Consider the following 57,671-nt stretch of genomic DNA (forward strand, 5'->3'; position numbering starts at 1 on the left):
CTCGACGCGGTTCGGCGACACCGTGCAGGGAACGGGGCGCGTCAGCACACGCCGCCGTCGTGCGGCGCGCCGCTGGTGGCGCCGCAACCGTCGCCGCCTGCGGCGACAGTGGCGCCGGGTCAGGGAAACCGTCACGCCGACGGGCTACTTCGTGCTCGGCGTCGCCGTGCTCTCGGTGGCGCTCGGAATCACGCTCGGCTGGGTCGAGGCGTGGTTCGTCGCGATCGGCTTCGGGGTGCTGCTGCTCGTGGGGCTCCCATTTCTCATCGGCTCGCGCGCCTACCTGATTCGCATCACGGTCGATCGGCTGCGAGTCGTCGCGGGGGGAGAAGTCGCACTCCAAGTCGAAGTCGAGAATTCGGGCGCGCGCCCGGCGCTTCCGGCTACTGCCGAACTGCCGGTCGGTGAGGCGCTGCGCGAGATCCCCATTCCGTTCATCGGGCCTCGGGGTACGGCGGCGGTTCCGGTGGGCATTCCCGCGGTGTCGCGCGGCGTCATCGAGGTCGGTCCGCTCACGCTCGCGCGCCGCGATCCGCTCGGTCTGGTGCGCCGCGAGATCACGTGGCGTGACCGGCACCTCGTGCACGTGCACCCGCGAACGGCGCGACTCCCGCAGGGATCGGCAGGGCTCGTGCGCGATCTCGAAGGCGCGGCGAGCCGGCGCCTCACCGATTCTGACCTCTCGTTCCACGCCGTGCGCGAGTACGTGCGCGGCGACGCCATGCGCCACGTGCACTGGAAGTCGACTGCGAAGACCGGAACACTCATGGTGCGCCAGTACGAGGAGTCGCAGACGGCTCGCGCCGCGATCCTCTTCGATGCCATTCGCACGGAGTACGCGAGCGACGATGAGTTCGAACTCGGCGTGAGCATCGCAGCATCTCTCGGCCTCCAGGCGGTGCGCGAGGGGCGCGAGCGCTTCGTCGCTTCGCAGTGGGCGCCGGGGCGCATACGCCCGAGCATCGACGGCCTCGAGGAGCTCCCATCTGGCACGCCCGCTCAGCTGCTGGACGCCTGGGCCGAGCTCGAGCCCGCAGAAGACGCGCTGCCGATTGAGCGACTCGCCCGCGGCCTGGCCGAGTCGCGGCGGCCGCTGTCGATCGTCGCGGTTGTCACGGGTTCGGTGCCGGATCCGGCACGGCTGCGCCGCGCCGCCGCAGCGTTCTCCGAAGACGTACGCGTACTCGTGGTTCGGGCAGAAGTGCTCGCTGATCCCTCAGCCCACCTCGTCGACAACTGCACCATGTTCACCGTCGGCGCGATCGGGGATCTCCCGCAGCTGATGGTGCGAGGAGGCCTGTCGTGAGCGGCATCGCCACACCACCCGGTCCGCGTCGAGCTTCGCGGGGTGCGGCAGCCGTGCGCGATCGCTCGTCGAAGCCGAAGCGTGCGGCAGCAGCGCGGCGCCCCGCACGGGCTCGCCGCACGAGCACCAGCCCGGCGCTCCTCGTCGGAGCCGCACTGCTCAGCGCCGTCGCAGTCGCCGCCGGCGCCCTGTCAGCTCTGCCGATCTACAGCACCCCGTGGGTCTGGGTCGTCGGCGGAGTGGCCTGGGCCTTGGCGTTCGGCATCATCTGGATGGGGCGGCGCATGCGCTGGGGCGTCGGCAGCGTCGCCCTGCTCATCGCGGCCTTTGTCGTCGTGGTCGTGCCGCTCTCGGTTCCGAGTGCGCTGGGCGCCGGGCCGGTCGAGCTCGTCAGCGGTCTCATCGACGGCCTGGCGACCGTGACCCTCGGGTGGAAGCAGCTGCTCACGCTCACGCTCCCCGTCGGCACCTATCAGGCGGTCATGGTGCCATGGCTGCTCGTGGCGATGGGGTCGACCGCGATGAGCACCGCCCTGGCACTGCGCGGCGGTCGCGTCGCGCCATTCGCAGCGATCCCCGCGCTCATCCCGGTCGGGTTCGGCGTCACCTTCGGGTCGTCTGGGGTCAGCACGCCCATCGACATCGGGCCGCTGACGATCACCGCACCGCGCGAGCTCGCCCTCTGGTCGGTGGTCTGCGTCGCCGGGGCGGCCTGGGTGGCGTGGTCGTCGGGTATCGGTCGCCGTCGGGCGCTGCGTCTCGGCCGCTCCACGCAGCCGGGAGAGGGTGCAGTCGGCGTTCGTCGCAATGCAGCGGTGCGCGCCGTCAGCGCCGTGCTGACCGCCCTCGTCGCGCTCGGCATCGGAGCTGCCGTTGCTCCGCTCGCGAACGCCGATCGTCAGGTACCCCGCGATCGCGTCGATCCTCAGCTCGTGGTGCGTGAGCAGACGAGCCCCCTCGCCGGGTACCGCGCTTCGAAACGCGATACCGCCTTCGCCGCCCCGATGTTCTCGGTGCGGAGCGACGGCGCGGCTCCCGAGCGTCTGCGCATGGCGGTACTCGACGGCTACGACGGCGTCGACTTCTTCGTGGAGGACGGCCCGGAGGGGCGTTTCACCCGGTTCCCGAGTGGCGAACCCGTGACCGATCCCGTCGACGTCTCCGTCGAGATCGCGGAGGGATACGACGGGATCTGGTTGCCGATCGCGCCACCGCTGGCGGCGCCGCCCACGTTCGAGGGAACGCGATCCGGCGCGCTCGGCGACGCCTTCTACCTGAATCGGTCGAGCTGGGCGGCCATCGCGGTGCCCGGGGGTCGAGGAGTGCGGCCGGGCGACGGGTACACGGCGAAGATGAGCGCAACGGCCGGCGCCGATCCCGCCGGGGATCCGGTGCAAGACGCGCCGCTGATCGACCTCGAACGCACCCCGCAGCTCGCGCAATGGCTGAACACGCAGCGGCTGCCGACGACGATGGATGGACTCCTCGAGGCGATCCAGCGACTGCGCGACCGTGGATACCTGAGCCATTCCCTCACCGACGGAGAGGGCGAACGCGACTGGCTCGAGTCCGCGTCGGAGGAGTACGGCACGAAGTTCATCGCGAGCGCCGGCGGGCACTCGATCGCCCGTCTCGAAGCACTCTTCGCGCAGCTGAACGAGCAGCAGCGCGCCGCCGGTGACGGTGCAGATGATCGTGCGCTCGTCGCGGGAATCGGCGACGATGAGCAATTCGCGGCGGCGGCGGCGCTCATCGCTCGTGCCATGGGCTTCGACTCGCGCGTGGTGCTGGGGGTGCGCTACGGAGGCGAGGACGCCGGGGTGCCGGGAGTTCCTGCCTGCACCGAGATGTGCACGGGCGAGCACCTCGCCGCGTGGATCGAGGTGCGCGGAGACGGGGGTGGGTGGGCTCCCGTCGATGCGAGCCCGCAGGTCGAGACACCGCCGAGCACGCTCGAACGCGGCGAGCAGTTGCCCGAGTTCCCGTCGGTTCCGGAGGAGCGCGACGCGAGCCAGGCCGACCCGCCCTCGAGCACCAGCGGAGACGCGAATGAGCCAGCCGAAACGCCGGATCGCGACGCCTTCGCCGCGCTCTGGCCGGTGCTGCGCGCCATCGGCTTGTCGCTGCTGGCGCTCGTGCTCCTCGCCTTGCCCGTGCTGTTCATCCCCGTGGCGAAACGGGTGCGACGGAAGCGGCGGCAATCCGCGACCTCTGCGGAGGAGCGCGCGCTCGGTGCCTGGGACGAGCTCATCGACGGCTTCGCCGATACGGGCGGCGTCGCTGCGGAGGCAGGCAGTCGCCGTGACGTCATGGAGCAGCTGAACGTGCCTTCGGGAACCTGGGTCGCGTGGACCGTCGACCGTGCGGTGTATTCTCGCGAGGGTATCGACGGGAATGACGCTGATCAGCTGTGGGCGCTGGTCGATGAAGAACTGGCGACGCGCCGGGCGAAACTCGGATTCTGGAAGCGCTTGCGCGCCCGGTATTCGTTGCGCTCGCTGCTGCCCCGGGTACGTACACGACGAGTCGGGCGCCCGAAGCGGCGCCTGATCGCAGGAGGACGATAATGCGAATCGGAAACGCGCTAGAGGTGAGCGCCGCCGTGCGCACGCATCCGGGTATGCAGCGATCGGTGAACGAGGACTCGGCGCTCGCCGAGTTTCCGAGCTACCTCGTCGCCGATGGTATGGGCGGGCACGAGGCGGGCGATGAGGCGAGTCGCGCTGCCGTGGAGGCATTCGCGTCAGTGATTCGACCCGGCGAGCTGTCGACCGTGCGCGATGTGGGCCTCGCGCTCGACGCCGCGCGTACAGCCGTCGGAGAGGTCGCCGCCGATCGCGAGCGAGGAGCGGGTTGCACGCTCACCGGCGCCGTGCTCGTGCGACACGAGGGGCGGGCATGCTGGCTAGTGCTGAACGTCGGCGACTCGCGGGTCTACCTGCACCGCGGCGCCGAACTGCACCAGGTCACCGTCGACCACTCGTTGCGCGACGAGATGATCGCTGGCGGTGCGAGGCTCGACGCGTTGCCCGGTCGCAACGTCATCACCCGCGCCCTGGGGTCGGCCGACACGACCGCCGACAGCTGGCTGCTGCCCGTCGAAGACGGCTCGCGTCTGCTCATCTGCTCGGACGGGCTCACAACCGAGGTCGATGATCATCAATTGCGGGCCGCACTCACGATGGGCGGGCAGCCGGAGGCCGTGGTCGAGGAGCTCGTGCATCGCGCGAACGAGGCCGGCGGGCGCGACAACATCACCGTGCTCGTGGTCGACGTGCTTGCGGGCGGCGCGGCGTGGCACGTGAGCGCCGACCCCGGTTCGAGTGTCGCAACCGAGAGCGAGAACGACCTCACGCTGACTGCCACCGTGCCGAGGCGTGGGCGATGAGTGATCAGCGGGATCCGCGAGACCTGCGGAATCAGCATGAGTCGCAGAGCCCGCAGGATCCGGACGAGGAAACCGTGGTGACACCGCGGCGGGCGATGGCCGACGCGAGCGACGAGACGGTGGTGACGCCGCGGCCGAATGCGCCGGCGCCGAGCGACGAGACGGTGGTTCCCGCAGTGGCGCCAGCTCCAGCTGCAGTGGCGAACAGCCTGTCGCGCAACCCGGCTCCTCCCATTGATGAGCCGGCACCGCTCGAACTCCCTCCCGAGCTCGCGGCGCGCATGTTCAAGTCGCCGCTCGATGCGCGGTATCGAGTGCCCGAGGCCCCGACCTCGGCACCCGACCACGCGCTCCCGCGACGGGGCGTCAGCCCAGCGCTGCCGGTGATCACGTCGACACGCGCAGGGCGCCGTGCGGCGGCAAGCGCAGAGATGGACTCCCGGTTCGGCCCGCCGCCCGAATCCCGGCCGGCACCGCCAGCAGCGGAACGCTCGGCGCTGCGATCGACTGCGCGCGCCAATCGTCGCTTCGGCATCGTCGCTGTCGCCGGTTTCGCAGGCAGCCTGGTCGTCGCGATCGGCGGGCTCTGGGCAGTCGCCGTGCTCGCGTTCACCTGACGCCCGCCCCGCCCACCAGCGCCGACCCCGATTCAGATTGGGCAGGCGGGGCGGGTGCGCGCCGCTACGACGAGTGGCGGCGGCGCAGGGTCGCGCCGAGTCCGAACAGCGACACGAGACCGGCGGCGACGACGGCGATCGCGGTGACGAACGCGGCGTTTCCGGGTTCGGTGGGCTCGGGGGTGAGGCGGGTGCTGCTCGTCGCGAATGCCGCGTCGCTGGTGTCGGCGAACGGACTCGTCGGGCCGCGAGTGGTCGAATCGGGGCGCAGGTCGAGCGCAGCGGCGGGCCGGATCACGCCCCATCCCACCTGGTCGTCGCGCGCATCGGGATCGGAGCGCGCTGCAGTCGCCTCCAGGCGGTACGCCCAGCCCTCCGGCCCCTCAGCAGGGAACTGCTCGGCGAGCAGCGCCGCCGCACCGGCGACGTAGGCCGTCGCGAAGCTCGACGACGGGGCGTCCGGCGCATACCGGCAGTCCCCGCCTCCGGTGGAGGTCGTGAGTACGTCCTGCCCCGGGGCCGCGACCTCGACGTGCGGCCCGTGTATCGAATCGGAGGTCGGCAGTCCGCTCGTATCGACCGCGGTCACCGCGAGCGCTCCGGGATAGGCAGCGGGAAACCGCGGGGAGTCCTCAGTGTTTTCTGTGGTGCTGCGGTTGCCCGCGCTGGCGACGACGAGCGAGCCCCGCGCGGCCGCCTCGGTCGTCGCGTCTCGGAGCGCGGCGGTGTCGACGTCGTCACTGAGCGCCACAACGATGATCTGCGCGCCGAGGTCGGCAGCGCTGCGAATCGCCTGCGCCAAGCGCTCCGCATCGGGCCCGAAGCCGGCCTGTTCGCTCTCCTCGTCGGTGCCGCGGAATATGCGGAGCGATACGATCTTCGCGTCGGGTGCGAGTCCGACGACCCCCGAAGTCTCGGTAGGGCGCGCGGCGATCACGCCGGCGAGCGCGGTGCCGTGGCCCTGAGGATCGCCGAGCCCGTCGGGGCGCTCTCCGTCTGCGATCAGCGATGTGCTTCCCGGCGCGAATGCGTCGGCGAGCTGCGGGCGCGATACGTCGACGCCCGAGTCGATGATGGCGACGGTGACGCCGGCGCCGGTGGGGGCGGTGGATCCGGTCTCCGCGGTGCCCTGGGGCGTCCACCCCATCGCGGTGAACGCGCTCGGCGGCCCCGGAAGGCGTGCCATGACGCCGACGCCGCACTCCTCGGCGGCGGAGGCGCGTACCGGGGCGATGACGTCGGGAGTTACCGCGAGCAGTCCGGCAGCAACCGCAGAGGCGACTGCGAGCGCACTGATGCGTCGAACCCGTCTGCGCCTGGTGACATCGGTGCGATCAGCATGCCGGTCGCAACTCGCGACGCCGGGCCGCATACTCCTCCAGCTCATGCTCACAGCGCCTCGGGGGTCGCCGCTGCGGCTTCAGGCGTGAGCGCGGGCCCCGCGGGCAGCAGCTGGATCCAGGGCGCGGGAACGGTGGTGATGTCGTTCGCCGTGTAGCCGAGTCGTGCGGCGCCCGTCGCCGCGTCTCCGGGAACCGCGTATGCGGTGCCGCCGCCGTCGATGAGTGCGAGCGTTCCCGCTGAGCCGCTGCGCACGAGCGCTCCGCCGTCTTCCGTGACGGTGACTCGCGTGTTGCCGGTGTCGGTGACGTCGGCCTCGGCTGCGCCGTCAGCGGCATCGATTGCCGAGCCGCCTGCCGCAAGCGTGGTGCGCTGCTCGTTCGCATCCCCGATCAACGTTGCGCACGGTGCCGCTGCCCCGGTGACAGGGGCGAGAATCTGCTGCGGCCAATCGGCGGCGCCCGCCGCATCGGCCGAGGGCAGAGCCCCGATCTCGGCGGGGCTGATCTCGACCTCGTCGCCGAGCGCGCCCGATCCGCCGCCGAGCAGGTACAGGCGATAGGCGAGATCGCTCATCCGGGCCAGTGATCCGTCTGCCGTGAGCAGGTAGCGCTCAGCATCGCCACCGCCGGTGGGCCGGATCACCGAACCGGCTGGCAGATCGACCCCGTCGATGGTGCCGCGCCCGTCGAACGCGAGCGGTTTCAGATCGGAGCCCCGCGCGAAGAGCGCGAGCCATTCGCCGCGTACTTCGACGGGCGCAGCCGCGTCGAGACCGATGGCTCGGAGCACGGCCGTGCGATCCTGCTCGCCAACCAGGTAGCTCGTGCCCCCCGAGACGACATACGTCTCATCATCGCGCTCCACCACGATGCCACTGCCATCGGCTGCCGGTTGCATGCGCTGGTCTCCGACGTGCACCGAGGTCGCGCCGCTGGTGGCGCACGCGGCCCATCCGGTGCCGTCGAGGCGGCTCGTCTCTGGCAGGGTGTCTGGCGCGCCGAGAATTCCGACGGTGCCGCCGATCGGAATGCCCTCGAGTGCGCCCTGCTTCACCGTCACAACGCTGAATTCGCCTTCGGGAATCGCCATGCGGGCGCTGACCGTGTTGATGACGGGGTGCAGTTCGCCACCAACGCTGATGTACCGCGCGCCGGTATCGCTGGCGACGATGAGCCGATTGTTCTCCCACCCGCTCGGCAGCTTCGGCTGCATGAGCCCGATGAACACGCCCGCCAGTATCACCATGGCGGTCAGCGCGATTCCGGCGAATACCGCGCGCAGCGGCTTTGCCGGCTCGAGCTCTTTGCCGCCCGGCGCGCCGCCGATGAACGCCGACAGCAGTCGGGCCTTGCTGAAATTCTGCGCCTCGAGCAGGTCTTTCTTGGTCGCCACGGCTTACGCGAGCCCCGCGGTGATGGCGCCGAGCGGCAGCAGCAGCGCCAGCAGAATGACTTCGATCGTGTCGCCCAGCGTGGTGATGCGCATGCGCGCCCGTGAACTCAGCAGCGTGAGCCCAGACACGAGCCCGGTCGCGATGAGCAATCCCGCGAGAAGCATGGGCGCCTGCTCCCGGTGAGAGAGAATCGCGGAGACGCCGGCGACGGCGAGGATCGCGGTGCCCCCGGCGAGGAGCACGATGACGGAGGCGCGTCGTGCCGACTGGCGCGATTGGAACATCAGCACGGCGCCGCAGATGAGGGTGAGCACGGTGCCGATCCAGCTGGCGCTCGCCACCACCGGAGTTGCGACGAGTACGGCGATCGCGAAGGCGATGCGCAGGGCGACGAGCAGACGGTGCCCCGCATCGATGCGGGCGGCCACGCGATCGGGATCGACGGGTGGCGGCGGATCGAACATCTCAGTCTCCGTCATCGGCGAGATGACGCGAATCCGCGTACTGCTGAGCGTGAGCCAGGGGAGTGCTCCGGCGAGCAGCCCGGCACATGCGACCATGACCGCGTATGGGCCGGACGGATCGACGCCCGTGATCCCGACGACACCCGCAGGAATGGCGACCGCGAGCCCGAGTGCGATGGGGAGCAGCAGCATCTCGGCCGGTTTCTTCGCGAGCAGCAGCGCCGCGCCCCCGCCCGCCATCATCCCGAGCCCGGCTGCGGCGAGCGCGAAACCCCACAGCGGCTGGTTCTGAGCGATGAGATACCCGGTCAGCCCGGCGAACGCGGCGGCGGCGAGACCGAACCCCAGGCCGGCCTCCTGCTGGCGGAGGCGGCACAGCGTGGCGGTGAGGGCGAGCAGCACGAGGGTGCCGACCCCGGCGATGATGGCCGGAAGGTACGTGGTCGCCGGTTGGAGGGCGAGCAGGATCGCGCTGAGTGCGACGAGCGTCAGGCTGACCGCGGTCGCCGTGCGAGCGGCGTCTTCGGGGCGCCACGCCGTGTGGTGCGCGCTGGTCGCATCGATGACGGCCTCAACCACGTCGTCGTAGCGTCGCGGTACCGCGACGAGCTGGCCTCGCGTCAGCGTGAGGATCTCTCCCTGGTCGACGCCCCTGCTCGGCAGCGTCGGCGCGATCATCATGGTCTCCGTGAGCAACGCCGGTCCGACCGGATGGATCACCGGAGGGATGTTCCTCATCTCCGCGCTCGGATTCGTCTTCGTGAACGGGTGGCGGCAGCGGGCGACGCGGCAGGCGTCGATTCTGAGCTCTCGTCGTGAGTACCTCGCGTACCTCACCGATCTGCGCGACACCGTGCGCACGGCTGCCAAGGCTCAGCGACGAGAACGCAATTGGCGGTATCCGGCCCCCGAGACACTGAGTTATCTGGTCGAAGACGGGACGCGGGTGTGGGAGCGCTCGGCAGCGGATGACGACTTCCTCACGGTGCGGGTGGGCGCCTGCGAGCAGCCACTCGCGCTGACGCTCGTGGCGCCCGAGCTGCCGCCGATCGCCGATCTCGATCCCGTTGCGACGACGGCCGCCCATCGATTTCTCGCGACCCATGAAATGCAGCCGGATCTTCCCACGTATGTGCGCATCTCGCACTACCGAAACGTGCAGCTCGTGGGCGATGACGTCGAGCGCATTCGCGGCCTCGCCCGGGGCATGATCTCCCACCTCGCAGCTCTGCACAGCCCTGATGACCTGCAGATCGTGATCGCCGCCGGGCCCGAGTCGCTCCCGCATTGGGAGTGGGCGAAGTGGCTGCCGCACGCGCAGTCGACCCGCCTGCGCGATTCGCTCGGCCCGGCCCGCATGATCGGTTCTGATCTCGACACGCTGCTGCGCATGTTGCCGGCAGACCTCCGTGAGCGTCCGCGCTTCTCGCCGGGAGGAGTGGCGCCCGACTCGGGCCCGCATCTGCTCGTCGTCGTGGACGGGGCGAGCGTGCCGCCGAGCGACTCGGTCTTCGCGGGCGGTCTGCAGGGAGTGACCGTGCTCGATCTTCCGAGCACTTGGGACGACAACGACGACTCGTCGACTGCTCGCGTGTACGTGGGCGCCGCAACTGCAGAGGTCGCCGAAGGGCGCACCCAGGCGCAGACCATCACTCCAGACGATATGAGCCTGGTCGAAGCTGAAGCCGTCGCGCGACGGCTCGCCCCGCTGCATCGAGAAGGCGGCGGGGCCGGATCGGTCTCCCGGGCGAGCAAACGGCAGCAGGAGCTGCTCGAGCTGCTGAGCCTGCCCGACGTGCGCGACCTCGACCTCGAGCAGCAGCGGCGCTATCTGCCGGAACGCGACCGTTTGCGCGTGCCGATCGGCCAGGACACGAACGGCGCCCCGCTGATCCTCGACCTCAAGGAGTCGGCATCGCAGGGCATGGGCCCGCACGGCCTCATCATCGGCGCGACCGGCTCGGGGAAGTCGGAGGTGCTGCGCACCCTCGTGCTCTCGCTCGCGCTCACCCACTCGCCTGAGCAGCTGAACTTCGTGCTGGTCGATTTCAAGGGCGGGGCGACGTTCGCGGGCATGGCAGACATGCCGCACGTTTCGGCGATCATCACGAACCTCGGCGAAGAGATCAGCCTCGTCGACCGCATGCAAGACGCCCTGCAGGGGGAGATGACCCGGCGCCAGGAGCTGCTGCGTTCGGCTGGCAACTTCGTGAACGTCGGCGAATATGAGAAAGCGCGCAAGAACGGGCGCAGTGATCTGCCGCCGCTGCCCGCGCTGCTCATCGTGGCCGACGAGTTCTCGGAGCTGCTGAGCGCGAAGCCCGAGTTCATCGAATCCTTCGTGGCGATCGGCCGCCTCGGCCGCTCGCTGCACGTGCACCTGCTGCTCGCCTCGCAGCGCCTCGAAGAATCGCGGCTGAAGGGGCTCGATACGCACCTCTCGTATCGCATCGGCCTGCGCACATTCTCCGCCGCCGAATCGCGCACCGTCATCGGCGTGCCCGACGCGTACCACCTGCCGCAAGAGCCGGGTGGTGGCCTCCTCAAGGTCGGCAGCGACGAAAATCTGACGCAGTTCCGCGCATCATACGTCTCCGGCCCGCCGCCCGCGCGCCGTGCGAATGCGTCGGGAGACGCTGCTTCTGTGGCACCGGGCGCGATCCGCATCACGCCGTTCACCGCGGCCGCGAAGCAGTTGACCGACCCGGTTGATGAAGCGGCGAGGGCCACCGCCGAGGCCGAGCGTCGCGCTGAGGAACTCGCGTCTGCAGAGCCAGAGGAGACCCGCAGCACCTTCGAACTCGCCGTCGCTCGCATGTCGGGCATCGGCCCAGCAGCGCATCCGGTGTGGCTGCCTCCGCTCGAGGAGCCGGCTACACTCGACCAGCTCCTCGGAAAACTCGCGGTCAGCTACGAACTCGGCCTGCACGCACCGCGGTGGCGAGAGCACCGGCGTCTGGTCGTGCCCGTCGGCATCGTCGACGTGCCGCTGTATCAGCGTCGCGATGTGCTCACACTCGATCTCTCCGGCGCAGCCGGCCACGTCGCCATCGTCGGCGCTCCGCTCTCCGGCAAGAGCACGGCCGCTCGCACGCTCGTATCGGCCCTCGCGCTCACGCACACGCCGCACGAGGTGCAGGTGTTCGTCATCGATTTCGGCGGCAGTTTCGCCGGTCTCCGCGATCTGCCCCACCTCTCCGGGCTCGCGACTCGAGGCGAGCCCGAAGTCATCCGCCGCACGGTCGCCGAGGTCACCTCACTGCTGAACGCGCGTGAGGCGTACTTCCGCGCCCAGGGCATCGATTCGATCGACACCTACCGCTCACGGCGCGAGCAGGGCATCGTCGACGACGGGTACGGCGATATCTTCCTCGTCATCGACGGGTGGGCGACGCTCCGCAGCGACTACGAGTCGCTCGAAGCGCCCGTGCAGCAGCTCGCCGCGCGCGGCCTGAGTTTCGGAGTGCACATCGTGCTGACGGCGAGCCGCTGGCTCGATATTCGTCCGAACGTCAAAGATCTCCTGGGCGGGCGCATCGAGCTGAGGCTCGGCGATGCCTCGGATTCGGAGGTCAATCGGCGGGCGGCGGCGAACGTTTCCGCGCTCCCAGGGCGCGGCCTTGATCCTGCCGGTCTGCAGATGCTTACCGCGCTGCCCCGCATCGACACGGATACCGCGGCGGATACTCTCGTCGATGGCGTCGACGACCTCGTCGCGAAGGTCAGCAGCGCGTGGCAGCGCGAACACGGTCCGAAGCTGCGCCTGCTGCCCGAGCGCTTGCCGCTCAGCGAATTGCGCGAGCACCCGGCGGCCAACCCCAAGCACCTGCTGCTCGGGCTCGACGAGGCAGAACTCGCCCCGGTCGGCATCGATCCCGAACGGGAGCAGCACCTCTTCTTGTACGGCGACTCCGGGTCGGGCAAGTCGGCGATGCTGCGCGGCATCGTGCACGAGATCACGCGACGGTATGAACCGGGGGAGGCGCGCATCTTCATGATCGACTACCGGCGCGCCCACCTCGGCGAGATACCCGAGGCCTACCTTGGCGCTTACCTGACCACCGCCGAGCAAGCAGCCGGTGCGGTGAACCAACTGGTCGAGTTCTTCCGCGCTCGTCTGCCCGGCCCCGATGTCACCGCCGATCAGTTGCGCTCCCGCAGCTGGTGGACGGGTGCCGAGGGATACATCCTCATCGATGATTACGATCTCGTGGCCACCCAGCAGGGCAACCCGGCGGCCCCGCTCGCGCAGTTGCTCGCCCAGGCCGGAGATCTCGGGCTGCACGTCATCGTCACCCGACGCTCGGGCGGTGCATCGCGCGCGGCGTACGATCCGATCCTGCAGGGAATGACCGACCTCGGCGTCACCGGCATCCTGCTGAGCGGAAATCCCGAAGAGGGGCAGCTGATCGGTAAGGTCAAAGCTATTCCGAGCGCTCCGGGGCGCGCCCAAGTCATGTCGCGAGCGCGCGGGTATCAGGTCGTGCAGCTCGCCTATGCGCCATCGACCCAAGACGCCGCAGCGGATCAGCCGTGATGCCCGGGATTCTCGATTACGCCTCAGAACGGTAGCCTGTCAGACGTATCGCTGCTGCGCATCGGTCGCCCGGCTGCACGTCGCCCAACGGAAAAGAGTGATTCATGGTCTACGAGAATTCGACGCAGCTCGGTGCTGGGTTCTTCCTCGTCTTCGGTGTCTGGTCGCTCGTCGGCCTCGCAGTCTATATCTGGTACCTCTGGTCGCTTTCGCGGCTCTTTCCCTACCTCGGCCTGCCCTCGGGGTGGGGGTGGATCCCTATCTGGAACCAGTGGCAGCTCATTCAGCGCGGCGGTTTGCCGGGCTGGCTGGCACTGTTCATGATCGTGCCCGGCCTGAGCATCGTCGCCCTCGTCGTCTCGATCATCGCAATCCACCGCATCAACACGGAGTTCGGCAAGGGGGCGGGGTTCACCGTGCTCGGCGCCTTCATCCCGCCGCTGTGGGCGACCCTCTTCGGCGGGCAACTGCGGGATCGTGAGTTCGACGCCCGCGGCTACGCGGACGGAGGGTTCGCGCAGGACGGCGGTGCGTATACCCAGGGCGGTGGCGCGTATGTGCAGCACGGTGGCGCGTATGCACAGAGCGGTGGCGGCCCCGATGCAGCGGCGGGGCCCGCGTATGACGCACACGGCTTCGCGCCCCAGCCTGGTGGCATGGCTCAGGGCGACCAGGCCTGGCAGGGCTTGCCCCCCGTGCCTCAGCAGCACGCGGCGGCGCAGGACCCGTGGGCCGCGGCGCAGGGGGGACCCGGCGGGCCCGGTGCTCCGATCCAGCCCGGTGCTCCGGTAGACCCGTGGCAGCAGCAGCCCGCCCCCACTCCACATGGTGGCCCTGCTGCCTCGTGGCAGCAGGACGCTCCCGCGCAGGCGCCCGTCGCCAACAACTGGGGCTTCAGCAATACCACGGAGGGCGACTTCGAGCGACTGGCGGCCGAAGGGGTTGCCCCCCGCCCGCCGGCGCCGCTCGGCGGGGTGGCGCCACCACGGCCGTTCTCCTGGCCCGCAGTGGAAGACACCAACGTCGAGCGCAACGTCGAGCACGAGTCGGGTCCACTGATGCTCCCCGAGCCTTCAGCAGCGGCGCTGTCGAACGCTCCGGCCGACGCGCCGCAGGTCGCTCCTGCAGAACCTGCACACCTTGCGGGGCCTGCAGAAGCTCCGGGGCATGGAGAACCTCCGGTGTTGGCACCGACGCCCGCAGCACCGTCGCCTGCAGCACCGTCGCCTGCTCCGCCGTCGCCCGCTGCCCCAGAGCCCTCCATCTTCGACCGGGATACTCCCGCTAACGTCGGCACTCCTGAGACGCGCGTCGAATCGCCGGCGGGGGCGCCGGCTCCGACTCGCGTGCCGGAGCCGGTCCCTCCCATCGCGATACCGAATCTTCCCGAACCGGTGCTCGGTGCGCAGTCGGTCGACGCCGTTGCACCGCCCGCGGCTCCCGTCGCAGCGGCCCCCGTCGCGCCACCGCCCGGCGCGGCTGGCGGGCTCGACGAGGATCACACGGTGGTCGTCTCGCGTCGCACGCGCTGGGGGCTCGAGCTGCCCGGTGGGGAAACCCTCGAGCTCGAAGGTGACGACATCGTGATCGGCCGCAAGCCAGAGGCTCGCGAGACCTCGAGCGTGCTGCAGGTGAGCGACCCGACGCGCACCACGTCGAAGTCGCACGCCCGCCTCCGCCGCGCGGGAGAGGACTGGTCGATCGAAGATCTTCATTCGACCAACGGCGTCTCGCTCGTGGGCCCTGACGGAGCGGTGACGCAGCTCGAACCGGGCCGCGGGGCCCCAGCGACCGAGCAGATGATCATCGGCACGCTCGAGGTGCGACTGCGCCAACTCTGAGGGCCGAAGTGCGACTGCATGCGAAGTTGTTGCCGTCGGCAACGCCGCGATGCGCCGCGCACTGAACGTTCATGAAGCTGAGCGATTTGTCAGCCATGACACGCTGACTCCACAGCCGGCCGGGCGTAGGGTGTCTTCTGTTGGGCTGCCGATCGGCCCTGCACGACCCCATGGAGGTACGCGATATGAAGGTCATCAGCTATAACCTGCGGAAGAACCGCGCCGTCAGCGAGCTCGATGCGCTCACCGATGACCACGGCGTTGATGTGCTCTGTCTGCAAGAAGCTGAAGCCATCGCACTCCCAGCCCGACTCGGGCACCTTTCGCTCGTGCATGCAACCGAGCGAAACCGCCTCGGCCTCGCGATGTATGTGCGAGACGAGCGCTTTCACGCGCGCTCGGCGCACACCTTCCAGCTCAAGAAGTCGCTGCACGACCGACTGCTCGCGCCCGCGCACGAGCGTCTGCTCGGTGTTCGGCTGCACGACTCCGAGCTGCAGCGCGACCTGGTGGTCGCGTCGTTCCACGCTGCCCCGCTCACGGCGCTGAACTCCCTGCGCCGACACCAGATTCATGCCGCCCTCGCCGAGCTGCGCCAGCTCGGCCCCGGCCTGCCTGCGCTAATGGTGGGGGACTACAACTACCCGGTGTTCAAGGGACGCCTTGACACCGAGATGCGCGACACCGGGTACGAGCTGAGCCTCAGCGACAAGCGCACATATACGCGCTACAAGATGTTCCGAGGCCACTTCGATTTCGCGACCTCGATGGGCCTCGACATCGACAGCGTGCGCACCCTCGATCGCGGCACCTCCGATCATCTGCCCATCATGGTCACTGCCTCGATGTCAGACATTCTTGCCGCTCAGCCGGTGGCGGCCTGACCCCGACACGGTGGCAGGCGGCGCCTTGCCGCTAGTGGTTCGCGCCCTCATACACCGAGAGCAGACCGCTCGCAGGGGTAGCCGTGTGACGGGACAGGTGGTTGCGATGCTTCGCGCTGTTCTCGACGACGAACGTCGCCATGGTCGGCAGATACCGATCGTCGGCGCTCTCGATGACGGTGCCGTACTCGTTGTAAGCAAGCCGGCGCACGCGCAGTAGCGGGCTTCCTGGAGCGATATGCAGTTGCTCGACCTCGAGGGGGTGCGCCGCGATGGCATCGATGACATGGCGAGCGCGCATGGGCACGATCCCGACGTTGGCAAGCGCCTGCGTGACGCTGCCGTGATGGAAATCGGTGCCGAGTAGATGCTTGCCGATCTCGTACGGAAAGAGCGATCGCTCGAGCATCGCGGGCTTTTCGTCGAGGTAGCGCACGCGAATGATCTCGATCACCGGCGAGTCCGGCGCGATCTGCAGCTCGCGTGCGCACTCCTCGGTGGCTGAGCGGCGACTCGCCTCGATCACACGCTGACCGGGCGTCAGCCCGAGCTCACGGGCCCATTCGCTGAACGAGATGAACGTGTCGAACGACTGCGGGGGAGCCGTGTGCTGCACACGGGGCGGGGTGCCGCGACCACCCACGATCATGCCGTCGGCGCGCAAGGCTGCGAGTGCCTGCCGCACGGGTCCGCGAGAGGTGCCGAACTCGGCGATCAGCGACTTCTCGCTGGGAACCTTGTCGCCGGGTTGCCACGCGCCCGTTCGAATGCGGTGGATCATCTCCTCGTACAGCTGCACGTGAAGTGGCGATGAGCTCGTCATGTTGCCACTGTATAAGTCACAACTTGGTTACGGTCGCCCGGGCGGTAACGGCTGTGTGAACGGTGGGCGACCGACGGGTGAGCGCGGAGCGGCCGGGATCAATCTGCGGCAGAAGGTGCCGGATCACCATCCGTCTGCGCAGAGTCGGCGCCATCTGCAAGACCGCGGTGATCACGCGCCCGCCGCGCATTCGGGCTCTCCGCACTCGAACTCTCCGCCGAGGCGTTGAAACGGTGGAGCGCTGAACGCAGCTGCTCGAGTTCGCTCGAACTCCAGTCGGCGAATCGCTCATGATACGCGTGCGCCCACTTCTGCCGAACCGCTCCGAGCAGCTCTTCGGCCTTCGCGCTCGGGGTGAGCAGCACGACCCGGCGATCCTCGAGGGCGGATTGCGTGTCGACCAGGTCGAGCTCGCGCAGCTTGGCGATCTGCCGACTCACCATGGCCTTGTCCATGTCGAGCATCTGACTGATTCCCGTCGCGGTAATCGGCCCTTTGCGCAGAATCAACTGCAGCATCATGATTCCGACACCCTTGAGCTCGGGGTCCACTTCTTCTGCGTACCGCGCCCACCGGGTGCGTGCGAAGGCGAACACTTCGGAGAACTCCGCGATGATGTCAGAGATTCGATCGTTGTGCGCAACGTCGGGTGCGGTCTCGCTGGCATCGTGCATAGGTACTAGTGTGCCGCGCCGAGCTCGGCATCGCGCTCGGCGCGCTGGAGATCGGCGCGCTGCTGGGCCGCGCTCTTCGAGCTGAGCGGGATGTTCGGGATCAGCGCGATGGCGACGATGGCGACGATCGCCACGGGTGATGCTGCGAGGAAGATGTCGCCGATGCCCCGCCCGTACGCGTTCTCGACAATCCCGCGAATGGGGGCCGAGAGTTCGCCGAGCTTCGGGATCGCTCCTCCGTCGAGCGCCGCGGCGCCGGCCGCAGCAGCCGGATCGGTCTGCGCGAGCTTGCGCACGCCCTGCGAGATGAAGTCGACGATCTGGCTCGAGAGCATCGCCCCCATCGCCGACATGCCGGCGGTCCCGCCGATCGTGCGGAAGAATGTGACCGCCGAACTCGAGACGCCGAGTTCGTTGGGCGATACCGTGTTCTGCACGACGAGCACGAGATTCTGCATGCACATTCCGACGCCCGCGCCGAGCACGAACATCGAGATGCCGACGTACCAGAACGAGGTGTCTGAGCGCAACTGGCCCATGAGGAGCATGCCGACGAGCAATATGACCGACCCGGATACCATGTAGCGCTTCCACTTGCCCGTGCGGGTGATCAGCTGCCCGACCAGCGTCGACGCGATGAGCACGCCCGCCATCATGGGAATCGTGAGCAGTCCCGATTCGGTCGGCGTCTTGCCCCGAGCGAGCTGCATGTACTGGCCCAAGAAGACCGAGGTGCCGAACATCGCGAGACCGACCGCGATCGACGCGATGACCGACATGGTGAATGTGCGGTTCGCGAAGAGATGCATGGGAATCAGCGGCTCAGGGGAACGGACCTCCACGAACACTGCGGCGACGAGCAGGAGCAACCCTCCGCCGACCATTGCAACGGTCTGCCACGACCACCAGTCGAACTGCGTACCGCCGAGGGTGACCCAGATGAGCAGACTCGCGAAGCCGACCGAGATGAGCGCGGCGCCCAGGTAGTCGATCGTCACCTTGCGCTTCTCGGTGTGCAGATGCAGCGTGCGCTGCAGCACGACGATTGCGACGATCGCAATGGGAGCCGCAACGTAGAAGTTCCAGCGCCATCCGATCGCATCGGTGATGGCCCCGCCGAGCAGCGGGCCGCCGACCGTGGAGATCGCCATGATGGCGCCCATGATGCCCATGTACTTGCCGCGCTCGCGCGGGCTGATGATCTCGGCCAGAACGATCTGGCCGAGTGCGCCGAGACCGCCGGCGCCGAGACCCTGGAGCACGCGGAACCCGATGAGCCACGCCGAGTCGGTGGCCGTGCCCGCGAGCGCCGATCCGACCGTGAAGAGCACCAACGAGATCTGCAGCAGCATCTTCTTGCTCGTCAGGTCGGCGAGCTTGCCCCAGATCGGGGTCGAGATCGCCGAGGCGAGCATCGTCGCGGTCACCACCCAGGTGTACGCTGCCTGGCTCCCGCCGAGGTCGGCGATGATGATCGGCATCGACGTGCCGACCACCGTTATCGACAGCATCGACACCGCCATGCTCAAGAAGAGGCCGGTGAGGGCCAGGTTCTTGGCTCGGCCGGTCAGAATGCCGTCGCTGCTCGTGGCGACGTCTGCGGGGCCGGGAGAGGTTCGCGACGATTTCGCGGTGGCTGGTGTAGCGCTCATGCGGTGGGCGGGATCCTTCGCGGGTCGGCGTATTAGTTGATAAACGTCAACTGTACTCATCTAGTTGATGTGCGTCAACTAACCCGTTCGGCGGCGCAGAATCACTCGGCGCGCGATGCGGCAGAATGGAGGGGTGGGCCGGCGCTGCAATGCGCGGCCGAAGTGAATCCGAGAGGCGAGACGTGACGCATAACGGCAGCATCAAGATCGGTGTGATCGGTGGCGGGCAGCTCGCGCGCATGATGGTTCCCCCTGCGATTCATCTGGGCCTGCGCATCAGCGTGCTCGCCGAGAGCGAGGGATCGAGCGCCGAGCGCGCCGCCGACGCCGTCGGCGACTACCGCGATGCCGAAACCGTGTACGCGTTCGCCGACACCGTCGACGTGGTCACCTTCGATCACGAGCACGTGCCGCAGGCGATCCTCCACGAACTCGAGGCGCGCGGAGTCGCCGTGCATCCGCGCCCTGCCGCGCTGCAGTACGCGCAAGACAAGATCGTCATGCGCGAGAAGCTCGCCGAGCTCGGCGTGCCCATTCCCGACTGGACAGCGGCCGCCGACGAGATCGAGCTCCAGACCTTCCTCGATGCGCACGGCGGACGAGCCGTGGTGAAGACCGCGCGCGGCGGGTACGACGGGAAGGGCGTGCGCGTCATCTCGGACGTCGCCGAGGTGCGAGACTGGTTCACCGCCCTCGCCGAAGACGGGAACGGCGGGTTTCTTCTGGTCGAAGAGCTCGTCGACTTCGTGCGCGAACTCTCACAACTGGTAGCCCGGCGCCCGAGCGGCGAAACTCGCACGTGGCCCGTGGTCGAGACGATCCAGCGCAACGGCGTCTGCGCCGAGGTGCTCGCGCCGGCCCCCACCGACCGGCCCGCGGTGCTCGAAGAGGCCGCCGGCATCGGGGCCGCCGTTGCCGAGGGTGTCGATGTGACGGGCGTGCTCGCCGTCGAGATGTTCGAGACTCGGGACGGTCGGGTGCTCGTGAACGAGCTGGCCATGCGTCCGCACAACTCGGGCCACTTCTCGATCGAGGGCTCGGTGACCAGCCAGTTCGAACAGCACCTGCGCGCGGTTGCAGACCTGCCGCTCGGCGACACCTCGATGACCGCGCCGGCTGCGGTGATGGTGAACGTGCTGGGCGGGCCCGCCGAGGGCTCGATGCCGGTGCGGTACGCCGAAGCGCTCGCGGCGCACCCGCGGGCGAAGTTCCACAGCTACGACAAGCAGCCGCGTCCCGGGCGCAAAGTCGGGCACGTCACGGTCACCGGCGACCAGCTCGACGACGTGCGCGCGGAAGCAGTCGCAGCCGCTCAGCACTTCGCGTGATCCAGCGCGCCGATACGATGGAGGGCATGGCTGAAACCTCCGCGCCCCTCGTCGGCGTCATCATGGGATCCGATTCCGACTACACGGTGATGACTGACGCGGTGCAGGTGCTGCGCGAGTTCGGTATCGCGCACGAGGTCGAAGTGGTCAGCGCGCATCGCACGCCCGACAAGATGGTGTCGTATGCTCGCGAGGCTGCCGGCCGCGGCATCCGTGTGATCATCGCCGGTGCCGGCGGTGCCGCGCACCTCCCCGGCATGGTCGCCTCGATGACCACGCTCCCGGTGATCGGCGTGCCCGTGCCACTCGCGAAGCTCGACGGGCTCGATTCGCTGCTGTCGATCGTTCAAATGCCCGGCGGCATTCCCGTGGCGACGGTATCGATCGGTGGTGCGAAGAATGCGGGCATTCTCGCGGCGCGCATTCTCGGACCCTCCGATCCCGAGCTCGCCCAGCAGCTCGCGGACTACGCCGACGGACTCACTGCGGCGGTGGGGGAGAAGAACGACGCGCTGAAAGCACGCATCGCCGCCGAGTAAATGCGCTTCGCCGCCGAGTAAGCGCGTCGTCGCCGAGGACGCGGTTCCGGCGCGGCACCCGCGCGTTAGAGATTCGCGTGGGTCTCCCACAGGTGCCATGCCGACGCGCGCCAGCTGAATCCTCGGCTGCGGTCGCATGCCAGCACCGTGAGCGTTGGCAGTGCGCCCGACTGGCCGATCAGGCTGCTGTACTCCTGCGCGAAGGTCTCGGCGGTGTCGCCCGAAACGCCGGCGTCGAGCACGAGCTCCTCAGTCGCCGGGTGTCCGGCGTGCACCACGGGCACGGCCGCGCCGAGTGCTGCGAGCACCGTGTACCCGGTTCCCGCGAACGCCTGCGGCTGCGCCAGCACGACAGCCGCGGCGAAAACCGCGCCAACGTCGGAGAGGTCCGTGACGCGCACGGAGTGCACGCGCCCCTGCAGGTCTTGCGGCACCTCGAGAACGGGATCGCGATCCTTCTCTCGAGTCGCCGCCCCCTGCGGGTCGAGGCCCTCGAGCACGACGAGCGGCGGAAGGCCCGCGTCTGCCCGCATCGCGTCGAACACCCATTCGAGGCGGCCGTGCTCGCCGAGACGGGCCGTAGTCACTGCGAAGCGATCAGGCAGGCCCCATGCCGCGCGGCGCTCAGCGGCGTCTGCGGGAGCCGCGAACGCGGTCGGCGGAGCCAGCGGGAAGACCTGCACCGGCAGATCGCCGCCGTACTGCTGCTGCAGCACTCGGGCCGTCGCGTGAGTCGGGGTGAGGATGATATCGGCGTGTTTGACCGCGCGGCGCGCGAAGGCGCGGAAGAGACGCGCCTGCGAATTGCCGAGCAGAGCCGGAGCCTCCCAAGCGATGCTGTGAGGAATGGTGACCGAGGTCTGCGAGCCGTCGTCTTCGCCGCGAGAGCGCAGTGGCATCATCGGGGTGAGGGCGTGTACGAACTCGCCGTCGAGCGGACGGGCGGTCGCGCCGTTCTGCCACACGAGCGGAAGCACACTGGCTCGCAACGGAAGCACCTCGGTCGAAAGACGCGGCGTGGCGAAGGTCGGTACGTCGCCGCCGCGGGCAAGCAGGTACCGCGCACTGCAGCTGCGCGGAGCCGTTTCGGCGACCGCCTGAGCGAGGTCACGGGCCGCGGAAGCGTGGGCCGCCGCCTCCCAATCAGGGAACGGGTCTGCGATGAGGGTGAGCGTCGCCAATCGATCTCCCCTCGAATCGTCCGTCACGTGCGCGCGGAACGAGCCCGCACTCCACATTGTATGGAATGCAATGCTGTGAGCGGCTGTGCGCCACGTCGGAAACCGCTGGAGTGAGACGTAATCGCAACAATTCGGGGCGCGCTCCGAGTTTTCCGCGTGGGCCGTGCGTGCATGCGCGCCGCGCAAGCTCGGATTTCTGCGGTGAGAGCGCTGCCGCAGCGCATTCGTTCTGCGCAAACCCGCCCATTGCGGTGCGGCTTGAGCATTCCTCCACGATCCGCGAAGTACCCTGTCCCCATGCGTGTTTTGTTGACAGGCGGCGCCGGGTACATCGGCTCGCACACCGCACTCGTCCTGATCGAGCGCGGCCATGACGTGATCGTGCTCGACGACTTCTCGAACAGCAGCCGTGAGGCGGTGCGGCGCGTCGAGGAGTTGAGCGGCGCATCGATCCAGATCGTCGAGGTCGACCTCGCTGATCGGGGCGCCGCTCGAGGCGCGCTGCAGGGCGTGGCGTTCGACGCGGTCATCCACCTCGCAGGGCTGAAGGCGGTGGGAGAATCAGTGGCGCAGCCGACGCGCTACTACCGGGTGAACCTCGACTCCACGATCGGGCTGCTCGACCTGCTGCGCGAGCGCGACGTCACGAACTTCATCTTCAGCTCTTCGGCGACGGTGTACGGAGACCCCCAGTACGCGCCCGTCGACGAGTCGCACCCCGTCGGTGTCGGCGTGACGAACCCGTACGGATGGTCGAAGTTCATGAATGAGCAGATCGTGCGCGATGCGCAGGTCGCATGGCCCGAACTCGGCGCGGTGCTGCTGCGCTACTTCAACCCGGTCGGCGCGCACCCATCAGGGCGTATCGGCGAAGATCCCAGCGGGATCCCGAACAACCTCATGCCGTTCATCGCGCAGGTGGCGGTGGGCAAGCGCGAGCGGCTCAGCGTCTTCGGCGACGGCTATCCCACGGTCGACGGCACCGGCGTGCGCGACTACATCCACGTCATGGATCTCGCCGAGGGGCATGTCGCGGCGCTCGAGCACAACTCGGCGGGCGTCTCCACGTACAACCTCGGATCGGGCGTCGGGTCGAGCGTGCTCGAGGTTGTGCACGCGTTCGAGGCGGCCTGCGGCAGGCCGATCCCGTATGCGATCGAGGCGCCGCGATCGGGTGACGTCGCCGAGACGGTCGCTGATCCGTCGCTCGCGAACACCGAGCTCGAGTGGCGCACGACCCGCGACCTCGCCGAGGCCTGCCGCGATTCCTGGACCTGGCAGTCGCTGAACCCTGCCGGATACCGCGCATGACCCTCGATCTCGAGCGGCCGCTGCGCAATCCGGATCTGGCTTCCGAGCCGCTCATGAGCAAGCGAGCCCGGTGGCTCGTGATTCTGGGCTTCGTGCTGCCCGGAACCGCTCAGGTGGTCGCCGGCAACCGCCGCCTCGGGAGATTCGGCCTCATCGCCACCGCCATCCTCGTGGTCTCGGCCGTGATCGCGGGCGTGAGCTTTCTGCTCGCGCGCACCGCGACGCTCACCTTCTTCACGAACAGCATCGTGCTGCTCATCGTGCAGTGGTTGCTCTTCATATATGCCGTGATCTGGGTGGTGCTGGGCATCGATACGCTGCGGTTGACCAGACTCGTGCGCGTGCAGCGCGGGTGGCGCGTTCCAGTCGCGATGCTCTCGGTGCTGCTCACCATCGTCCCCGCCGCTGGCGCCGCGTGGGCCGGAAACGCCGTCGGCGCTGGTCGCGGGCTCATCGGCGACCTCTTCCGCAGTGCGCCGGCCGTCGCGCCCGTCGACGGCCGGTACAACATTCTGCTCCTCGGTACCGACGCGGGGTCCGACCGGGAAGGCCTGCGTCCCGACAGCATCTCGCTCGTCAGCATCGACGCCGAGACCGGGCAATCGATGATCGTCGGACTGCCGCGCGAGCTCAAAGACACCCCGTTTCTCGAGGGATCGCCGCTTGCCCCGGTCTACCCGGAGGGATACTGCGACGAGGTCAACAACTACGAGATCGTCGACGGTGGCGGGTACTACTGCTTCACCACGGGCAACCTCAACTCGCTCGTCACCGAGCTGGAGGACTCGGGATCGCCGTCGTACGACGGCATGTACGCCGATGCCGTCTCTCAGGGTTCATCGCCGGGCATCGAGGCGACCAAGGATGCGGTGTCGGGAGCGACCGGGCTCGAGGTGCAGTTCTACGTGCTCGTGAATATGGACGCTTTCGAGAGTCTCATCGATGCGCTAGGCGGCATCACGATCAACGCTCAAGAACGATTGCCGATCGGCGGCCAGATCGACGAGATGACCGGCGAGCTGATCGGTGTCGAGGGATGGATCGAGCCGGGCGAGCAGCAGATGGACGGGTTCACCGCGCTCTGGTACGCGCGATCGCGCTACGGGTCGGCCGACGGCGACTACGCGCGCATGCAGCGCCAGCGCGAACTCCAGTCGGCGATTCTCGCCCAGATGAACCCGCAGAACGTGCTCACGAGATTCCAGGAGGTGCTCTCGGCGGGATCGCAGCTCGTGGACACCGACATTCCCGATTCGATGCTCGGCCGCTTCGTCGACCTGGCAGCCGACGCCCGCGGTTATGAACCGGTGAACGTCGAACTCGTGCCGCCGGCGATCGACCCGGAGAACCCGGACTGGGCGATGATCCATCAGCTCGTCGCCGACGGCGTCGCGGCCGCGTCCGCGCCCGAGGAAGACGCGGGCTAGACTTGCCGGGTTTGCTCGAAATACGAAGGAGACGGATCGCATGCGTGTGACCGCCGTGCTGGTGGCCTACAACCGACGAGAGCTGTTGCGGGAATCCCTTGCAGCGCTCGCCGCGCAGAGTCGACCCGTCGACCGTCTCGTGGTCGTCGACAACGCCTCCGATGACGGCTCCGTCGAGGTCGCGGCTGAGATGCTCGAGTCGTGGGGTGAGCGGGCTCGACACATCGAGCTCACCGAGAACACGGGCGGCGCCGGCGGATTCGCGACGGGTATCGCCGCCGCGGTTGTCGAGGACGACACCGACTGGGTGTGGGTGATGGACGACGACACCGTGCCGGGGCCTGATGCTCTGGCGGGTGCACTGGATACCTACGAGCGCTATCGTGACTCCGGGCCCGACGACCTCGCGATCATGGGATCGCGGGTGCTCTGGACCGACGGTGAAGACCATCCCATGAACACGCCGAAGCCGAAGATCCGGGCCTCCGATGCCGAACGGGCGCGGGCCGCGTCAGTGGGCGCGATGGAGATCCGTTCGATATCGTTCGTCTCCGCCTTCTTGCGCGCCGCCCGCGTGCGAGAGCAGGGGCTGCCGATCGCGGACTACTTCCTGTGGAATGACGACTTCGAGTACTCGGCGCGTCTGCTTCGGGGTGCGCGGGGGCTCTACGTGCCGGCTTCAGTGGTGACGCATCGCACGGTCAAGCGCGGTTCGAGCGACCAGGACCCCGGGCAGCGCTTCTTCTACGAGGTGCGCAACAAGCTCTGGGTGTTTCGCAGAAGCCCGGCGCTCTTCTGGTGGGAGAAGCTGCTGTATTCGGCGGCGACCGCACGACGCTGGTTCCGCACGTTCCGCGCCTCGCGCGATCGTGCGCAACTGCGGGACTGCCTGCGGCGCGGTTGGGCTGCCGGATGGCTTCGTGCGCCCCGCTCGACGCGTGATGTGCTGCGCAATGCCGGCATGCCCGTCGACGTCATGTACGAGGTCGAACAGCTGTCGCGATTGAACGATCGGTAGCTTCGCGGCAGAGCCGACACGCCCCGGCACCGCGCGCACTGCCGTCACAGCACCGTGATATCGGTTGCTCGCCAGCGTTCCCTGCGGTGCTCGAGGCGGATCGCGACCACCGTCGAGCGCACTTCGGTGTGGAGCACCACTGTGGCTTCGATGACGTGGGGGAGTGGGGTGCAGAGGTGCGCGCGGCCCGGCGTCGCGATGCGGCGTCGACGATCGCGCGTGAGCGACTCCCGCTCAATGCGCAGCGCGCGCCGAGCCCGCAATGCTGCAGCGACCTCCGGAGTGATCCAGCCGCCGAACTGCGCCACGGAGCGTACCCCCTCGAGCACTTCGAACGCGTACACGGCGAGACGCTGCACAAACGCGTGGGCGGGCGGAGCGACCGGCGGGCCGTTGAGGATCGCAGCGCCTCCATCCGTCGACTCCCGTGATCGACGACGTGCGACGTTCGGCAATGCTGTGCGATCGGCCGACTTCGGCACCGCGCGAAGATGACCGCGCTCGGTGTGCTGGGGCTGCGCCGGGGGCACCGCTCGCAGGGCACGTTCGGGTTCGGGGGTCGAAGCAGATGCGGGCATTGCGGTCCTTTCGAACGGATCCGCGCGCCGCTCCCATTGCGACTCACCCTCACTGCACTGCCGGATTCCAGATGATGTGGGCATCACTGTACGCACGTCGCACTGTGGGCTGTCAAGAGACCGGAGAGGGGTGGGCGCGAAAGCGCGATCCGGCACCGTTTGCTCAGAGAAGTGAGCATCAACTGCGCTATCGGGCCGGTCTCACAGCGCTGCTCCCGGATCGCGTGCTCTAGTCTGGGGTCGTGGCTACACTGCGCAATCTTGCAACGAAGTACTCGTCTCTCGACGAAGAGGAAATCGAGTGGCTCGAGCTGCTCACGCTCGACCTGCGGTTGCTCGCCGACCTCGCGCTCGGCGATGTCGTGCTCTGGGTACCGACGAGTGATGAGAACTACCTCGCCATCGCCCACAGTCGCCCCGCTGGCTCAGTGACGCTCTTCTACCGCGATGTCATCGGAGATCTGCTGCGGGCCGACTGGCGCGAGCTCGTCGACGAGGCGATGTCGAGCACGAACCCGACGGTCTCCACCTCGCCGGCGTGGTACGAGGAGAACCCGATGCGCCTCGCGGCCTTCTCCGTCAGCCGCACCGACGCCGAGGGCGAGGTGCAGGGGCCTTTCGCAGTGATCACCGTGCACACGAGTGTCGCCGATACGCAACCGGCATCGCGCATCGGCGCGGCGTTCCGCGAGGTCGCGGCCGATCTGCTCGGCATGATTCAGAAGGGCATGTTCCCGGTGCCAGGGAGCTCGCGCGGCGGTGAGCAAGGAGCCCCGCGCGCGGCGGACGGACTCGTGCGCATCAATCTGGACGGGGTGGCGACGTTCGCGAGTCCCAACACGCAGACCACATTCTCCGCCCTCGGATTCCGCGACGAGATCGAAGGCGAGAACTTCAGCGAGGTCGTCGCCGACATCGTGAAGGGTCAATTCGATACCAACGAATCGCTGCCGTTGATCGCGCAGGGCAAGATCGCGAAGCGCACCGAGGTCGATACGCACGGCCACACGATCACGCTGCGTTCGATCCCGGTATTCCGCGACGGCGCCCGTGTCGGCGGCATCGTGCTGACTCGTGACGTGACCGAGCTGCGCCAGCAGGCGCAGGAACTCATCACCAAGGACGCGACGATTCGCGAGATCCACCACCGCGTCAAGAACAACCTGCAGACGGTCGCGTCGCTGCTCCGAGTGCAGGCCAGGCGTGCACGCAGCGAGGAGGCGAAGCAAGTGCTAGGTCAGGCCATGCGTCGCGTCGCGGCCATCGCCGTGGTGCACGACACGCTCTCGACCGGGCTCTCGCAGATCGTGGACTTCGACAAAGTCTTCGACCGGGTGATCGGGCTCGCCGCCGAAGTGGCCAGTCTGCACAACACGACGGTGCACCCGCACAAGGAGGGCGAGTTCGGCGAGCTGCCGTCGGAGTATGCGACGCCGCTCGCACTCGCGCTCACCGAGATCGTGACGAACGCGGTGGAGCACGGGCTCGCGGGCCGAGAGGGCGAGGTGTTCGTCACCGCTCGGCGTACCGACGAGCAGCTCACCGTCGAAGTGATCGATACGGGCACTGGGCTTCCTGGGGGAACCGTCGGTGACGGACTGGGCACCCAGATCGTGCGCACGCTGATCGAAGGGGAGCTCGGCGGGAACATTACCTGGGGCCCGGACGCCGCGGGCGGCACCCGGGTCGCAATCCAGGTGCCGCTGCACTGGATCTCAACGCAGACTCGCGAGATTCCGCGGGTCTCCGGGTAGGTCTCAGGGCCTGCGCGCCGTATCTCGGCGTCCGCGGATCACCACGGCAAAACCGACACCGAGCAGCAGCACACCCAGCCCGATGATGGTCGCCGTGATCCAACCCGCCGGATCGAGCCCGCCGCCGCCGAGCACCTGCTGCATCATGTACCCGCAGAAGACGAGGATCAGCGCTCCCCAGACGATCGGTCCCGTGCGGGGGCCCGGTCGGGCCGGCGTGCGCTCGCCCGCCTGACTGCTCGGTGCGGGTGGTGCCGCCTTCCGACCATTCGCCTCGCTCCCGCTCGCAACTCGTTCACCTGAGCTCGGTGCACCCTGCATCGGCGAATCCTGCATCGGTGCGCCCTGCATCGCCGCGGGCTCGGGTTCGATGTGCTGCGGGGGCGGCGGTGTGAGCGGAATCCGAGCCGTTGCGTCGTCTGCCGGTTCAGGGTGCCTCGAGTCGCCGTTCATCGGTTCATCTCCATTTCCAGTGCTTCGAGTTCTTGCTCTGCGCTCTCGCGCTCGGACTCCAGGCTGCGACGCTCTGAAGCGTTGAGATCAGGTTCCGAGAGCTTCCAATCGATGACAGCGAGATCATCGTTCAACTGCTCCGCTCGTTCTTCCAGACGCCGCTCGGCTTCCGGGTCACCGTCGGGGCTCACCGTCCCGGGTCGGGAGCCGTCGAGCTCGGAATCGGCCCCGCCGCCCTCCACATCGACACTGCCGGCGAGCAGCGTCACCGTGACAATGCTCGCGGCGCTCGACTCGCCGGAGGTGACGTTCGACCGGATCTCTCGGGAGATGAAGGGCCCGCTCGTCGTGACCTGAGCATCTCGAGAAGTGTCGAGGTCGGTGCGGCCAGATTCATCGATGCGTCCGGCGAGCATGCGCACGTGCACGATGACCGGCGCTGATTCGGGGAGCTCGATGGTGCTCCGCCCTGCGAGCAGCCACACTTCGAGGTCATCGGCTTCGTCGGCTCTGGTCTCGATATCCCTCAGATCGACGGTCGTGTTCCCCGCGAGTACCACGGCACCGGTATCGGCTCCGCTCACATGCAGATTGCCGAACGGTTGGAAGCGGGTGCCCCAGGGGAGCACAACGGTGATGAGCAGTGCGACCACGCCGCAGAACGCGAGGAAGCCGACCCAGCCGGTGTGCCGACCGCGCGTACCGGCGACGATCAACGACAGCGCCAGTACCGCGACCGCTGCGATCAACCCGGTGATGAGCGCAGCGGGGGCCACGCTCTCGAACGGAAGCGGCTCGTCCAACGATGATGTCCAGAGCGCGGTGAGCCCGCCTGCGAGGAGCGCGAGCGCCAACGTGATCACTGTGTGGGCGGCACCCAGTCGATGGGCGTCGTGGTGCTCCGCGTAACGGGCGCTCCACGCTTCGGTCTGCTCGCCGACTTCTCGCCCCCATTTGTCGGCGGCAGCACCTGCACGGCGGCCCCAGTCGGCAGCATCTCGTGCGACACGGTCGGCGCTCTCGCTCGCCCGCGCCGCGAACGAGTCGGCAGAATCGGCGGGGTCGTGAGTGCCGCGGGCGTACTCGTGGTCGGCAGCGCGATTCGCGTGATCCGGATCGGCCCCGGTCTCGGCCGTCGTCGCGTCTTCGGCGCCGAACGCCTGACCGCGATGTTCGCGACCGCGCTTCAGCACGACGCTTCGCACCCAGAAGAAGCCGAGCACGAGGATCGCAATCCAGGACAGCCATGCAATGGTCGCCGTGACCCACCCGGGAATGCCGAGTGACCCCCACACGCCCCAGCTCCAGACGCTGAACAGCGGGTATGCGTCTCCGGGGCTGAGCGCACCGATGATTCCGGGAATGATGACGACAGCCGCGAGGATGACGGCGGCGACGATCATCCCCGTCTCTGCTCGCCCCCGAACGATCTCCTCCACGTGGATGCGACCGTTCGGGTCGGGCAGCAGAAGCCAGCCGATGAGATAGAGCAGAATGCCAGGGCCGCCGAGCAGTGCGAGCACGACGAAGATGCCCCGCACGATGATCGGGTCGATTCGTAACCGGTGAGCGATGCCGGCGGCGACGCCGGCGAACCAACCATCGGCGCTGCGAGTGACGCCGAGGCCGCGCAACCAGGTGAAGAAGCCATGGCCGGCGGGAGGCCCGGCTGGGCCTGACGGGGGAGGTGTGGTGTTCATGGTTCGAGTCTGGCCGAGCCCGCTGCCTACTGCCATGGGGGATCACCCTGATCCTTCCCTGATCCCCTCACCCCGAGACCCCGATGGGGGCGATGACCTGCTTTGATGGGGTCATGGCTGACGTTCCCCTCACCCGCTCGCGCGACGACCGGGTGCTCATGGGCGTCTGCGGCGGGCTTGGCGCGCACCTGGGGGTGTCGCCTCAGACGGCGCGCATCGCGATGCTCGTGCTCACCGCGCTCGGCGGCGCGGGAGCCGTGCTGTACCTGTGGCTCTGGGCAACCGTGCCGTGGAACGGTGACGACGCCGGGGTCGTACCGCTGCGACGGGCGCTCACGCGACCGGCTGCACCAGCATCGCCCGAGTCGACATCACCCGCCGCCGAGCCACCGAGTGTGCGTCGAGCCCGCTGGCCCATCGCCGAACTCCTGCTCGGGTTCTGCCTGCTGCTCGCGGGAGCCGGCCTCGTGCTCGAGCGCCTCGGCGTGCAACTGCGCCTCGAGTTGCTGCTCCCCGCGCTCGCCGTGCTCGTCGGCGTGGGCCTCACCTGGTGGCAGATCGCCGATCGCGACAGGCCCGACCGCAATGCGCTGCCCCGGGCGCTCGGGGCGCTCGCACTCGTCGCCGTGGGCGTGCTGATGTTCTTCATCACCGCCAGGGAGCCGAACACCTGGACCGTCATCGGTGCCGCTCTGGCGGTACTCGCCGGCGTTGCACTCGCCGTGGCGCCCTGGCTGCTGCGCATCAATCGCGAGTTGATGGCCGAACGAGCGGCCCGAGCCCGGGAGGCCGAGCGATCGGATATCGCCGCGCATCTCCACGACTCGGTGCTGCAAACCCTGGCGCTCATTCAGCAGCGGTCAGAACCGGGCAGCGAGGTCGCACGCATCGCGCGAGGTCAGGAGCGCGAGTTGCGAGAATGGCTCTTCCGAGCCGCCGATGGTGCGACGCCGCAGCCGCGGGAGGCCGTCGACGCCGAACTTCGCGCCCACGCCGCGGCGCTCGAAGCGGAGCATGCAGTGCGTTTCGAGGTCGTCGCTGTCGGAGCGGGCGAGGGGCTCATCGCGCCCGGTCCCATCGTCGCCGCGGCGCGCGAGGCGATGCTGAACGCGGCGAGGCACGCGGGGGGCGACGTGACGGTCTACCTCGAGGCGACTCAGGATCGCGTGGCCATCGACGTCACCGACCGCGGCGCCGGACTCGACCCGAACAACCTTCCCGAGGGGAGGATGGGCGTACGCGAGTCGATCCTCGGCAGAATGGAGCGCGCCGGCGGCGAGGCGCGTATCGTTCGTGGCCCGGGTGGTGGCACGTCGGTGCGGCTCGGAATGCCCCGGGAGACTCCGGCCGAAGCTGCGAGCGAGTCCCACCCAGAGACCGCCCAGAGCAAGGAGACCCGATGAACCGTGGAGCAGAAGCGATCCGCATCGTCATCGTCGATGACCACCAGATCTTCCGCACGGGGCTGCGCGCAGAGCTCGGCGACAAACTCGAGGTCATCGGAGAGGCAGCGAACGTCGACGATGCTGTCGCCGTGGTCGGTGCGAAGAATCCCGACGTCGTGCTGCTCGACGTGCACCTGCCCGGAGGAGCTGGGGGCGGGGGCGCTGAGGTGTTGCAACGTCTCGCCGGGCGACCAGAGACGCGGGGAATCCAAGTGCTCGCCCTCAGTGTGTCCGATGCTGCGGACGATGTGGTCCAGGTCATTCGCGCCGGCGCCAGGGGGTACCTGACCAAGACCGCATCCGGGGCCGAGGTGACCGCAGCGGTCGTGCGGGTGCACGGCGGAGACGCGGTGTTCTCGCCGCGGCTCGCAGGGTTCGTGCTCGACGCGTTCGGCACGGGAGGGGGCGAGACCGCGGTGCAAGACGACGAGCTCGATCGCCTCTCGGCCCGCGAGCAGGAGGTCATGCGAATGATCGCCCGCGGATACGCCTATAAGGAGGTCGCGGCCGAGCTGTACCTCTCAGTGAAGACCGTGGAGACTCACGTATCGAACGTGCTGCGCAAGCTGCAGTTGTCGAACCGTCACGAACTCACCGCGTGGGCGCTGTCGAGGCGTCTGCTCTGAGCCCGGGCCGAGGCGCATCATGCGCTCGTCCGCGCGTTCTCCGGCCGGCTACTGCCAACCGGGCAGCCAGAGGTGGGCTCGCCAGAACCACTCGGCCATCGGTGCCCCGGACCAGGTCGGGAAGAACAGCGCGGCGAGCGCGACGCAGGCCGCGAGGAAGATCGCGACCGCGATCCGGATGCCGAGCATGGTCTCAGGCGACCCGCGGCCCGGGCCGGTGAACTCGCTTCGGAACGCGGTCAGATGCGAGTTCGGAGTTTCGGCGCTCGCCGCAGCACGCTGATTGTCTCGAAGGGGGCCGAGCCGAGGGCGGATCGACACCCGGCACAGGAGCGCGAGTGCGAGCGCGAGTGCGAGTGCGGAGAACGGCGTCAGTACCACGGTGTAGAACTGGAAGACCGCTGACCGCGAGACGGTGAGCACCCAGGGCAACCATCCCGAAAGATAGCCGACGACCACGAACATTCCCGCGGTCACCACCGGATCTGGCCCTCGCCGCGCGCGCACGACGATCACGCAGACGAGCGCGAGGAGTGCGACTACGCCGCCCCATGTCACGAGCGGGTTCGGCAGCGGTGAGACTGCTGCCACGCAGGCCGACCACGGGCAACCCTCATCCGACCCCCAGTGCGTCTCGTACATCCCCGTCGGCCGGAGTGCGAGCGGCCACGTCAGCGGATGCGACGCGTACGGGTGCGGGGCGCTGAGGGTGCGATGCCATTCGAGCATCTGGGAGTGATACTGCAGCAGTGCGGGCCACCACCCTTCACCGGCGGTGCGCGCCCATCCTCCCGGATGCAGGATCCAGCCGGCCCAACTCACGAGGTACACGAGCACGGCCGTGGGGAGAGCGACCAGCCCGGCGAGCGCAGCTTGCCGCGTCGCGCGCCGCACGGCGTGGCGTTCGCGGGCGAGCAGACGCATGACGAGGTCGCGCACGGTGATGAAGATGAGGAAGGCGGCGAGCGGATACAGGCCGGACCACTTGATGGATGCCGCAGCTCCGAAGGCCGCCGCCGCTGCGAGCAGCCAGGGGCGGTGCCAGAGCACGGGCACCCGGGTCGGCGGTGCGCTGGAGGCGCCCGCCGGATCCTGCACGGCCGATCGCGCCGCAGTCCACTCCATGTCGAGCCAGATGCACAGTGCACCGAACGCGACGGCGAGGGCAAGAAAGCCGTCGAGCAGGCCCACGCGCGTGAGCACCACGTGCACGCCATCAACCGCCAGGAGCAGGCCCGCGACGCATGCCACGGCGAAGCTCCGGGTGATGCGCCAGCCGAGGAGCATCGTGACGGCCACCGTGAGCACCCCGGCGAGCGCGACGGCACTGCGCCACCCCCAGCCGCTCCCCGGGCCGAACGCGAGAATACCGAGGCCGATGAGCCATTTGCCGAGTGGCGGGTGCACCGCGTTCGACGGATCGTCGGTGAACCCGAGTGCCCGCGAGCCACTCATGTCGGGCTCGTCATCGGGCCAGGTTGTTGGGAAGCCGTGCGCGAGCTGACTGATCGCATCGCGCACGTAGTACAGCTCGTCGAAGACCAGCGTCCCGGGCCTGCCGAGCGCCCAGAACCGAAGCGCAGCAGCGATCCCCAGCACCAGTGCCGGTGCGAGCCAGAGGAGCCAGCGGGATCGCGTCACGGGTCCAGCGTACGGCGCGCCTCCGACAGAGGCGGCGGGGACTACGATGGTGGGGTGATCACCCGCCTCAGCTCCTACTTTCTGAAGACTCTTCGCGAGGATCCCTCCGATGCGGAGGTGGCGAGCCACCGGCTCCTCGTGCGAGCGGGATACATCCGGCGCCAGGCTCCGGGAATCTTCGGCTGGATGCCGCTCGGCCTGCGGGTGAAGGGCAAGCTCGAGGAGATCATTCGCGAGGAGATGGTTGCCGCGGGTGCGCACGAAGTGCACTTCCCGGGCCTGCTGCCGCGCGAGCCCTATGAGGCGACCGGGCGCTGGGACGAGTACGGTGATGCACTCTTCCGCCTGCAGGATCGCCACGGCGCCGACTACCTGCTCGCTCCCACTCACGAAGAGGTCTTCACCAACATGGTGAAGGACATCGTGACGTCGTACAAGGATCTGCCGCTCACGCTGTTCCAGATTCAGGATAAGTACCGCGACGAAGCGCGCCCCCGCGCCGGCCTGCTGCGCGGTCGCGAGTTCACGATGAAGGATGCGTACTCGTTCGACGCCACGGATGAGGGGCTGAACGCGAGTTACGAGCGTCAGCGCGACGCCTACGAGCGCATTTTCACCCGGCTCGGGCTCGAGTACGCGATCGTCTCGGCGGACGCCGGAGCGATGGGGGGATCGCGCAGCGAGGAGTTCCTGCTGCCGACGCCGATCGGCGAAGACACCTTCGTGCGCTCTGCAGGAGGATATGCCGCGAATGTCGAGGCGTACCGCACACCGGTTCCCTCGGCTCTTCCGTGTGATGATGCGCCGGCAGCCGTCGTCTACGACTCGCCCGAGACCCCGACTATCGACACGCTGGTAGCGCACACCAACGCTGCCCTGCCCCGCGACGATGGTCGCGAGTGGACCGCGGCCGACACGCTGAAGAACCTCGTGCTCGCGGTGACGCCCATCGGCGGCGAGCGCGAGATCGTGGTCGTCGGCCTCCCGGGCGACCGCGACGCCGATATGAAGCGTGCCGAGGTGGCCTTCCCCGGCGCCGAGGTGGAGCCCGCGACCGCCGCGGATCTCGCGCGCCACCCGGGCCTCGTGAAGGGGTACATCGGTCCCGTGCGGATCGATGACCAGGGTGGAATCACCGCAGTGCTCGGCGCCGAGAGCGCCACGGGGCTGCGATACCTCGTTGACCCCCGTATCGCCGTCGGAACGGCGTGGGTGACCGGTGCAAGCGTGGACGAGCAGCACGTCGCGCATCTCGTGTACGGGCGCGATTTCCACGCAGACGGAGTCGTTGAGATCGCCGACGTGCGCGACGGCGATCCCGCCCCCGATGGTTCGGGCCCCATCGAGACCGCGCGCGGTATGGAGATCGGGCACATCTTCCAGCTCGGCCGTAAGTACGCCGAGGCGCTCGGGCTCAAGGTGCTCGATGAGAACGGCAAGCTCGTCACCGTGACCATGGGCTCCTACGGCATCGGTGTCACTCGCATCATGGCGATTCTGGCCGAGCTGCACCACGACGACCGCGGGCTGATCTGGCCGGAGGCCGTTGCTCCGTTCAACGTCCACGTCGTCGCAACCGGCCGCGACGCCGCCGTCTATGAGATCGCCGAGTCGCTCGTCGAGACGCTCGATGCGGCGGGCGTCGAAGTCATTTTCGACGATCGCCCCAAGGTCTCACCCGGCGTGAAGTTCGGCGATGCCGAGCTGCTCGGGGTGCCGCGCGTAGTGGTCGTCGGTCGCGATGCAGCCGAGGGGTTCGCAGAGGTGTGGGATCGCGCCGCCGGTACGAAGGAGAAGGTCGCTCTGTCAGAGGTGCCGGGACTCTTCGGCGTGCGAGCGTGATGTAACGGTAGCGGCTTTCGAGTCGTGGAGGCTGACGGGGTGTTGCTGCAGGTGCAGCGGCACCCCGTTTTCTCGTTGATCGCGCGGAGTGTATTCCAGAACCACGGCATCGCATCGCCGCTCATACCGGAGTGCTGCCCATCACATACCGCAGTTATCCACAATCTTGCCGAGTGCCGTGCCATGTCGCCTCGCGACTCCCTACGGTGGAAGTCATCTCCCGGACACCCCGGGCGATGACCATCAGCAGTGACGCGAGCCGGGGGGATCGCGCGAGAGAGAGGATCCCCATGGCCAATATCAACGTGACGTACGGCGAGATGGAGCAAGCTGCTTCGCAGCTCGGTACCGGGCGCGACGAGATCACCGAGAAGCTCCGAGCGCTGCAGATGCAGATCAACAATCTCGTGACCTCCGGCTTCGTCACCGACCAGGCGTCGGGCAAGTTCAACGCGGCCTACAACGACTACACGACGAGCGCGAACACCGTTGTGCAGAAGCTCTCCGAGATTCAGACCTTCCTCACGCAGACCGCGAATGCGATGCGCGAGATGGACGCGCAGATCGCGGCGAAGATCAACTGACGCGCTTCGGCGCGGCCCGCAGCTGCGGCCGAGCTCCGGTGGCCGGGGCTCGTCGCGCGCTGCGGGTCGCGTCGAGCCTCCATGGAACGAGGGAATGACGATGCCTGATGGCCTGAAGGTTTCAGATGCGGTGCTCGAAGCGGCAGCCGTACATCTCGCCGCCGCCTCGCGAGTGATGATCGAGGGCAACGCAGCATTGCCTTCGGGCCCACCCGCGACGTTGACAACCTTGGGCGACGACATCATGCGCTTCGTGAGCGGACTCTCGACATCGAGGCTCGCTCTCGCCGACGCCGCGAAAACCGCGAGTATGAGCGTTGCCGGGGTGATGCAGGACAGTTCTGAGTTGGACGCGCGTCTGGCGAACGCCCTGCATTCGGGCTTCGCCGTGAGAAGGCCGACGCGATGACCATCTTCGTTCCCCAAGAGGCTGCGGCAGTGCTCGAAGGCACACCCGTGTTCGGCTCGGTCGAGCAGATCACAGCGATCGGGCGGTACGTTCAGGACGTATCCGCCGACACCATGCAGTACTCGACCGACGTGCAGAACGCGCAGTTCACCCTCCAGACGGAGCGGAGTTCGGCACTCGAATCGATCACTGCGAAACTTCGCGAAGCATTGCTTCCGGGGGCGAACGCGGCGTTCCGATCCGCCGAAGACGCGAAGCGGGCTCTCGATGCTTACGCATCCGAGGTCGATCGCATCCACGCGAGCGCCCGCAGCGCTCGCGAGCAAACAGAGGAATCGTTGTCCGAGATTCGTGTGTCTGCGGCGCAGATCGAGGACATCGCCTCACTCATTCGCGTCGACGCCCCGTACGCGTGGGATCACGGCGCGCCGGGTGTCATGCCGCAGCCGCACCTCGGCCCGCGCGCTGGGGAGCTCGATGCCGACGAGCAGGACGCCGTCGTGCAGCAGCTGCGTTCTATGCATGAGCACGATTGGACGCGCGTCGCATCGATCTGGCGGAACGCGATCGAGTCGATCGAGGAGGCGAAGCGCGTTTGGGTGAATCTCATCGGCGAGCGCCGACGTGCTGAGGAGCGTCTCTCCGGTGCCCTCGCCGACACTGCGATCGGCCAGTTGATCAGCGTCAGTTCGGGCGATGCCGAATCGCGCACATTCACGATCGCCGTGTCGATGACCGGAGAGCTGTGGGGTGTGAGCGACGACGTACCGCAGACGTCGAAGTCGCACCCATTGCTCAAGAAGCTGATCGGTACCGAATCGGGAGAGCGCGTCTGGGAGGATCCGCCGGATCCGGCGGAAGTCGCGGCGGCATGGGCGGCACTCGAACCCGCCGAACGCGATCGCCTGATCGAAGAAACTCCCTGGGTGATCGGCAACCTTCCTGGCCTCCCCTTCGAGGTGCGAGATGCGGCGAATCGCAAGATGGTCGAGTTCTATCAGCGATACCCGCAAGCGATGACCCCGGAGCAACTGGCACTGATGGCGGACATTCGGGAGATCTCAAAGCGTGAAGAAGAGCAAGAAAGGTCGTTCGGCAAGGGAAGACCACCAATTCAACTCGTAGCACTGGATATGACCGGCGAAATGCCCATGGCGGCGGTGGGATATGGCGATCTTGACACGGCAACAAGTGCGACCTGGCAAGTCGCAGGGATGAACAGCGACGCTCATCTCGCACTCGAAGGTTGGGACGAGGCGAGCCGAAACGTCTACAACGAGCAAAACAACGTCGCTCCTTTGCCGGGTTCCAATGCCGTGGTCGCATGGCTCGGCTATGACACCCCGAACATGCCGACGACCGGTGACTTCGGCGTGCTGGACGTGAAAGCTGCGCGGGCTGGAGCGCCGCGGTTCGCGGCGGAACTCGAGGGCCAGCATGCGGCGCGTAGTATCAGCGATTTCGACCCACCCTTCGTGACCGTAATCTCACATTCGTACGGCACCACCGTGGCGACAATCGCACTGACGCAGCTGAGCGTGGATCATCCAGTGGACGCTCTCGTGATGCTCGGTTCCGCAGGCCTTGACACCGAGCTCGTGCCCTCATATGACGCGCTTCGGGTCAAAGACCTCGAACCGGGCCAAAAGGCCATTTTCACGACGTTCGCCGAAGGGGACGCGATCGCCCCGTTCGGCGCAGGGCTCTCGCGTCGCGGGCAGCCGAACCCGGGCGCGACGGATCCCTTCAGTCAGTATCTTCGGAGCCCGGTTTACGAAGGCGGACTCTCATTCTCCTCAGAGGGAGACCCGGGTCGAGGTCTTGAGGCGAGTGACGGGCACTCCGTCACTGGCGAGGGACCACGGGCTTCCTTTATGGGCGGTACCGCGTCTGAGGGTCACGGCTACCTCGACCGAAAGACACAGGTGCTCGAGACCGTTGCGAAACTCTCGATGGGTTTGATCGATGCGGAACTTCGGGAGTCGTTTACCCGAACCGAAGGATCATGCGTCGAGGTCATTACCGGAATGGACGGAACGGAAATGCCGCGACGAGTGAAATGCGAGAGCAAATGAAGATGTTTAGGATTTGCGGCCGGCGTGCCGCAGTCGTTGCGGCTGCGGCCATGGTGGTGCTGACAATGTCGAGCTGCATGCAGGAGGTGCCGATCGTGTCACTCGAATCGGGAAATGAGACGACGAACATGACCTTAGGCGAGCAGCGCGAATGGGTCGGAGAGCAGTTCGACATTGCGATCGACGCGAGTGGTGTCGAGGAAGGCTGGTTCGACATCTATGACGATAGCGTCGTGTGGGCGCCTCACCACCCAGAACACAGAGAACGGATACTGCAGTCATCTCTGCCTCGAAAGTGCGGTTCGGGTGGCCGCTTGGTTGAGTCACTAAAGAACACAGGCGCAGAGGACCCGTTCGAAGCGGCCGATCGGGTGCGCGCGTTCTGGGAATCAGAAGGGTGGGCGGTCTCGAACATCCGTTCGTATGAGTCGGATCCTTACTTTCGCGCCGATCGGGAGGATGGAGCAGTTCTTGCTTTTCGAGCTTCGACGGACGGAATGTCGTTGGAGATCGAGACAGCCTGCTCCGTGCACGGCACGGTGACGAACTGGCAGTACCGCGACGAGGAGAAGAACGAGTTCACCGAAGAACTCGAGCGCCGAAGCGATGGCGCCGAGGAATGACCTCGCGAACTCGACGACGCCGCACGGCTTCCAGAGCAATACGCGATTCGCCTTCGAAATGGAGCAATGACCATGAATGACACCCCAGAATCACCCCAGAAACCGACCCCAGCCTTCATCGGCGCGTCATGGTGCGCCCTCCTCATAGGAATGTTGACCTACCTAATCGGCCTCTTCAATGCCGGCATGGAGCTCAATGAGAAGGGCTACTACTTCACCGTCCTGATGTTCGGGCTCTTCGCAGCCGTGTCGCTGCAGAAAACCGTTCGCGACCGGGCAGAGAAGCTGCCGGTCACGAATTTGTACTTCGGCATCGCGTGGTGTGCAGTCGGGCTTGCTCTAGGGCTCCTCGCAATCGGACTCTGGAACGCGGGGAGCATGACTCTCAGTGAGAAAGGCTTCTACGGCATCGGCTTCGCCATGAGTCTGTTCGCCTCCGTCGCGGTGCAGAAGAACGTGCGCGACCTCGCACGCTTCCAAGGAGTGGTACCGGAAGACGAGGTGGGCGACGGGGAACCAGACACCCCGTTGTACCGGTTCCAGAACCCGTAGCCGCCATGAGCTCGGCCATCCCGAACCGGCTGTTGAACACGTGAAGCTGAAGCTGACGCTCGCCGTCCCGAACCGGGGCCTCCACGATATGACTCTGTCGTGTGATGTCACGGCAACCGTCGGCGATGTCGCCCGAGCTCTTCTCAGAGCAGGCGTCTCCGGTGATCCGCGCCTCGCGGATGCTGCGCATCACCGACTCGTTCCACTCACGTTGCGCGGCCGAGCCGGAGCATCCGGCCCCGTGATGCTCCTCGACCCGATGTCGGCACTCGGCTCCTCGGGGGTGCAATCGGGGTGGATCGTTGAAGCTGTTCCCGAGTTTGGCAACCGCAGCGCTGAGACACGGGTCATCGAGGTCGCCGGATACGTCGAAGTGCTATCGGGAGCGCACGCCGGAGCGACCTACAGCCTCATCGCTGGCACGAACACTATCGGCCGCGATCGCAGCTGCCGGGTACACCTCAGTGATCCAAGCGTCTCGAGGCGGCACGCCGAAATCGAGGTCACTCCGGGGCGATCCATGAGCATGGTCATACGGGATCTCGGTTCCGCGAACGGTGTGGTGCTCGGTGATCCCGAAGGGAGCCAGATTACGGAGCATCGTGTCGAGCATCCCATCGAGCTCGCCCTCGGCGAAGTGGTGCTCAGGGTATCGCCGGGCCCACCCGTGCATGAGGCCCCGCACCTTTCTCATCGCGTGATGCATACGCGGGCGCCGCGAGTGGCACCCGTTTTCCCGAATTCACACCGCGAGCTCCCCGCACCTCCTCGAGCAGCGGAAACGAGTCGGATCCCGATGCTCGCGATGCTGGCACCCATGATGATGGGCGGTGCCATGTATCTGGTGACGCAGTCGCCGATGAGCCTCATGATGGTCGCGTTCTCACCGCTCATGATGGTCGGGTCGTGGCTCGACAATCGCGTGGGAAGCACACGCAAGCGCAAACGTGAGATTGCGAAATTCGAGGAGGCGCTCGCCGCCGACCGCGCCGAACTCGCCGATCTGAGACGGCGCGAAATCGAAGCACGCTCGGGCGAAACTCCGTCGATCGAGCAGATCGCCGAAGCAGTGTTGCGCCGTTCGGGCTTACTGTGGACACGCCGGCCCGAGCATCGGGCGTTTCTCGAAGTCCGTTTCGGCGATGGTGTGCTGCCCAGCCGCACTGAGATCAAGATGCCCTCGCGCGGCGAAACCGACCGGAGCCAATGGGAAGCGCTGCAGCGAATCGAACAGGAGTTCGCCGAAGTCTCACCCGTCCCGTTACTCGAACGCTTTCAACGGTGCGGCTCGATCGGGGTTGTCGGCGAACCGATCTGGGCGGAGGGAATGGCCCGATCGTTGATCATGCAGGTCGTCGGCCTGCACTCGCCCGCCGAGGTGGTGCTTTCGTGCTTCGCATCCACGCGGTACACGGCGGAATGGGAATGGATGAAATGGCTCCCTCATATCGATACCGTCAACAGTCCGATTCCTTCGTGGCAGCTCGCAGACGACCCCGTCAGCTCGCTACGTCTCATCACCGCACTCGAAGGACTGCTCGAAGACAGACAGGCCGCGGCTCGCAGACGCACCGTGCGATCGCATCTTGACGGCGAGACGCGCAACGACGATGAATCGGGCGCAGCGATCGACGATCTGCCCACCATCCCAGCGGTCGTGGTGCTCGTGCTCGACCATGGCCTCGTCGACCCCTCGCGCATCATCGCGCTCGCGGAGGACGGGCCTGATCACGGCATTCATCTCATCTGGCTGGCGCACTCAGCGGACGAACTCCCCGCCGCGTGCCGCACCTTCGTCGAGCTCAGCACCGCAGAGGGTCGCGTCAACTTCGTGCGTTCGGGCACCCAGGTGCACCTGCAGCGCCTCGAACCAGTGGAATCCGTGCAAGCTCTTCACCTCGCGAGACGCCTCGCACCGATCGAGGACACGAGTGCGCGCACTCTCGACGAAAGCGATCTCCCCAACGCCGTGCACCTGCGAGACCTGCATGAGACCGACTTTCTCGGCGGGGCCAGCCCGGTGGTACGCGCTTGGGAGCAGTCGGGCAGCCTGACGGCGAGCTGGCGCACGGGCGAGGAACGCGATCCTCTGACGCTCTCCGCCGTCGTCGGCCAGAGCCCCGACGGCCTCGCTGCGATTGATCTGCGAACGCACGGACCGCACGCGCTTGTGGGCGGAACCACAGGAGCGGGCAAGTCCGAGTTCCTGCAGAGCTGGATCATGAGCATGGCCGCGACAATCAGCCCGGATCGACTCACCTTTCTACTCATCGACTACAAGGGCGGTGCCGCCTTCGCGGAGTGCGTCGACCTCCCGCACACGGTCGGTCTCGTCACCGATCTCAGCCCGCACCTGGTGCGACGAGCACTCGCGTCGCTCAGAGCCGAACTGCACCACCGTGAGGAGCTCCTCGCCGCGCACGGTGCGAAAGACCTCATCACCATGGAACGGCGATCGGACCCGGCAGCCCCGCCCGTACTCGTCATCGTCATCGATGAGTTTGCAGCGCTCGCTGCAGAAGTACCCGAATTCGTCGAGGGAGTCGTCGATGTCGCCCAGCGCGGCCGTTCCCTCGGATTGCACCTCATCATGGCGACGCAGCGCCCGGCCGGGGTGATCACCGACAACCTGCGGGCGAACACCAATCTGCGCGTGGCGCTTCGCATGGCCGATGAATCGGACAGCAACGACGTGCTCGGTGTGGCCGACGCCGCTTTCTTCGCACCTGAGACTCCGGGGCGAGGCGCCTTCAAAGTTGGTCCCGGGCGTATCTCCCACTTTCAGACCGGATATCTCGGAGGGCGTGCTTCCGGCGCAGAGTCAGGATCGCTCATCGAGGTGCGGCCCCTCGGATTTACCGAGGGCAACCCTTGGAACATCCCTCCCGAGCCGCGACCAGAGCAGCGTCGACGGGTGCAACCGCCGCGCGACATCGAGCAGCTGCGCGATGCCATTGCGGCTGCGGCGAACGCTCTCGGCATCGCCGCACCGCGGCGCCCCTGGCTCGACGCACTCCCCGAATCGCTCGCACTCGAAACGGTCAAACAACAAGCGGCGACGCAGCTCCACGATATCGACGACGCAGCGGTGATCGGCTTGCGCGACGAGCCGTCGGAGCAAGCGCAGCGCCCAGTCGTCATCGACCTCGAAGAGGCGGGAAGCGTCGCATTCATCGGCGCGAGCGGCACCGGAAAAACCAGCGCTCTGATCACGCTCGCTGCTTCCCTCAGCGCGAATGCCGTCGGGTTCCCAGCGCAGCTGTACGCGATCGACGCCGCCGGGGGAGCGCTCGAAGCGCTCGACGTCCTGCCGACGGTCGGCGCTGTAGCGTCGCTTGCCGACACCGAGCTCACCGCACGCGTGCTGCGTCACCTGTTAGGGGTGATCGATCAACGCGGCTCTCGCTACGCCGCGGCCCGAGCATCGGGGCTGAGGGCCTTCAGGCGCACTCCGGGCGGGCGCGATGCATCTCGTATCGTGCTCCTGATCGACGGTTTCCCCGCATTCCGGCAGGCGACTGAGACCCTCAGCGGAACCGGCTCCCCGATGCAGATGCTGAGCGAGATCATGTCGGCGGGGCGTTCGGTCGGCGTGCACGTCGTGTTGACCAGCGACCGGCCGGGTGCAATCCCGCCAGCAATGTCGTCTGCCGTGCAGCAGCAGTTCGTGTTCCGCCTTGCCGGCATGCACGATTATCAGCAGCTCGGAGTGGGCGCCGACGCGCTTGAACACGCCCCCGCTGGTCGAGCAGTGATCGCACGCAGCGACGAGGAGATCCAGGTCGCTCGGCTCGGGGATGGAGACGGTTTGGGTGCGCAGATGCAAGGTCTCGAACGCCTCGCAAAGCAACTTCGCGGCACTGGTGTGGCCGACGTGGAGCGGATCCGCAACGCGCCGACGCATATTGCACTCTCGGACCTGGTGAACGACGCCGATGGGCGACCCGTCTACGGCATCAACACTGACGATTTTGCACCGCTCGGCCTGCCGCTCGCCGGTCTCGGCGTCATCGCCGGCCCGCCGGGCTCCGGTCTGTCGACGGCGGCGCTCAGCTGCGCCCAAGGTCTTCAGCGCTGGGCCATCGCGCATGGGCAGAGTGCCGAACGAGTGCTCTTGACGTTCGCGCCGGACGGCCTGCGAACCCGAAGTGCATGGGATCAGATCGGGTTCGGTGAAGATGAGGTGAAGGATCGAGCCCGCGCGCTGACTGTGGCTCTCGGCGGGCGGCCCGCCGCTCGACGAGCCACGCCGAGCGGAATCGGTGCCGGAACTATCGGTGCCGGAACTATCGGTGGCTCGCTCGGTAGTGCGCCCGGTGCTCCGCCCGGCGGGGCGCATGGCGGAGCATCTGAGGCGCCCGTTCCCGCCTTTCCGCCTTCGGGAAAGCGGGGGATCGTGGTGATCGAGCGGCCGGCTGATGCGGAAGGCGCCGAAGCGCTGCCCGAACTGATCGCCCTCGCCAAAGCGGCGCGCCGTTCCGAAGTGCTCGTGCTCTTCGAATTCGAGCAGGGAAGCGGAAACGGTATTTGGGACTTGTTCAGCGCGCTCAAGCAGCCGAACTGGGGGCTCGCGCTCCAGCCAGACAGCTCCGAGGGGCAATCGCCGTTTCGGGAATCGATGGGTCGTGTGAAACGTGCGGATTTTCCGGTCGGCCGAGGCCTCGCGATTGAATCGGGGCGCGTGCGCCCGGTACACGTGGCGCTGCCCGAGGAGCCCTGAAGTCTTGAGTTCGTGCGTTACCCTAGTGTTCGCCCGCTCGCGCGGGCCATATCTGAATAGACATCTCAATACCCCAGGAGGCCACTCGTGAAGATCGAACTCGCCACGCTGCGTCAGCTCGAGCGTGAGAAGGAGATTCCCTTCGACGAACTGATCGAGATCATCGAGCAGGCGATCCAGTCGGCCTACCTGCGCCACGCCGAGAACCAGAAGCTTCCGGTTCCTCGCGAGAGTGACGTTCGCGTGACCCTCGACCGCAAGACCGGCGAGATCTCGGTGCTCATTCCCGAACTCGACGACGACGATCAGGTCATCGGTGAAGCCTATGTCACCACCGACGAATTCGGCCGTGTCGCATCGAGCGCCGCCAAGCAGGTCATCAACCAGCGCCTCCGCGATCTCACCGATGATGCGGTGCTCGGCACGTTCAAAGACAAAGAAGGCCAGATCGTCTCGGGTGTGGTGCAGCAGGGGCCGAACCCGCGCATGGTGCACATCGACCTGGGTGAACTCGAGGCGATCCTCCCTCCAGAAGAGCAGATTCCGGGCGAGAGCTACGCGCACGGCACGCGACTGCGGGTGTACGTCACCAGCGTGTCCAAGGGCACGAAGGGCCCCCAGGTCATCGTCTCCCGCACCCATCCCGGCCTCGTGCGCAAGCTCTTCGAACGGGAGGTGCCCGAGCTCGCCGAGGGTCTCGTCGAGATCGTGTCGCTGGCCCGCGAAGCCGGCCATCGCACCAAGGTCGCCGTGCGCGCCAAGCAGGCCGGCATTAATGCCAAGGGCACGTGCATCGGCGAGCTCGGCAGCCGAGTGCGCGCCGTCATGAGCGAGCTCGGCGAGGAGAAGATCGACATCGTCGACTACTCGCCCGCGCTGCCGGCGTTCGTCGCCAACGCGCTGTCGCCGGCGAAGGTGACCGACGTCTTCATGCTGAACGAATCGCTCAAGCAGGTGCGCGCGCTCGTTCCCGATTTCCAGCTCTCGCTCGCGATCGGCAAAGAAGGCCAGAACGCGCGCCTCGCCGCGAAGCTGACGGGCGCGAAGATCGACATCCAGCCGGATTCGATCATGAACGACTGACGCTGGATGTCGATCTCGAACGACTGAGGCTCCCAGATGCGGCCCTGCCTGTGAGCGGGGCCACATCTGGGAGAGCAGAAAGCAGGAAGCTGGTAAGATGGTTCCGGTTCGGACCTGTGTTGCGTGTCGCAAGCGCGCTCCGCGCACAGAATTGCTGCGGGTGGTGGCGCATGAAGGTCGACTTCTGGTCGATGATCGTGCGGTGCTTCCGGGGCGAGGAGCTTGGGTTCATCCCGAGTATTCATGTCTAGACCGTGCAGTGGCGCGAGGAACCCTCCTCCGTGCATTGCGATTGTCGGGGAAGCCCGACGTAAGTCCCTTAGAGAACAGGCTGAAAACACTCATGGACAACTAATGAGCGGCTCACGATGAAGCCCGTCGGCTAATTTATGGTTCTCGCCTGTCTGGCGTGAACCCAGACAGGAGAAAAGTGGCAAACCCACGCGTACACGAGATCGCTGCGGAGATCGGTGTCGATAGCAAGGTCGTTCTGGCCAAGCTCAAAGATATGGGCGAGTTCGTCAAGGCGTCCTCGTCAAGCATCGCGCCCCCGGTGGCGCGAAAGGTCAAGGCTGCCCTCGAGGCAGACGGCGTGACCAAAGCCCAAGGCGAACGCGATGCGGCTGCGAAGCCCGCCGCCAAGAAGTCTGCCGGCGCCCCCAAGCCGGGCCCGAAGCCCGCTCCCAAGCCGGAGACCCCTGCGCCCGCGGAGACGGCTCCGGCGCAGCCTGCGGCAGAACCTACGTCCCCCGCTGCGGAAGCGCTGGCCGAGATGAAGCCCGGCGGGCAGAAGCCGAGTGCGGCGAGGTCGGCTGATGCAAAGTCGGCTGAAGCGAAGCCTGCTGATACGAAGCCAGGTGCGGCCAAGCCCGCTTCCGGCACGAAGCCGGGTGGTCCCAAGCCGGGTGGCCCGCGTCCGGGCAATAACCCGTTCGCGTCCAGCCAGGGCATGGGCATTCCCCGTCCCCCGCGCCCGGGCAACAACCCGTTCGCTCCGAACCAGGGCATGGGTCGTCCCGGTGCCGGCGGCGGTGCCGGTCGCCCCAACCCCGGCAATATCCCGCGGCCCGCTCCTCGCCCTCAGGGCGGCGGCGCAGGCGGCCCCGGCGGTCGCGCAGGCGGCCCCGGTCGTCCAGGTGGGGGTCGTCCCGGTGGCGGCGGTGGCGGTTTCAACCGTCCCGGCGGCGGCGGTGGCGCTCCCGGTGCAGGCGGCTTCGGTGCGCCGCGCCCGGCCGGTGGATTTGCAGGTCGTGGCCGCGGCGGTCGCGGTGCGGGCACCGCTGGTGCGTTCGGCCGTGGCGGCTCCAAGAGCAAGGCGCGCAAGTCGAAGCGGGCGAAGCGGCAAGAGTTCGAGATGCGGGAGGCCCCGTCGCTCGGCGGTGTGAGCGTTCCCCGCGGCAACGGCAATACGCCGGTTCGTCTGCGGCGCGGCGCATCGCTCTCGGATTTCGCCGACAAGATCGATACGAACGCCTCGAACCTCATCACTGTGCTCTTCCACCTGGGAGAGATGGCGACCGCGACCGAGTCGCTCGATGAGGCGACCTTCCAGATCCTCGGCGACGAACTGGGCTACAAGATTCAGGTCGTCTCTCCCGAGGACGAGGATCGCGAGCTCCTCGAAGGCTTCGACATCGATATCGATGCCGAGCTTGAAGACGAGGGCGATGACGTGCTGCAGGCCCGTCCGCCGGTGGTCACCGTCATGGGTCACGTCGATCACGGTAAGACCCGACTGCTCGACGCGATCCGCAAGGCGGACGTGGGTGGCGGCGAGGCCGGTGGCATCACGCAGCACATCGGTGCCTACCAGGTGCACACCGAGCACGACGGCATCGAGCGCGCGCTGACCTTCATCGATACTCCGGGCCACGAGGCGTTCACCGCCATGCGTGCCCGTGGTGCGCAGGTCACCGACATCGCGATCCTCGTGGTCGCGGCTGACGACGGCATCATGCCCCAAACGATCGAAGCGTTGAACCACGCACAGTCGGCCAACGTGCCGATCGTGGTCGCGGTCAACAAGATCGACAAGGAAGGCGCGAACCCGGAGAAGGTGCGTCAGCAGCTCACCGAGTTCGGTCTGCTCTCCGAGGAGTGGGGCGGCGACGTCATGTTCGTCGACGTGTCGGCGAAGAACAACGTCGGCATCAACGACCTGCTCGACGCGGTGCTGCTCACGGCTGACGCAGGTCTCGATCTGCGTGCGAATCCGAACAAGGACGCACGCGGTGTCGCGATCGAGGCCAAGCTCGACAAGGGCCGCGGATCCGTCGCTACCGTGCTCATCCAGTCGGGTACGCTGCGCGTCGGCGACGCGATCGTTGCCGGTACTGCCTACGGTCGTGTGCGTGCGATGAGCGACGAGAACGGTGATCCCGTGCTCGAAGCCGTTCCCTCGCGTCCGGTGCAGGTGCAGGGTCTCTCGAGCGTTCCGCGCGCGGGCGACAACTTCATCGTCACCTCCGAGGATCGCACCGCCCGTCAGATCGCTGAGAAGCGCGAGGCTGCAGAGCGCAACGCGATGCTCGCGAAGGCGCGCAAGCGTATCAGCCTCGAAGAGTTCACGAAGGCGCTGGAAGATGGCAAGGTCGAGTCGCTCAACCTCATCATCAAGGGCGACGTGTCGGGTGCCGTCGAGGCGCTCGAGGAATCGCTCATGAAGATCGAGGTCGACGATTCGGTCCAGCTTCGCATTCTGCACCGCGGCGTCGGCGCGATCACGGAGTCGGACGTGGATCTCGCCACGATCGACAACGCGATCGTCATCGGCTTCAATGTGCGTCCCGATGTCAAGGCTCGCGAGCGCGCAGCGCGCGAGGGCATCGACATCCGGTTCTACAACGTCATCTACAACGCGCTCGATGACATCGAGAACTCGCTCACGGGCATGCTCAAGCCGGAGTACGAAGAGGTCCGTTCGGGTGTCGCCGAGATCCGCGAGGTGTTCCGCTCCTCGAAGGTCGGCAACATCGCCGGTGTCATCGTGCGCAGCGGCACCATCACGCGCAACGCGAAGGCTCGCGTCATCCGCGAGGGCGTCGTCATCGCCGATGGCCTGGCCATCGAGTCGCTGCGTCGCTTCAAGGATGACGTCACCGAGGTGAAGACGGACTACGAGGCCGGTATCGGTCTCGGCAAGTTCAACGACATCCAGATCGGTGACGAGATCGAGACGACCGAGATGGTGGAGAAGCCGCGCGGCTAACACGCGGTGCTCCTCTGACAGGGGCGGGGAGGATCAGCTTCGGTTGATCCGCCCCGCCCCTGTTGCGTGCGCGGGAGCCCACGCCGTCAGGCGCCTGCCGGTCCGCGCAGTGCAGATGATCCGCGTCCGTGCGGACCTGCTGCGGTCCCCGGGCCTCGGGGGAGCGCGGGTACGAAGAAGGCCCGCGCCGCCGAAGCGAGCGCGGGCCTACAGAACGACCGAGAGCTGGTTACACGCGATCGAAGCGTCGACCGAGCGGAGTCGGCGGGAGGACCATGAAGACGAGTACGATGAGGCCGCCGACGTAGGGGATGAAGCTGAGGAAGTAGAAGGGGCCGGCGAAGTTCGCGTCGTGGAATCGGCGCCAGGAGATGGCAATGCTCGGTACGAGCAGGGCGAGCCCGATCACGAAGAGCAGGCCGATTCCGACGAACAGGAGCGTGAGTCCGAGACCCGCGGTGGGGGCGGCCGCCGCCGATCCGTACCCATCGCCGAAGCCGTCGCTGTAGGCGGACGAACTCGCGCTGGCTCCAGCCAGCATCACGACGCCGATGATGTAGAGCACCAGTGGAACCAGTGACACCAGGAAGCCGAACAGCACGGTCCACCAGTATTCGCTGCGCGAAGCGCGCCCGCTGAAGCCGGCGTAGTTCTTGAGGAATCGGCGGACTGCCTGGCCGAACGTTGCGCCATAGAGCGGTCGGCTCAGATCTTCAGGGTCGATCGCGCCATTGAACGGTTCGCCCGGACCGGGGACGCCGGTCGCGCCTGCTGCGTACGCGGGAGCCGAGGCATAGTGGGGCTGCGGCTGGTTCGGATAGAGCGAGGCTGCTGGCGGTGCGTAGGGCGGCTGAGGCTGCTGCGGCTGCTGATACTGCGGCTGCCCGTACTGCTGCTGCCCAGTCAAGTCCGGCTGAGGCGGCTGAGGTGGCTGAGGCGGCTGCGACTGCGCCGGCTGCTGGTACTGCGGCGGCGCGTAGTTCGGGGGCGTCGTCTGCCCATCGGGCGGCGTGGATCCGGGAACGGGCTGGTCGGAATTCTGGTTCTCGGGTTCTTCGGGGTTCTCGGGGGTGGGCGGGTACGTCATAGAGACGCCTCCTCAACTGTTCGTCGCGTAGGTCTGGCTGCATCCATCGTAGGGCCATGCGCGCGGAGCGTCTGGGAGGAATCCAGCGGTAGTCTGAGTCCATGAGCAATCCACGGGCGGGAAAAGTCGCCGAGCGCATCCAGCAGATCATCGCGCGGCGCCTCGAGAAGGGGCTGCGCGATCCGCGACTCGGCTTCGTCACGATCACCGATGTGCGTGTTACGGGCGACTTGCAGCAGGCGAGCGTTTTTTACACGGTCTACGGTGACGAGCAGGAGCAGGCCGATACGGCCGCAGCTCTGAAGGCTGCCACGGGCATGCTGCGCACCGAGGTGGGCAAGCAGCTCGGCACTCGGTTGACGCCGGTGCTCGAGTTCATTCACGACGAGCTGCCCGAGAGTGCGCAGCACCTGAACGAGCTGCTCGCAGAGGCGAAACGACGCGATGACGAAGCGGCGGCGCTGGCCGCCGGCGCCAAGTACGCAGGCGAAGAAGACCCGTACGTCAAGCCGCGAGACGACGACGACGACCGTTAGCTCGGCTTCCGCTCACGGCAGCCGCACCTGCCCGTCGAGTTCGACCACGAGGCCATCGACGATCAGCGAATCGACTGCCCGCTGCGGCTGTTCCGGATCGCGAACGCCCCCGACGGCCGCTGCTTCGAGCGCGGTGGCGATTTTCACAGCGCCGGTCGAGCGTCGCAGGAGCGCCATGACGCGGCCTCGCACCTGGCGGTCGCTCCCGGCGAACTTGGCTTGCCTCGGGCGCTTCTCGGGCGCATTGTCGGGGTAACCGGCACCCCGCCATTCGCACCAGGCGGCCACGGGGCACACGTCGCAGCGCGGAGCCCGCGCCGTGCATACCGTCGCTCCGAGCTCCATCGCAGCGGCGTTGAAGACTGCCGCGGCGCGCGGCGACTCGGGCAGCAGAGCCTCCATGTTGGTCAGGTCGACCGGCGCGGGCATTCCCGCAGCCGCACGTCCGTGCACGAGCCGGGCGATCACTCGACGGGTGTTCGTGTCGACGACGGGGTGGCGTTCCCCGTACGCGAAGGCTGCCACCGCGCGGGCGGTGTACGGGCCGATGCCGGTGAGGGCGAGCAGTTCGTCGACGCCCGAGGGTACAGCATTGCCGTGCCGCTCCGCGATCTCCACGGCGGCGCGGTGCAACCAGAGGGCCCGCCGAGGATACCCGAGCCGATCCCACGCGCGCACCGCCTCTCCCGGTTCGTCGGCGGCGAGCGCGGAGGGCGTCGGCCAGCGCTCCATCCACGCAACCCATCGGGGAAGCACGCGTTCCACCTGCGTCTGTTGCAGCATGAATTCGGAGACGAGGATCGCCCAAGGCGTGACGTCGGGAGCGCGCCAGGGCAGTTCTCGCGCCGCGCTCCCGAACCATTCATTCAGTGCCACCGCGATGGCGGTGGTCGCCTCATCCGTCGGTTTCATCGGGTCCAGTGTATGGCTCGGCGGAGGCGACCACGGCGGAAGCCCCCTGCCGCCGCCGGTAGGCTGATCGGGTGACGAATGACCCAGCCATTCTGCCCGCGCAGGGCGCCATTCTGCTCGTAGACAAGGCCGAGGGCTGGACGAGCCACGACGTCGTCGCGAAGTCGCGTCGCGCGCTCGGCACTCGCAAGGTCGGGCACGCCGGCACGCTCGATCCGATGGCCACGGGACTGCTGGTACTGGGTGCAGGACCATCGACGCGCTTGCTGACCCATCTCGTGGGGCTTGATAAGACGTACCTCACGACGATCCGCCTCGGCTCGGCGACGGTGACCGATGACCGCGAGGGGGAGCGGATCAGCACTGCGGAGGTCGATGCGGTGCGCCGGGCGACTCCGGAGCGCATCTCGGCTACCGCCGCCGACCTGACCGGAGACATCGAACAGGCGCCGAGCGCGGTGAGCGCGATCAAGGTTGACGGGCAGCGGGCGTACGATCGGGTGCGCGCCGGCGAGGCGGTCGAATTGCCGAAGCGGCCGGTCACGGTGCACGCATTCGAACTGGGCGAGCCGCGATACGGGCTCGACGACACGGGCGCTCCGGTCATCGACATCGACGCGACCGTACGGTGCTCGACAGGCACGTACATCCGAGCATTAGCGAGGGATCTCGGGAACGCTCTGGGTGTCGGGGGTCACCTGACGATGCTGCGTCGCACGCGGGTTGGTCCGTTCGATGTCGTCGACGCCGTCGATACGGAGGCACTCGCGCAGGGCGGTGCCCTTCCGCTGCTCGCCCCGACGGCCGTAGCCACGCGGCTCTTCCCGCGGCTGGACCTGAGCGCGGAGCAGGCCGTGGACCTCGGCAATGGCAAAAAGCTGGAGGTGGACTCGGCCGTCACGCCCGACGGCCCGCTGGTGGCTGCCGTGGGGCCTGACGAACGCCTCGTGGGTCTCGTGCAGGTGAAGCACGGCCGAGTGCGCGCCGTCACCAACTTCCCCGTGACGGCGGGCGGCGATTCATGATCACGTGGTACGGCGTCGCCGTGATCGTGGTGGCGCTCTCCGGTGCCGTGCTCTGCCTCGTCGAAGCACTCCGCAAGCGCTCGCCGAACGATTTCACGATGGGTGCGACGCTCCTCGTCGCGCTGGGCCTGATCGCGCAGATCGTGGTCTCGATCGCCGCCCCGTTCGCCGGAAACGCGCCGGTCGGTGATCCGGTCGAATTCTGGATGTATCTCATCGTCGCGCTGCTGCTCGCACTGGGCGCCGGTTTCTGGGCGCTCGTCGACCGCACTCGCTGGGCCAACCTGGTGCTCGCCGTCGTGCACCTTTCTGTGGCGGTCATGACCTATCGAATGATGGTCATCTGGGGATGACCGCCGCGACGACGTTGTGCGCAAATGCGACACGCTGATCCTCCTCCACCCTCAATGCGTTGTTGAGGGTTTAGAATCCCCAGCTTGACTTGAGCGAATCACACCGGTGTAATTATGTGAGCGCGGTTGCGAACACGGGCCGCGAAAGTCGAGGAAGGGACGGGATGTTGAGCGATACTTCGCACACGCCGGTACCTGGCAACTGGTTCGTTGATCCGGTCTTCCTCGGCACTCCCGGGATTCGGCGCGACGACGAAGAAGGGCTTTCGTGGCAGACGGACGCCCTCTGCGCGCAGACCGATCCGGAGGCGTTCTTCCCTGAGAAGGGCGGATCGACGCGTGAAGCCAAGCGCATCTGCGACGGCTGCGAAGTTCGCTCCGAGTGCCTCGAATATGCCCTGGAGAACGACGAGCGCTTCGGGATCTGGGGCGGTCTCTCCGAGCGCGAGCGCCGCAAGCTGCGTCGAGAAGCGATCTGATCAGCTCACGGCATGGCTCAGGGTTGCGGCTGACGAGCGCACCTAGACTTGCCGAGTGATGCGCACCCGAGTAACCGCCATCCTGGTCGCCCAGCAGGGCGGCGATTGGCTCGATCAGACCATAGCCGGAATCGCCGGTCAAACGCTTGCGCCCGCGCACATCATCGCGGTCAATAACGGCGGATCGGATCACGTTCGAGAACAGCTGCTCAGCAGTGGTGCCGAGCGCGTCGTCGGTCTGCCGTCACGGGTGTCCTTCGGTCAGGCCATCGCGCGCGCCATCGAGGCCATGGATCCCGTCACGGTCGGCGTCGACGCGGGTTCTCGTGCGGATGCCCCGATCACGCGGCAGGGCGAAGGCCAGCCGACTCTGCTGGCGGGCTCCCAGCCCGATGAGTGGATCTGGCTGCTCAGCGAGGACTCGTGCCCAGAGCCCGCGGCCCTCGAGCGCATTGTCAGCAGCGTGCAGCGCTCTCCCTCGGTCGTCGTAGCCGGGCCGAAACTCGTCGATTGGGACCACCCGGACCGCATCATCGAATTGGGCCAGAGCCTGACCCGCCATGGATCGCGCTGGACGCTGCGGCGTCAAGAGCTGGACCAGCAGCAGTACGACCATATGCAAGACGTACTGGGCGTCGGGCCGGTCGGCATGCTCGTGCGCCGCGACGTCTGGGAACAGCTCGGCGGCTTCGACCCGGCCCTTCCCGTGTACGACGACGGACTCGACTTCTGCGTGCGCGCCCGGCTCGCCGGTCACCGCGTAGAGGTCGCACCGGCGTCGCGTGTTCGCTTCGCCCAGAGCGGCGTCGCGGGCCCGCGCATCGATCGCCGCCGCTCCGTGCTGCGACAGGCGCACCGCCAAGCGCGCACCTCGCACCTGCACCGTCGCATTGCCTACGCGCCTGCCCTCATCGCATTCTTCGCGTGGTTGACCCTGCCCATCTACGCGGTGCTGCGCGTGCTGTGGGCGCTGATCCGGGAGCAGCCGGGCTACATGATCGGCGAGTTCGTCGCCACCTTCGCGGTCTTCTTCCGCCCGCATGCGATCATCGCCTCACGGCGCCGGATCCGGGCGCACTCCTCAGCCGGATGGTCCGCGGTGCGGCAATTGCGGATCGATCCGAAGAGCGTGCGTACCGCGCGCATGATCGACCGTGAAGCGATCCTCGCCTCCTCCGGCAGGCAGCGCCGGGAGATGCACTTCATCTCGATGGGCGGGCTCGCGGTGCTCTCCGCCGCCGCGGTCGCTGCGATCGCGGTCACCTGGTGGGCGTTCCCGCAGACCGGCCTCTTCGGGGGCGGGCTCGCGCCGCTGAGTCCGCTCGACCAACTCTGGGCGAATACTCGGCCGGTCGATGGGATACCAGCAGACCCCTTCACCTGGGTGCTCGCCCTCATCGGCTCCTTGACATTCTGGAACCCGTCGCACGCGGTCGTGCTGCTGATGATCGTTTCGATCCCGCTCACCGCGCTCGGGGCGTGGATCTGGGCTGCGCAGCTTACCGAATCGAAGGCCGGGCGAGCGCTGCTCAGCCTCGGGTTCGCGCTGAGCCCCGTGCTGCTCGGGTCGCTCGAGGCCGGTCGATTGCAGACGCTCGTGCTCGCGGTCGTGCTGCCGTGGCTGCTGCTCGCCGCTTCCCGCTGCCGGGAGTCGTGGAGTTGGGCCGGTACCGCGTCACTGCTCGCTGCCGCTGCACTCGCCGCGGCGCCGATCCTCATTCCCGCGGCGATCATCATGCTCATCCTGGGACTCTTCACGACGTTGCGGGGCGCGGCGCGCGTGCTCACCACCGCGCTCGTTCCCGCAATTCTCTTCGCGCCGAAGATCTTCACCAGTCTGGTCTCCGGCCGTCCGCTCGATATTCTGCTCGATCCCGGGATCAACTCGCCGTTCCAGCCGGGAACGGCGTGGCATCTCATGATCGGCTACCCCGAGTTCGGGCTTGAGGGCTGGGCCGGCATTCTCGACGCGATTGGCTTGGGAGGACCACCGGCAACCCTGCTCATCGGCGTGCTGATGCTGCCGGTCGCGCTGCTCGCACTCTTGGGGCTGTTCACGGGGCGGGTCGCGGTCACGCTGCTCCACTCGGCGCTCGGCGCGCTCGGTCTCGCGACGGCCGTGGCCGCGGGCCAGCTGCAGCTCACCGCTTCGGGAGCTTCGAGTATCGCCGTATGGACGGGATCGGGCCTGGCCCTCTACTGGATCGCGCTGCTCGGGCTGGCAGCGGTCGGTGCGAGCGCTCTGCGGCGAGGTGCAGCACCCGTCGTCGCCGTCGCCCTCGCCGCGGCGATCGTTGCTGTGATGCCTGTGTCGTCGCAGCTCGTGCTCAACCAGGTGCCGTTCGCGTCGGCGACGAATCAGATGCCCGCGCTCGTGCAAGCGGCCGGCGAGACGGATCCCGGCGTGCGCACCCTCGTGATCACCGCCGAGGGCGATCATGCGGTGCAGGCGGAGCTCGTGACCGGGAGCGGTCTGCGGCTCGATGAGATTCGCACCGCGCTCACGACCCCGGTCGAACGGGCTGCGGATCGGCAGGTCGCCGAACTCGTTGCGGGTCTCGCCAGCGTCGGTGGTGCAGATGTGACCGACGCGCTGAGGGCGGCCGGCGTCGGCTTCGTCTTGCTGCCCTCGGGCGGCGACGATGTCGAGCGCTCGGAGCTGCAGCGGGTCTTCGACCAGCACCAGGCGCTCGCCAGCGCCGGGCTCACAGATCAGGGCCTGCTCTGGCGCGTGCAGCAGACGCAGGATCAGGACGCAGAGGTCGGCGACTCGGCGACGCGCCTGGGCGGCACCTCGCTCAGCGGCACCACGATCTGGGCGGTGCAGCTCGCTGTGCTCTTCGGCGTGCTGCTGCTCGCGCTGCCCACCGCAGAGGTGACCTGGCGCCCGGAAAAGCGGAAACGCCCCTCGAGACGCAAGAGTCGCGCCGAGCGTGGACGGGTCGTGCCCGTGCAGACGAGCGCTGAAGCTGCGCCGGAAGCGCCGGAAGCACCAGCGGCGCCAGAAGCTCCGGCGACACCGGAAGCACCGGAAGTGCCAGAAGCACCCGGGCAGACTGCGGACGACGAGACGAATGGAGAGCGACGATGACCGATCGGTCTCGACTCCTGCGCGGCGGAGCCCGCGCGGTCACCGGGCTCCTGGTGGTCGCCGCGGCTACCGCGGGCGTCGTGCTCGTCGGCAACGTTCAGCTGCCGACCGTGGCGCGCGCGCCCCTCGCCTTGACCGTCGACACGACGCAAGACACGACGCGCACGCTGGTCTGCGCGGGGTCGTTCTCCGAGCTCGGCGCTGACCCCGCACGGCCCGGAGTCGCGATCCCCGTCGGCGAAGCCACCACCGCCACGTCGGGTGCTGCCACGAGTGACGCGACCCTCGCGCGCGGTGAGGGAGCCGGTCTGCCCGCCGTGGTATTCGCCCCGATGTCGGATCCGCTCGCTGCTGCGCAGTTCCAGTCGATCGACACGGAGAATCTCCGAGGGTCGGCCGCGAGCAGCTGCGCGGAGCCGCGGAACGAGCAGTGGCTCATCGGGGGGGCCTCATCGCTGGGCTACTCGACGACGCTCAGTCTCGGCAATCCGGGCACGGTGCCCGCGACGGCCTCGATCACGGTCTACGACGAGAACGGCGAGGTCGACGCGGTGCAGACAGCCGGAGTGCGCGTCGCCCCGGGAACGCAGCAGACCGTGTCGCTCAACGGGTACGCCCCCGATCGCGAGCGCCTCGCAGTGCTGGTCGAGAGCACGGGCGCGCCGGTGACGGCCCACCTCGGCGTGGCGCAGAGCTCGGGAATCACCCCGTTCGGCCTCTCGGGGGTCACGCCGCAGACCGAACCGTCGACGTCACTCGTGATCCCTGCCATCGAGAACGCCGACGGAGACGACCGCGGCCCCAACGACTCGGGCGAGGGCGACGCGTTTCCCATGATCATTCGCGCGCTCGCTCCGGGTGAAGCCGGCGAGTTCGCCGGTACGGCCGTCGTGCGCGCGGTCGACAAGAATGGGAAGAGCACCGAGGTGGGCGAGATCGAACTGGTGCCGAACGCGATCGGAGAGTTGAGCGTCACGACGCTGCCGGAGGGCGCCAACGCACTGATCGTCGATGCGGACGTGCCGATGATCGCGGGCGCTGCCGGTGTTGCCGACGACACGAACGAGCACGATTTCGAATGGTTCTCGCCTGCTCCGGTCATCGCTGCCGATACCGAGGTCGCCGCACCCGTGATGCGGGGCGGGCGCCTCGTGATCGTGAATCCGTC

At 67.6% G+C, this 57,671-nt stretch carries 44 protein-coding genes (2 of these 44 cut by a window edge); 31 read left to right on the forward strand and 13 right to left on the reverse strand.

Going from position 1 to position 57,671, the window contains the following annotated elements; translation table 11 throughout:
* The 4 genes in view from AB0O71_RS00245 to AB0O71_RS00260 are tightly spaced (each overlapping or abutting the next) and all read left to right on the forward strand, a layout consistent with a single transcriptional unit that may run on beyond the window.
* Positions 1 to 1,306, forward strand: the 3' portion of a protein-coding gene (locus tag AB0O71_RS00245) for a DUF58 domain-containing protein (protein WP_363740552.1). Its footprint begins 62 nt before the window's first position; the window shows 1,306 of its 1,368 coding nt (coding positions 63–1,368); its start codon lies beyond the left edge, outside the window; its stop codon occupies positions 1,304 to 1,306.
* Positions 1,303 to 3,873, forward strand: coding sequence for a transglutaminase domain-containing protein (locus AB0O71_RS00250; protein WP_363740554.1), 2,571 nt, complete (start codon positions 1,303 to 1,305; stop codon positions 3,871 to 3,873). Before AB0O71_RS00245 ends, AB0O71_RS00250 begins: the two co-directional genes overlap by 4 nt.
* A complete protein-coding gene (locus AB0O71_RS00255; RefSeq protein ID WP_363740557.1) occupies positions 3,873 to 4,694 on the forward strand; it encodes a protein phosphatase 2C domain-containing protein in 822 nt (273 codons plus the stop codon). Before AB0O71_RS00250 ends, AB0O71_RS00255 begins: the two co-directional genes overlap by 1 nt.
* Complete coding sequence (locus AB0O71_RS00260) at positions 4,691 to 5,311, forward strand: hypothetical protein (protein WP_363740559.1); 621 nt, start codon at positions 4,691 to 4,693, stop codon at positions 5,309 to 5,311. The genes AB0O71_RS00255 and AB0O71_RS00260 overlap by 4 nt, the downstream gene beginning before the upstream one ends.
* A 64-nt stretch (positions 5,312 to 5,375) precedes the next feature.
* On the opposite strand, the gene AB0O71_RS00265 is transcribed toward AB0O71_RS00260, so the two are convergent.
* From AB0O71_RS00265 to AB0O71_RS00275, 3 genes are read right to left on the reverse strand one after another with little or no spacing between them, the layout of a single operon-like run.
* Positions 5,376 to 6,698: a S8 family serine peptidase gene (locus tag AB0O71_RS00265; protein WP_363740562.1), complete on the reverse strand. Its 1,323-nt coding sequence runs from the start codon at positions 6,696 to 6,698 to the stop codon at positions 5,376 to 5,378.
* 2 nt (positions 6,699 to 6,700) lie between these two features.
* Positions 6,701 to 8,047 (reverse strand): type VII secretion protein EccB, encoded by a 1,347-nt coding sequence (gene eccB, locus AB0O71_RS00270; RefSeq protein ID WP_363740565.1) that lies wholly within the window; start codon positions 8,045 to 8,047, stop codon positions 6,701 to 6,703.
* Positions 8,048 to 8,050: 3 nt separating this feature from the next.
* A complete protein-coding gene (locus tag AB0O71_RS00275; RefSeq protein ID WP_363740569.1) occupies positions 8,051 to 9,232 on the reverse strand; it encodes a type VII secretion integral membrane protein EccD in 1,182 nt (393 codons plus the stop codon).
* Here AB0O71_RS00275 and eccCa point away from each other — a divergent pair.
* The 3 genes from eccCa (at position 9,201) to AB0O71_RS00290 (ending at position 15,774) form a co-directional block, all read left to right on the forward strand.
* Entirely contained in the window at positions 9,201 to 13,049 is a 3,849-nt protein-coding gene (eccCa, locus tag AB0O71_RS00280) for a type VII secretion protein EccCa (RefSeq protein WP_363740572.1), read from the forward strand. The two genes, AB0O71_RS00275 and eccCa, sit on opposite strands and share 32 nt — an antisense overlap.
* Before the next feature lie 104 nt (positions 13,050 to 13,153).
* Positions 13,154 to 14,890, forward strand: coding sequence for a DUF5684 domain-containing protein (locus AB0O71_RS00285; protein WP_363740575.1), 1,737 nt, complete (start codon positions 13,154 to 13,156; stop codon positions 14,888 to 14,890).
* A gap of 185 nt (positions 14,891 to 15,075) precedes the next feature.
* Positions 15,076 to 15,774 carry an endonuclease/exonuclease/phosphatase family protein gene (locus tag AB0O71_RS00290; protein WP_363740578.1) on the forward strand — a complete coding sequence of 233 codons (699 nt, stop codon included), beginning with the start codon at positions 15,076 to 15,078 and terminating at the stop codon, positions 15,772 to 15,774.
* A 31-nt stretch (positions 15,775 to 15,805) separates the two neighbouring features.
* Here the strand turns inward: AB0O71_RS00290 and AB0O71_RS00295 are convergent, their stop codons facing one another.
* The 3 genes from AB0O71_RS00295 to AB0O71_RS00305 form a co-directional block, all read right to left on the reverse strand.
* A complete protein-coding gene (locus AB0O71_RS00295; RefSeq protein WP_363740580.1) occupies positions 15,806 to 16,597 on the reverse strand; it encodes a GntR family transcriptional regulator in 792 nt (263 codons plus the stop codon).
* A gap of 98 nt (positions 16,598 to 16,695) precedes the next feature.
* Positions 16,696 to 17,271: a MarR family transcriptional regulator gene (locus AB0O71_RS00300; RefSeq protein ID WP_363740582.1), complete on the reverse strand. Its 576-nt coding sequence runs from the start codon at positions 17,269 to 17,271 to the stop codon at positions 16,696 to 16,698.
* Positions 17,272 to 17,276: 5 nt separating this feature from the next.
* Entirely contained in the window at positions 17,277 to 18,923 is a 1,647-nt protein-coding gene (locus AB0O71_RS00305) for a DHA2 family efflux MFS transporter permease subunit (protein ID WP_363740585.1), read from the reverse strand.
* A gap of 149 nt (positions 18,924 to 19,072) precedes the next feature.
* On the opposite strand from AB0O71_RS00305, the gene AB0O71_RS00310 reads away from it, so the two are divergent.
* Both AB0O71_RS00310 and purE read left to right on the forward strand, forming a co-directional pair.
* Complete coding sequence (locus AB0O71_RS00310; RefSeq protein WP_363740587.1) at positions 19,073 to 20,251, forward strand: 5-(carboxyamino)imidazole ribonucleotide synthase; 1,179 nt, start codon at positions 19,073 to 19,075, stop codon at positions 20,249 to 20,251.
* Between the two features lie 26 nt (positions 20,252 to 20,277).
* Positions 20,278 to 20,790: a 5-(carboxyamino)imidazole ribonucleotide mutase gene (gene purE, locus AB0O71_RS00315; protein ID WP_363740589.1), complete on the forward strand. Its 513-nt coding sequence runs from the start codon at positions 20,278 to 20,280 to the stop codon at positions 20,788 to 20,790.
* A gap of 65 nt (positions 20,791 to 20,855) precedes the next feature.
* Here the strand turns inward: purE and AB0O71_RS00320 are convergent, their stop codons facing one another.
* Entirely contained in the window at positions 20,856 to 21,971 is a 1,116-nt protein-coding gene (locus AB0O71_RS00320) for a mannosyltransferase (RefSeq protein WP_363740591.1), read from the reverse strand.
* A gap of 297 nt (positions 21,972 to 22,268) precedes the next feature.
* On the opposite strand from AB0O71_RS00320, the gene galE reads away from it, so the two are divergent.
* From galE to AB0O71_RS00335, 3 genes are read left to right on the forward strand one after another with little or no spacing between them, the layout of a single operon-like run.
* On the forward strand, positions 22,269 to 23,282 hold the full coding sequence (gene galE / locus AB0O71_RS00325; protein ID WP_363740593.1) for a UDP-glucose 4-epimerase GalE: 1,014 nt from the start codon (positions 22,269 to 22,271) through the stop codon (positions 23,280 to 23,282).
* Entirely contained in the window at positions 23,279 to 24,709 is a 1,431-nt protein-coding gene (locus AB0O71_RS00330) for an LCP family protein (protein ID WP_363740595.1), read from the forward strand. The genes galE and AB0O71_RS00330 overlap by 4 nt, the downstream gene beginning before the upstream one ends.
* A 40-nt stretch (positions 24,710 to 24,749) precedes the next feature.
* Positions 24,750 to 25,727: a glycosyltransferase gene (locus AB0O71_RS00335; protein ID WP_363740597.1), complete on the forward strand. Its 978-nt coding sequence runs from the start codon at positions 24,750 to 24,752 to the stop codon at positions 25,725 to 25,727.
* Positions 25,728 to 25,771: 44 nt separating this feature from the next.
* On the opposite strand, the gene AB0O71_RS00340 is transcribed toward AB0O71_RS00335, so the two are convergent.
* On the reverse strand, positions 25,772 to 26,305 hold the full coding sequence (locus AB0O71_RS00340) for an Rv3235 family protein (protein ID WP_363740599.1): 534 nt from the start codon (positions 26,303 to 26,305) through the stop codon (positions 25,772 to 25,774).
* 242 nt (positions 26,306 to 26,547) lie between these two features.
* Here AB0O71_RS00340 and AB0O71_RS00345 point away from each other — a divergent pair, with 242 nt between their 5' ends.
* Positions 26,548 to 28,059, forward strand: a complete 1,512-nt coding sequence (locus tag AB0O71_RS00345; protein ID WP_363740601.1) for a histidine kinase N-terminal domain-containing protein — start codon at positions 26,548 to 26,550, stop codon at positions 28,057 to 28,059.
* 3 nt (positions 28,060 to 28,062) lie between these two features.
* On the opposite strand, the gene AB0O71_RS00350 is transcribed toward AB0O71_RS00345, so the two are convergent.
* Both AB0O71_RS00350 and AB0O71_RS00355 read right to left on the reverse strand, forming a co-directional pair.
* A complete protein-coding gene (locus AB0O71_RS00350; RefSeq protein WP_363740603.1) occupies positions 28,063 to 28,512 on the reverse strand; it encodes a hypothetical protein in 450 nt (149 codons plus the stop codon).
* Positions 28,509 to 30,212, reverse strand: coding sequence for a PspC domain-containing protein (locus AB0O71_RS00355; RefSeq protein WP_363740605.1), 1,704 nt, complete (start codon positions 30,210 to 30,212; stop codon positions 28,509 to 28,511). The genes AB0O71_RS00350 and AB0O71_RS00355 overlap by 4 nt, the downstream gene beginning before the upstream one ends.
* Positions 30,213 to 30,325: 113 nt before the next feature.
* Here AB0O71_RS00355 and AB0O71_RS00360 point away from each other — a divergent pair, with 113 nt between their 5' ends.
* Together AB0O71_RS00360 and AB0O71_RS00365 are read left to right on the forward strand one after the other, a co-directional pair.
* The gene (locus AB0O71_RS00360) at positions 30,326 to 31,615 is read left to right on the forward strand and encodes a PspC domain-containing protein (RefSeq protein ID WP_363740608.1); all 1,290 of its coding nucleotides are present in this window, start codon (positions 30,326 to 30,328) and stop codon (positions 31,613 to 31,615) included.
* Entirely contained in the window at positions 31,612 to 32,283 is a 672-nt protein-coding gene (locus AB0O71_RS00365; protein WP_363740610.1) for a response regulator transcription factor, read from the forward strand. The genes AB0O71_RS00360 and AB0O71_RS00365 overlap by 4 nt, the downstream gene beginning before the upstream one ends.
* 48 nt (positions 32,284 to 32,331) lie before the next feature.
* On the opposite strand, the gene AB0O71_RS00370 is transcribed toward AB0O71_RS00365, so the two are convergent.
* The gene (locus tag AB0O71_RS00370) at positions 32,332 to 33,924 is read right to left on the reverse strand and encodes a phospholipid carrier-dependent glycosyltransferase (protein WP_363740612.1); all 1,593 of its coding nucleotides are present in this window, start codon (positions 33,922 to 33,924) and stop codon (positions 32,332 to 32,334) included.
* A 54-nt stretch (positions 33,925 to 33,978) separates the two neighbouring features.
* Here AB0O71_RS00370 and AB0O71_RS00375 point away from each other — a divergent pair, with 54 nt between their 5' ends.
* The 10 genes from AB0O71_RS00375 to infB all read left to right on the forward strand — a co-directional run bounded on the left by AB0O71_RS00375 (position 33,979) and on the right by infB (position 49,020).
* Entirely contained in the window at positions 33,979 to 35,766 is a 1,788-nt protein-coding gene (locus tag AB0O71_RS00375; RefSeq protein WP_363740614.1) for a proline--tRNA ligase, read from the forward strand.
* Between the two features lie 290 nt (positions 35,767 to 36,056).
* Positions 36,057 to 36,350 (forward strand): WXG100 family type VII secretion target, encoded by a 294-nt coding sequence (locus tag AB0O71_RS00380; RefSeq protein ID WP_090146735.1) that lies wholly within the window; start codon positions 36,057 to 36,059, stop codon positions 36,348 to 36,350.
* 94 nt (positions 36,351 to 36,444) lie between these two features.
* Positions 36,445 to 36,759, forward strand: a complete 315-nt coding sequence (locus AB0O71_RS00385) for a hypothetical protein (protein WP_363740617.1) — start codon at positions 36,445 to 36,447, stop codon at positions 36,757 to 36,759.
* Entirely contained in the window at positions 36,756 to 38,834 is a 2,079-nt protein-coding gene (locus AB0O71_RS00390; RefSeq protein WP_363740619.1) for an alpha/beta hydrolase, read from the forward strand. The genes AB0O71_RS00385 and AB0O71_RS00390 overlap by 4 nt, the downstream gene beginning before the upstream one ends.
* Positions 38,835 to 39,529: 695 nt before the next feature.
* The gene (gene yiaA / locus AB0O71_RS00395) at positions 39,530 to 40,009 is read left to right on the forward strand and encodes an inner membrane protein YiaA (RefSeq protein WP_363740621.1); all 480 of its coding nucleotides are present in this window, start codon (positions 39,530 to 39,532) and stop codon (positions 40,007 to 40,009) included.
* A gap of 104 nt (positions 40,010 to 40,113) precedes the next feature.
* On the forward strand, positions 40,114 to 40,254 hold the full coding sequence (locus AB0O71_RS00400; protein ID WP_363740623.1) for a hypothetical protein: 141 nt from the start codon (positions 40,114 to 40,116) through the stop codon (positions 40,252 to 40,254).
* Positions 40,254 to 44,729: an FtsK/SpoIIIE domain-containing protein gene (locus AB0O71_RS00405; RefSeq protein WP_363742107.1), complete on the forward strand. Its 4,476-nt coding sequence runs from the start codon at positions 40,254 to 40,256 to the stop codon at positions 44,727 to 44,729. The genes AB0O71_RS00400 and AB0O71_RS00405 overlap by 1 nt, the downstream gene beginning before the upstream one ends.
* 87 nt (positions 44,730 to 44,816) lie before the next feature.
* A complete protein-coding gene (nusA, locus tag AB0O71_RS00410; protein WP_363740625.1) occupies positions 44,817 to 45,812 on the forward strand; it encodes a transcription termination factor NusA in 996 nt (331 codons plus the stop codon).
* A gap of 97 nt (positions 45,813 to 45,909) precedes the next feature.
* Positions 45,910 to 46,167 carry a YlxR family protein gene (locus AB0O71_RS00415; RefSeq protein ID WP_363740627.1) on the forward strand — a complete coding sequence of 86 codons (258 nt, stop codon included), beginning with the start codon at positions 45,910 to 45,912 and terminating at the stop codon, positions 46,165 to 46,167.
* A 75-nt stretch (positions 46,168 to 46,242) separates the two neighbouring features.
* The gene (gene infB, locus AB0O71_RS00420; RefSeq protein WP_363740629.1) at positions 46,243 to 49,020 is read left to right on the forward strand and encodes a translation initiation factor IF-2; all 2,778 of its coding nucleotides are present in this window, start codon (positions 46,243 to 46,245) and stop codon (positions 49,018 to 49,020) included.
* Positions 49,021 to 49,249: 229 nt separating this feature from the next.
* On the opposite strand, the gene AB0O71_RS00425 is transcribed toward infB, so the two are convergent.
* Entirely contained in the window at positions 49,250 to 50,107 is an 858-nt protein-coding gene (locus tag AB0O71_RS00425; RefSeq protein WP_363740631.1) for a DUF805 domain-containing protein, read from the reverse strand.
* 101 nt (positions 50,108 to 50,208) lie between these two features.
* On the opposite strand from AB0O71_RS00425, the gene rbfA reads away from it, so the two are divergent.
* The gene (rbfA, locus tag AB0O71_RS00430) at positions 50,209 to 50,643 is read left to right on the forward strand and encodes a 30S ribosome-binding factor RbfA (RefSeq protein WP_363740634.1); all 435 of its coding nucleotides are present in this window, start codon (positions 50,209 to 50,211) and stop codon (positions 50,641 to 50,643) included.
* A 12-nt stretch (positions 50,644 to 50,655) separates the two neighbouring features.
* Here the strand turns inward: rbfA and AB0O71_RS00435 are convergent, their stop codons facing one another.
* Complete coding sequence (locus tag AB0O71_RS00435; RefSeq protein ID WP_363740637.1) at positions 50,656 to 51,555, reverse strand: A/G-specific adenine glycosylase; 900 nt, start codon at positions 51,553 to 51,555, stop codon at positions 50,656 to 50,658.
* 71 nt (positions 51,556 to 51,626) lie between these two features.
* On the opposite strand from AB0O71_RS00435, the gene truB reads away from it, so the two are divergent.
* The 5 genes from truB to AB0O71_RS00460 form a co-directional block, all read left to right on the forward strand.
* Entirely contained in the window at positions 51,627 to 52,580 is a 954-nt protein-coding gene (gene truB / locus AB0O71_RS00440; protein WP_363740639.1) for a tRNA pseudouridine(55) synthase TruB, read from the forward strand.
* On the forward strand, positions 52,577 to 52,933 hold the full coding sequence (locus AB0O71_RS00445; RefSeq protein WP_363740641.1) for a hypothetical protein: 357 nt from the start codon (positions 52,577 to 52,579) through the stop codon (positions 52,931 to 52,933). Before truB ends, AB0O71_RS00445 begins: the two co-directional genes overlap by 4 nt.
* 164 nt (positions 52,934 to 53,097) lie before the next feature.
* The gene (locus AB0O71_RS00450; protein WP_363740644.1) at positions 53,098 to 53,412 is read left to right on the forward strand and encodes a WhiB family transcriptional regulator; all 315 of its coding nucleotides are present in this window, start codon (positions 53,098 to 53,100) and stop codon (positions 53,410 to 53,412) included.
* Between the two features lie 58 nt (positions 53,413 to 53,470).
* Positions 53,471 to 56,503 (forward strand): glycosyltransferase, encoded by a 3,033-nt coding sequence (locus AB0O71_RS00455; protein ID WP_363740648.1) that lies wholly within the window; start codon positions 53,471 to 53,473, stop codon positions 56,501 to 56,503.
* On the forward strand, positions 56,500 to 57,671 hold the 5' portion of the coding sequence (locus AB0O71_RS00460) for a DUF5719 family protein (RefSeq protein ID WP_363740651.1). 232 nt of this gene lie beyond the right edge of the window; only the first 1,172 of its 1,404 coding nucleotides appear in the window; it begins with the start codon at positions 56,500 to 56,502; the stop codon falls past the right edge of the window. Before AB0O71_RS00455 ends, AB0O71_RS00460 begins: the two co-directional genes overlap by 4 nt.

Origin of the sequence: Leucobacter sp. NPDC077196 (assembly GCF_040687075.1) — a bacterium.
GTDB lineage: Bacteria > Actinomycetota > Actinomycetes > Actinomycetales > Microbacteriaceae > Leucobacter.

Coding starts and splice junctions, on each gene's coding strand:
- AB0O71_RS00290 (WP_363740578.1), top strand. CDS start 15,076: ATGAAGGTCATCAGCTATAACCTGCGGAAGAACCGCGCCGTCAGCGAG.
- galE (WP_363740593.1), top strand. CDS start 22,269: ATGCGTGTTTTGTTGACAGGCGGCGCCGGGTACATCGGCTCGCACACC.
- AB0O71_RS00450 (WP_363740644.1), top strand. CDS start 53,098: ATGTTGAGCGATACTTCGCACACGCCGGTACCTGGCAACTGGTTCGTT.
- AB0O71_RS00295 (WP_363740580.1), bottom strand. CDS start 16,597: ATGACGAGCTCATCGCCACTTCACGTGCAGCTGTACGAGGAGATGATC.
- AB0O71_RS00285 (WP_363740575.1), top strand. CDS start 13,154: ATGGTCTACGAGAATTCGACGCAGCTCGGTGCTGGGTTCTTCCTCGTC.
- AB0O71_RS00425 (WP_363740631.1), bottom strand. CDS start 50,107: ATGACGTACCCGCCCACCCCCGAGAACCCCGAAGAACCCGAGAACCAG.
- purE (WP_363740589.1), top strand. CDS start 20,278: ATGGCTGAAACCTCCGCGCCCCTCGTCGGCGTCATCATGGGATCCGAT.
- AB0O71_RS00310 (WP_363740587.1), top strand. CDS start 19,073: ATGCGCGGCCGAAGTGAATCCGAGAGGCGAGACGTGACGCATAACGGC.
- AB0O71_RS00355 (WP_363740605.1), bottom strand. CDS start 30,212: ATGAACACCACACCTCCCCCGTCAGGCCCAGCCGGGCCTCCCGCCGGC.
- AB0O71_RS00350 (WP_363740603.1), bottom strand. CDS start 28,512: ATGAACGGCGACTCGAGGCACCCTGAACCGGCAGACGACGCAACGGCT.
- AB0O71_RS00455 (WP_363740648.1), top strand. CDS start 53,471: ATGCGCACCCGAGTAACCGCCATCCTGGTCGCCCAGCAGGGCGGCGAT.
- AB0O71_RS00385 (WP_363740617.1), top strand. CDS start 36,445: ATGACGATGCCTGATGGCCTGAAGGTTTCAGATGCGGTGCTCGAAGCG.
- AB0O71_RS00380 (WP_090146735.1), top strand. CDS start 36,057: ATGGCCAATATCAACGTGACGTACGGCGAGATGGAGCAAGCTGCTTCG.
- AB0O71_RS00340 (WP_363740599.1), bottom strand. CDS start 26,305: ATGCCCGCATCTGCTTCGACCCCCGAACCCGAACGTGCCCTGCGAGCG.
- AB0O71_RS00335 (WP_363740597.1), top strand. CDS start 24,750: ATGCGTGTGACCGCCGTGCTGGTGGCCTACAACCGACGAGAGCTGTTG.
- AB0O71_RS00255 (WP_363740557.1), top strand. CDS start 3,873: ATGCGAATCGGAAACGCGCTAGAGGTGAGCGCCGCCGTGCGCACGCAT.
- rbfA (WP_363740634.1), top strand. CDS start 50,209: ATGAGCAATCCACGGGCGGGAAAAGTCGCCGAGCGCATCCAGCAGATC.
- AB0O71_RS00400 (WP_363740623.1), top strand. CDS start 40,114: ATGTCACGGCAACCGTCGGCGATGTCGCCCGAGCTCTTCTCAGAGCAG.
- yiaA (WP_363740621.1), top strand. CDS start 39,530: ATGAATGACACCCCAGAATCACCCCAGAAACCGACCCCAGCCTTCATC.
- AB0O71_RS00365 (WP_363740610.1), top strand. CDS start 31,612: ATGAACCGTGGAGCAGAAGCGATCCGCATCGTCATCGTCGATGACCAC.
- AB0O71_RS00445 (WP_363740641.1), top strand. CDS start 52,577: ATGATCACGTGGTACGGCGTCGCCGTGATCGTGGTGGCGCTCTCCGGT.
- AB0O71_RS00405 (WP_363742107.1), top strand. CDS start 40,254: ATGCTCCTCGACCCGATGTCGGCACTCGGCTCCTCGGGGGTGCAATCG.
- AB0O71_RS00330 (WP_363740595.1), top strand. CDS start 23,279: ATGACCCTCGATCTCGAGCGGCCGCTGCGCAATCCGGATCTGGCTTCC.
- AB0O71_RS00435 (WP_363740637.1), bottom strand. CDS start 51,555: ATGAAACCGACGGATGAGGCGACCACCGCCATCGCGGTGGCACTGAAT.
- AB0O71_RS00265 (WP_363740562.1), bottom strand. CDS start 6,698: ATGAGCTGGAGGAGTATGCGGCCCGGCGTCGCGAGTTGCGACCGGCAT.
- AB0O71_RS00305 (WP_363740585.1), bottom strand. CDS start 18,923: ATGAGCGCTACACCAGCCACCGCGAAATCGTCGCGAACCTCTCCCGGC.
- AB0O71_RS00390 (WP_363740619.1), top strand. CDS start 36,756: ATGACCATCTTCGTTCCCCAAGAGGCTGCGGCAGTGCTCGAAGGCACA.
- AB0O71_RS00300 (WP_363740582.1), bottom strand. CDS start 17,271: ATGCACGATGCCAGCGAGACCGCACCCGACGTTGCGCACAACGATCGA.
- AB0O71_RS00415 (WP_363740627.1), top strand. CDS start 45,910: ATGGTTCCGGTTCGGACCTGTGTTGCGTGTCGCAAGCGCGCTCCGCGC.
- AB0O71_RS00360 (WP_363740608.1), top strand. CDS start 30,326: ATGGCTGACGTTCCCCTCACCCGCTCGCGCGACGACCGGGTGCTCATG.
- AB0O71_RS00260 (WP_363740559.1), top strand. CDS start 4,691: ATGAGTGATCAGCGGGATCCGCGAGACCTGCGGAATCAGCATGAGTCG.